The organism is Herbaspirillum sp. C7C8 (assembly GCF_022627875.1).
In the GTDB taxonomy this organism is placed as follows: Bacteria; Pseudomonadota; Gammaproteobacteria; order Burkholderiales; family Burkholderiaceae_D; genus Herbaspirillum.
On the sequence record NZ_JABXGG010000004.1, the window covers coordinates 229,758 to 287,428 of the forward strand.

The window sequence follows — 57,671 nt, forward strand, 5'->3', positions numbered from 1 at the left end:
AGCGCGCGCCCGCCCACTTCGGTCTGGCCATCGATGGCGCCGGAGCCCAGCAGGCTCTTCAGTGAGCGCATCAGGCGGCCTTCGTAACCGGCCAGGTATTCGCCCAGCCCGGCACGACCATAGCTGAAACTGTTCTCGTCGGCATTGAAGAACACGACCGAAGGCAGCGTGGGCTTGCCGTCTTCCAGCGGCAGCAGCAGAGAATCCCCGGCATCCGGACGCAGCCAGCCCACCGTGGAATTGGAGGTGCCGAAATCCACACCGCACGCATTCGCCATCGATCACTCCTTCTTTTTTGGGCCGGCAATCATATAGAAAAGCACCGTGCTTGTCTGCACGCGCGCATTGCAGCGTTTGAAGCAAACAACATGCCGCCGCGAAATCATTGCCGATACGGCAATGGCAGGATAACAAGCCCACGAAAAACGGCGCCGGAAGGCATCACTGCCCACCGGCGCCGTCGTAAGGCGCGAAGAAGATCGCTTGTGGAAAACTTAGAATTCTTAGAATTCCTGGGCCACCGGCCGCAGCACCACTTCGCTGATATCCACATTGGCCGGTTGTTCAATCGCATAGGCGATCGCACGTGCCACCGAATCGGCCGGGATCTGGTTGGCCTCATACCAGGCCAGCAGGGCTTCCGAGGTCTCCTTGTCGCTGCTGTGGGTCTTCAATTCGGAATCCACCGCCCCCGGGGAGATGATGGTGGTGCGCACACCGTCCGGTGCTTCAGCGCGCAGGCCTTCGGTCAGGGCGCGTACCGCGAACTTGGTGGCGCTGTAGACCGTGCCCATGCCGGCGAAGACCTTGATGCCGGCCACCGACGATACGTTGATGAAATGGCCGGCGCCCTGCGCGGCAAAGCGCGGCAGCGCAGCGGCCACACCATAGAGCAGGCCCTTGACGTTGACGTCGATCATGCGGTCCCACTCCTCGACCTTGAGCCTGGCCATCGGCGCCAGCGGCATGATGCCGGCATTGTTGATCAGCACGTCGATGCGACCGAAGTGCTGCTCTCCCTTGGCGACCAGCGCCTCGACATCGTCACGACGGGAGACGTCGGTGGTGACGGCGATGGCCTGGCCACCGGCGGCGGTGATGTCGGCCACCAGTTTTTCGAGCCGCTCGGTGCGGCGTGCACCCAGTACCAGCCTGGCGCCCAGCGAAGCGAGATGACGTGCGGTGGTTTCGCCCAGGCCGCTGCTGGCTCCGGTGATGACGACGACCTTGTCCTTGATGTTGTTGCTCATGATGAATTCCTTTCCGGTATTGACGGGTTGGCTTGTCGTTGCTGCTTGTCGTTACTGCTTGTCGATGGAAGGATTATGGGTGGCACGAATATGCCAAACAATGGAAATGTTAAGATTACAGAATTCCATTTTCAGGAATCATCATGCTCAACCGACTGGAGATGCTGCGCATCTTCTGCGCCGCTGCCGATACCGGCAGCTTCAAGGAGGCGGCCATCCGGCTGGGCATTTCGCCGCAGGCCGTCACGCGGGCCATTCAGGAACTGGAACGTCTGCAGGGTGAGATGCTGTTCCATCGCAATACCCGCCAGGTACGCATCACCAGCTTCGGCGAGGCCCTGGCCGAACGCGCCCTCCTCAGCTTGCGTGAATTGGATGGCCTGTTCGACACGGACAACGGCAGCCCGACGGACGAGATGAGCGGACTGGTGCGCCTGGCTGCGCCCTCGGCCTTGGGACGCAACCGCCTGCTACCGCTCGTCGAACGACTGGCACGGGCGCATCCGGGCTTGCGCTTCGACCTGCGCCTGACCGACCAGCGCGCCGATGTGGTGGGGGAGAAGATCGACATCGGCATCCGCATCGGTACGGTGCCGGACAATCGCTTCGTGGTACGCCGCCTGGGCAAGGTGCGTTTCCACGTGGTGGCCACGCCGCGCTTCCTGCGGCGCCACGGCATACCGACCGATGCCAACGCCTTGCGCAACCTGCCCTGCACGGCCATGCTGGATCGCGGCACGGGCCGGCCCTGGCCCTGGCTGTTCCAGCAGGAGAACCAGTGGATGGCCGATCATGCACGCTTCCTCTGCGATGACTCGGAGGGGGAATATCTGCTGGTGAGAAGTGGCGTGGCCATCGGCCAGATCGCCGGCTTTCTGTGCGAGGACGACATCGCCGCCGGTCGCCTGGTGCCGGTCATGGCCGACCACGAGCCCGACCCCTGGGACATGTATCTCTACCGTCCACAACGCGGACCGGTACCGCCGCGCCTGCGGCTGGTGTTCGATACCCTGGTGCGCGAATTCGCCCACTGAGACCGGGGCTTACCAGCGGCAGTCGTGATCCATCAGTACTTCGGCGCTGCCCGGCTCCTGCTGGTCGAAGTTGACCGCCATGTTGACCAGGAAGAAGCCATTGCTGCCATCGGCAAAACGCGCACCGGTCAGCAGCAAGGACTGCGCGGCCATGTTGGCCGCCGCATAGGCGCTGCGTTCAGCGGCCAGCCTGAAGGGATCGTGCCGGACCAGGGCATCGGCGGGCAGCCGCATCACCCAATAGCGATGGCCCTCGAAGAACCATGGCTGCCAGTGCTGCAAGGGATCATCGCGATGGTCGGCCAGGCTGGCGGCCACGTCGCGGCGCATGCAGTCGATGTGCAGATGCAGGTGCAACTGCGAACGTGCCGCGGCCGAATTGACTTCCACCCCCAGCTGCTCGTCGCTCAAGGAGCGTCCCAGCGCCTGCGCCACACGAGCGCGCTGCTCCCACGCGTAGGCCCAGTAAGGGGGCGCATCCGGTGCCAGCAGTTCCGGGCTTTCGATGCCGGTGAGGCGACGGGTCGGCATGAGCAGGTACTGCGCGGGACCGACCAGATCCTTGAGCACCACGAAGCCCCGCGCCAGGTCAACCAGCACGCAAGGCTGCGGCTGGCCACTGGCCTGCATGCCGGGCACGCATTGCTGGCTGGTGATTTCCCACAGCTTGTTCGGGTCGGCGGCCAGGGCCGGTGTGAGCGGCGTGGCCCCGCCCGCCAGCAGCAGGCAGAGCGAAAAGAGGGAAGAGAAGCAGGAAGGAAAACGGGAAAACGGTCGCATCGACATCATCCGGGCAAGACGCTGCGCGACCTCAGGATAGTGGACAGTGGACGCTGCAGCCAGAGCGTGAGCTTAGCGGCCCGGTGTTTCCGGAGGATGACAGCGGTGCCGGACGATCACTTGTCGCGCGTGGCCTGCACCAGGCACTTGGAGAGCTTGTCGAAATGCAGCCAGGCGGCCTGACTCAGTTCGACCTGCTTGCGGCGCGGGTCTTCGGTATCGGCCAGCACGATCCAGCCCTTCTCGCGCATCGATTTCAGGCGCGTATGCAGCATCGCCGGCGAGCCCAATTCACTTTGCGCCATCAGGTCGCGTACCGACAGCCGTTGCTGCTCCTGCCCGGCACGGGCGATGAAAGCCAGGATCCGGTCTTCGAGCGGATCCAGCGTGGCCAGTGACGGCAATCCCCGGAGTGCTTCGGCCAGTTGCAGAAATCGCAGGTAGATGTCCGCCGGCCGCTTGTTTTTACCCATGTGACGATGGTGTTGGTTGTTGTATTGCAAGTGCGGTACGACTGGCGGGGTCCCATTTGCCTGCCACATCGTTCCAGAATTGATAGCGAATCATACGCCGGCCCTGCCTGAAAGTGCAATCTTTAAGGTCTTGACCGGCGCCAACTCGTCCACTGCGACCGTTTGCGCGACCATTTGCGCGGCTGGCACGCCACACTGTCGAAAATTGTGGAGGTGCAGCCGGCCAGCTTAATGGGTAACATACGCGCCGTTGCGCATGTCTCCCCCTCCCGTCATGCAAGCCTCCTCCGACCTCCGCCCTGCCCTGCGCACCCACCTGGCCGCCATTGCCGGTACGGCGCTGTGCTATTTCCTGTTCTATTCGATCAATGAATGGCTGTTCCGGCGCACCCAGTTCACCGAGGGCATTGCCTGGATCTACCTGCCTGCCGGGGTACGCCTGATCTGCACGCTGCTCTTTGCCGAGGCCGGCTGCGTGGGCCTGCTGGTGGGCTCGCTGGCCACGGCGGCGACCTACCAGCTGTTCCCGCACGACCTGGTCACGGCGGCAGGCTACTGCCTGATCTCCGCCGCTGCCCCCTACCTGGCCTACCGGCTCACCCTCTCCGGCCTGGACCTGGGCCGCAATCTGGTCAACCTCAATACCACCCGACTGATGGCCTGCATCCTGCTGTATGCACTCTCCAATCCGCTGTTCCAGCTGATCTGGTTCGTCCTGCGCGGGGTCTATCCGGATTTCTGGAGCGGCCTGGTGGTCATGTCCATCGGCGACCTCTCCGGCTCGCTGATCGTGGTCTACCTGTGCAAGCTGCTGCTGTCGCTGCTGCCGCGCAGGCCGCTGCCACGCCGCTGATCACGACTTCCACCGCTGTCGCCGGCAGGCGTCAGCGACATCTTCATGCAGGCGGTGGACCGTCAGCATTGCTTCACACCGCTTAACGCAAACCTGCATGGTGTAATACGCACGACACATTTCCTCGCTACGCTGCGCATCGCTATAAAAACTATAGCGCTACAAATCGTATAACGAAGCTTCGAGGAGTGTGGCATGCGCAGTTGGGACGAACCCAAAAAACGGAAGGCCCGTGTCGAGATCATTCCGATGATCGACGTGATGATGTTCCTGCTGGTCTTCTTCGTGCTGATCAGCCTGAACGTGATTCCGGCACTGGGACTGAAGACCCGGCTGCCCAGCTCGTCTACCGCCCAGGACCTGAAACCGCAGACCAAGGCCGTCATCACCATCGCCAAGGATGAGGTGATCCAGGTCGATGGCGAGAACACCACCCTGGACGCGCTCACCGCCCGCCTGGACAAGCTGCGCGGCGAAGGCGAAAAACTCAACCTCATCATCAACAGCGACCGTGGCGTGGAAGTGCAGCGCCTGGTCGACGTGATGGATACGCTCAAGAAGGGCGGTTTCGATTCCATCTCGATTGCCACCCGCAGGCCATGATGATGAACGTTCCCGTCCTCTTCCGCTTGCGTGAGCCATTGGCCACGCTGCCGTCGCTGCTGGTGCTGGCCGTGCTCATCCTGGCCGGGGTGCAGAAGGCCAGCGAACTCAAGCGCAAGGAAGATCCGCAGCCGGTGCAGATCTCGCTGACCGAATTGCCACCACCGCCCACACCGCCGCAACCCAAGCCGCAAGTGGAGCCGCCGCCCAAACCCGTGGAACCACCCAGGAAACAGGAAGCGCCCAAGCCCGTGTCCAAGCCGGCCCCGGTCAGGCAAGCGCCGGCACCGGTGGAACCGGCGCCGCCGTCGTCGGAAGCGCCCATCCTGCCGGCCGCCAGCGCCCCGGCTACCCCCCCGGTGCAGGCCGCTGCGGTGACACCACCGGCGCCGCCGCCGGTCGATACCGCCAGGATCGAACAGACCTACGTCGGCCTGCTGCGTGCGCATCTCAACAGCATCAAGCGTTATCCGACCGGCCGCGAGGCCAGCACCCTGCGGCCGCAAGGCAAGGTGCGCGTGTGGTTCGTCCTGAAGCGCGATGGCAGCGTGGTCGACAGCGGCATCGAGAGTTCCTCGAACTCCATGCTGCTCGATGACGCGGCCCGCAAGACCATCCACCGCGCCACCTTTGCCCCCTTCCCGCAAGACAGCTACCAGGGCGAGAGCACGCACCGATTCACTGCCGATCTGGAATTCATTCCCGTCTGAGCTGCCCTGCAGAAAGGGGCGGTAGCCGGGCGCAACGATTTCAACATGTAGTCCAACAAACCCAGGGGAACACGACATGCAATGCAAACTTACCCGGCTGTCCTTGCTGATATCCGGGATCTTCATGGCGGGCGCACCGGCCTTCGCCCAGACCACGACCGATGTGGGGACCGTGACCGTACAGGGAGGCGGCAGCGCCAGTGCCGGCACCGCTGCTGCGACCGGCCTGATCCAGGCCGAGGATTCGCCCAAGGCGCGCAGCTCGGTCAACCGTGATTACATCGAGAAGCAATCGCCCACCGGTACGCCCTACCAGATGATCAACCTGCTGCCGGGCGTGAACACCTATGACAACGACGGCACGGGCCTGTTCGGCGGCAACATCCGCGTGCGCGGCTTCAACAGCGACCAGTTGGGCTTCACCATCAACGGCGCACCGGTCAACGACTCCGGCAACTTCGCGGTGTATCCGCAGGAGTACACGGAGCCTGACAACCTGTGCAACGTCTTCGTGACCCAGGGGTCGACCGATACCGAAGCCCCCCACGTGGGCGCCACCGGCGGCAACATCGGCATGACCTTCTGCGCACCGGAAGACCAGCAACGCATCCGCGTGACCAATGCCTTCGGTTCCAACAGCCTCTGGAAGCGCTATGTGCGCTTCGATTCGGGCAAGCTGTTCGATGACAAGTTCAAGTTCTTCATCTCGTACTCCAAGACCACGGCCGACAAGTTCAAGGGACCGGGCGGTGCCATCAAGGATCACGTCGACATTGGCACCAACTTCAACCTGGGCCAGGGCAGCTTCATCAATGCCAACCTGCTCTACAACCGCCAGCTCAACAACAACTACCGCTCGCTGACCAAGGCCCAGATCGCCCAGTTCGGCAGCAATGCCGATTACGGCAGCACCGTGCCGCAGCACCAGCCGGCCGTGGCCGGTACCGCGCAGAACGACACGACCTATGCGCCCAACGTGGCCGCCAACATCGCCGGCAATGGCTACTACGCCTACAACCTCAATCCCTTCGAGAACTGGCTGGGCACCGTCAATGCGCACTTCCAGCTGAGCCCGACCGCCAGCCTCGATATCGATCCCTACTTCTGGTACGGCTTCGGCACCGGCGGCAACCAGCTGCAGACCGTGCGTGAAGGCGGCGTGGCCGGCGCCAGTCAGCTCGGTGGTGGCGTCGCCGACGTCAACGGCGATGGCGACCGTCTCGATACCGTCTATGCCTACGAAGGCAGCCGCACCCGTACCTACCGTCCGGGCGTGACCTTCAAGTTCAACCAGCAGCTGGACAACCATCGCATCCTGGCCGGCTATTGGGTCGAACGCGCGCGCCACCAGCAGACCGGCCCCTTCAGCCGCGTGGACAACAACGGCAACATCGCCGATCTGTGGCAGGACAGCTCCGACCTGTGGCTGCGCAATGCCGATGGCTCCCTGCTCCAGTACCGCGACACCATGACCGTCAGCACGGCCCAGTCGATCTTCCTGCAGGACAGCATCAGCATGATGAACGACAAGCTCAACGTGCAAGTCGGTGGCCGCTATTCCTCCATTGACCGGGACTTCACCAACTACCCCAGCACCGGCTCCACCAGCGGGACCAACAGCTATTCCAGCGCCGCCTTCTACAAGGTCAAGAAGAACTACGCAGACTTCCTGCCCAGCCTGGGCGTACGCTTCCAGCTCGATGAGAAGCAGTCGGTGTTCTTCAACGCCGCCAAGAACTTCAAGGCACCAGGCAACTTCTCCTACTTCGGCCTGCTCTCGGGCGGCACCATCGTCAACGGTCAACTGGTCGGCGCCACCCAGCGCGAGGTGCCGGTGGACAAGGAAACCTCCTGGAACTACGACCTCGGCTATCGCTACAACACCGAGAAGTGGATGGCCTCGGGCTCGCTGTTCTACATCGATTATCACAACCGCATCGCCAGCGCCTACAACCCGGACACCGCCAACAAGACCGACTACAACGTGGGCGACGCCAGCTCGCACGGCCTGGAACTGGAAAGCGGCTATGCCTTCACGCGCAACCTGTCGATGTACGGCTCGCTGTCCTACATCAAGAGCAAGATGAAGCAGGACCTGCGCAACAGCGCGACCCAGTACCTGCCGACCTCGGGCAAGCAATTCCCGGATACGCCGAACTGGCTCTCGGGCCTGTCGCTGCAATACCAGCAGGATGGCTGGTATGTGTTCGGTCAGGCCAAGTACACCGGCCGCCGCTACACCACGCTGGTCAACGACGACACCCTGGGGGGCTACACCCTGTTCAACGCCGGTGCCGGCATGACCTTCGCATCCACCACCTGGTTGAAGAAGCCGACCGTGCGGCTGAACCTCTACAACCTCTTCGACAAGCAGTACCTCAACCTCAATGGCGGCAGCGGCAGCCAGTTCACCACCAATGCCGTGGCGGTCAACGGCATTGCCGGCACCGCCCCGTCGCTCTACATCGGTGCCCCGCGCACCTTCACCATCACCCTGACTGCGGATTTCTGATCGCGGTCTGAACCGGGCGGCCCGCACCAGCAGCACGGGCCGCCCATCAACGCAAGAGAGGCAAGCATGAACATGCAACTACTCCACGAACTGGCTTTCTATCTGATGTATGCCTGCGCGGCACTGGCCATCTTCGTCATCGTCGAACGCGGTCTGTTCTTCGCTTACACCATGCGCCAGGCCACAGGACTGGAACGCGCCATGACCCATGCGGTGCAGCACCTGCAAGAGCTGCCGCCCGAACTGACCACCCGTCCCAGCCTGCCGCTGGCGCTGGTCTCGGACATCCTGGCCGAAAAGCACCATCTGCACACCGAGAAAGACCTGGAAGATTTCAGCGAGTCGGTCTATATCGCCAAGCGCGGCGAAGTGCAGCAGCGCCTGTGGATCCTCGATACCATCGTGACTGCTGCGCCCCTGCTGGGCCTCCTGGGCACCATCCTGGGCATCATCGATACCTTCAAGGCGCTGGCCGTGTCGGGCGTCTCCGATCCGGGCCAGGTGTCGCAGGGCATCGGTACGGCGCTCTATGCGACGGCCCTGGGCATCGGCATCGCCGTGGTCGGCATGTTCTTCTTCAATCTGTTCCAGGAACGCATCGAGCGCATCAACGACCATCTCAAGGTGCTGATGCTGCGCGCCTGCGTCGGCCGTCTGGACCCGCAACCCCAGCACAGCCCGCAACCGCAGGGCAAGCTGCATATCGCCTGAGCGCAACGCTGACATCACCTTCTCCGACACCATGAAACTCGCGCCACGCCGTCTACTGCTTCGTCTCGCTGCCGCCTTCGGGCTGGCCCTCTCGCTCGTCTGCCCGGTCCACGCCGAATTCGCCATCCCCGGCTTCGAACTGGTGCACACGGTCCCCCGCGAGACCACGCTGGCCACGCCGGACCTGCGCGATGCAGCGCTGGTGTGGAAGGAAATGTTCGATAGCGCACAGCGCGAGATCGTCTTTGGCCAGTTCTACGTGGCGGGGCAGGATGGGGAAGCGCTCGACGACATCATGGCGCACCTGGAGGCGGCCGGGCGGCGCGGCGTGAAGATCCGCTTCCTGATGGAAAAGAAGGGCGAGTTCGCCTCGGTCCCGGCCACCATCGAGAAGCTCAAGCGCATCCCCAACCTGGAGTTCCGCCAGATCGATTATTCCCGCATGACCGGCAACGGCATCATCCACGCCAAGTATTTCGTGGTTGATGGTCGCACTGCCTACGTGGGTAGCCAGAACTTCGACTGGCGTTCGTTCTCGCACATCCACGAGACCGGACTGAAGATCACCGACCCGACCGTGGCGGCACAGGTACAGGCGATCTTCGAGATCGACTGGGCGGCACAGGCCGCCATCGCCGCCGGGCAGACTCCGGTGATGACCAACCACAGCGTAGTCGCGGCCGATGTGGCACGCGGCAACTATCTGGTGGCCAGTCCGAACGCCTACAATCCGCCCGGCGTGGGGGATTCGCAAAGTGAACTGGTGCGTCTGATCGGTCAGGCACAACAGGAGATACGCGTGCAGTTGCTGGACTACGCCCCGCTGTCCTACGGACCCAATCACACCCGGCCCTATTACGCCGTGATCGATGATGCCCTGCGCGCCGCAGCCACCCGAGGCGTAAAGATCAAGCTGATGGTCTCCAACTGGAACACCGAGGCACCGGCCATCCGCTATCTGCAGAGCCTGGCGCTGCTGCCCAACGTGGAAATCCGCATCGTCACGCTGCCACAGGCCAAGAGCGGTTTCATTCCCTTCGCACGGGTGATCCATACCAAGGCCATGAGCATCGATGGCAAGATCGCCTGGATCGGCACCAGCAACTGGGCCGGTGGCTACCTGGACAACTCGCGCAATCTCGAAGTGGTGCTGCACGATGCCGCCATGGCACGGCGCGTGGCGGCCCTGCACGAGCAGACCTGGAGTTCGTCCTATGCTCAAGCCATCGATGTGCTGAAGGTTTATCCCAGGCCGGCCAAGGGCAAACCCGCCTCGCAATGATTCGATCCGGAACCGGCATTTGAGACTGATGCCTGTGGCCCCCTGCCTGCTGGTCTACACTGACGAAATGTAGCGTTGTTTCGTCATTGTGTAGCATCGATCAGGAGAACCGGGATGACCAGGCTGGACCAACTCGACGACATCGACCGTCAACTCCTTTCCATCCTCCAGCTCAATGCCCGTGAACCGGTGGCCGAGATTGCACGGCGCCTGGGAGTCGCGCGCACTACCGTAGTAGCCCGTATCGAGCGGCTGGAGCAGACCGGCATCATCGGCGGCTATACCCTCAAGCTCGGACGCGAGGTCGTCGATGCCAGCCTGCAAGCCTACGTGGGCGTGACTGTGCAGCCGCGCGCCGGGCGCGACGTGATTCGCCGCTTCGGCCGCATCCCGGAAGTCCACCAGCTCTGCGCGGTCAGTGGCGAATATGATTACGTGGCCTGGCTGCGCGTCAATACGCCCGAACAGCTGGACAAGATCCTGGACCAGATCGGCGAGATGGAAGGCGTGCTCAAGACCACTACCTCGGTGGTGCTGGCCCGCAAGATTGATCGGGGGGATGCGGCCAGGACGCGCTGAAAAGCACGTCGATTTCGCCGGATTGCATTGGCGTCGCTACATAATGACGAAACTGCACTGCAAAGTGACGAAATCTCCGCTACTTTCTGACGATCTGGCAATGGTTTCCGTCACGGCGGCTACCTAGAATGAATCATCGTATCCATCTTCATTCAGGAGCCCCTCATGCGTACCGTCATCCTCGGCTGCGGCCACATCGGCCAGACCATCGCCCGCCTGCTGGCGCAATGCGGCGAGGGCCGCGACTACCAGGTCACCATCGCCGACCGCGATGCAGCGGCCTTGCAGGCCATCGCGGGCGTGCATGCCGAAAAGGCCGTGCTCGACTCGTCCGACCCGCTGGCCTTGGCGGCACTGCTGCAACGCGCCGACGTGGTCATCAATGCCCTGCCCTATCACATGGCCACGAGCGTGGCCACGGTCGCGCGCCAGACCGGCACCCACTACTTCGACCTGACCGAGGATGTGCAGGCGAGCCGCGCCATCGCAGCTCTGGCCGAGGGTGCTCCCTGCGCCTTCATGCCGCAATGTGGTCTGGCCCCGGGCTTCATCGGGATTGCCGCGCACCATCTGGCCGCCGGCTTTGAAGAAGTGCACGAGATCAAGATGCGCGTCGGTGCGCTGCCGCAGTATCCAACCAATGAATTGAAATACAACCTGACCTGGAGCGTGGACGGTCTCATCAACGAGTACTGCCATCCCTGCGAAGCCTTGCGCGACGGCGAGCGGGTCATGGTCGATCCCCTGGCCGACCTCGAACACTTTTCGCTGGAAGGGGTGGAGTACGAAGCCTTCAATACCTCGGGCGGCCTGGGCAGCCTGTGTGAGACGCTAGCCGGCAAGGTGCGCAATCTCGACTACAAGTCGGTGCGCTACCCCGGCCACCAGCAGCGCATGAAATTCCTGCTGGGCGATCTCGGGCTGCGGCATGATCCGGGCTTGCTCAAGGACATCCTGCGCAAGAGCGTGCCGGCGACCTTGCAGGATGTGGTGCTGGTGTTCATTACCGTCAGCGGCTTGCGGGAAGGCAAGCTGATGCAGGAAGTCTTCACCCGCAAGATCTTCGCGCAGGAGCGCGAGAGCGCCATCCAGTCCAGCACGGCTGCCGGTGTCTGCGCGGCGCTGGACCTGTTCCGTACAGGTCGACTGCCAGCGCGCGGTTTCATCCGCCAGGAACAGATCAGCTTGCCGGAGCTGCTCGGCAACCGCTTCGGCGCGGTGTATGCCTGAACGGACGCTGCACGCCAGCCTGTGGACAGGATGAATTGCCGCACAGGGACCAGGGCCGTGGCCCTGCGCTTGTTGATGCTGAAGATTTAGGCCGGCCTCACTTGCCTCCGGTCACGTCCAGAAAGGTCCCCGTACTGAAGGAAGCTTCCTCGCTGGCCAGCCAGAGAATGGCGCGCGCAACTTCCTCGGGCTGTCCGCCCCGCCCCATGGGGATGGATTCCCTGACCCGGTTGACCCGGTCCGGTTCGCCACCGCTGGCGTGCATGTCGGTGTAGATGTGGCCGGGCCGCACGCAGTTGACGCGGATCCCTTCGCGGGCGACTTCCTTGGCCAGTCCCGTGGTGAAGGTTTCCAGTGCGCCCTTCGAGGCGGCGTAGTCGACATACTCGTTGGGACTGCCCAGGCGGGCCGAGGCCGACGACACGTTGATCACCACCCCGCCCCTGCCCTGGTGCCGATAGGCCATGCGCCTGACCGCCTGCTGCGCGCACAGCATGGGACCGATGGCATTGACCGCGAAGATGCGCTGCATGCGCGCGAAACCCAGGTCTTCCATGCGTGACTGGCGCTCCAGCATGGCCGCATTGTTGACCAGCACATCGATGCGGCCGAAGCGCGCATCGATGGCAGCAAAGAGCTGCGCCACCTGGTCCGGGTCGGCACTGTCGGCCCGCAGCGCCAGCACCCGTGCGCCGCGCTGCGCGATATCGGCCGCCACCGAATCGGCCGCTGGCGCATCGCGCAGATAGCTGAAGGCCACATCGTAGCCGCGTTCGGCGGCCAGCCGCGCGGTGGCGGCTCCCATGCCGCGGCTGCCGCCGGTGATGAGGATGACGGGCTTCGATGACGCATGAGTCATGACGGATCTCCTTGGAGTGAGCAAAACGGCAGGGGAGCAGCGGCGGGAACAGCCACCGGATCAACCGATCAGTACCGTCCCTGCTGCAATGGCGGCACAGGCCAGTACCCGTGGCCAGCTCAGCGTCTCGCCCAGGAACAACCGGCCGATGATGGCGGCAAACAAGACGCTGGTTTCGCGCAGCGCCGAGACTGCGCCCATGGGCGCCAGCGCCATGGCCTGGATGACGATGCCATAGGCCAGCAGCGACACCAGACCGCCTGCGAAGGCGGTGGCAAATGTCGCCGCCGATGCGGGCGGCTGCCACAATGCACGGGGGCCCCGCCAGGCCATGAAGACGGCGGGCATCAGCAAGCCCCATCCCGCGCACATCCATGCGGTATAGGCCATGGGGTTGCCCGCGAGCCGCACACCCAGGCCATCCACCACGCTGTAGGCCGCGATGAAGCAGCCGGTCCCCAGGGCATAGCGCAGGCCGGGCAGTGCCACCCTGCGGCCCCGGAATGCCAGGGCGATGATGCCGCCCGATACCAGCCCGATGCCCAGCAGCGCCTGCGGTCCCGGCGTCTCGCCGGCGAGCAGGGCCGCGCCCAGCGTGACCAGCAGGGGCGAGCTTCCACGCGCGATCGGATAGGTCTGGCCCAGCTCACCGCTGCGGTAACTGCGCACCAGGAACAGGTTGTAGCCCACGTGCAGCAGGGCCGAGAGCACTCCATACGGCCAGCTGGCCGGCAACGGTACCGGCAGCCACGACGTGGCGGCCAGGCTGGCCAGGGCGACGGCCAGGCACATCACGGTCATCGACCAGAGGCGATCGGTGCCGTTGCGCAGCAGCGCATTCCAGCTGGCATGCAGGACGGCGGCAAGGAGGATGAGCAGGACGACAGGCAAGGGCATGCGCCATGGTAAGCAGGAGCGCCGCCAGACAGAAGCGAAGTCTCCTCATCCCGTCATGAACAAATCCTCATGCCTGGTGACGATGCGGTGACCCCGCATCTCAGTAGCGCGCACCGGCGACCTGTGACTGCGCCAGCAGCCAGGCACGGAAACTGGCCACGTGCGGCTGCGTCTCCACGCCCTTGGGGCAGACAAAGTAATAGGCCAGCGGGGAAGGCAAGGCCAGCTCGAACAGCCGCACCAGGCTGCCATTGGCCAGTTCCTGCTCGACATGGCCGCTGCGGGCCAGGGCCACGCCCTGGCCCAGCAGCGCCGCCTCGAGCGTCATGTTGGTATCGGCCAGGCGCACGCTTTCCCGCAAGGCCGAGACACTCACCCCGGCTTGCTGGAACCACAGGTCCCATTTCGGCACCATGTCGGCCCCGGCGCGCGTGAGCAAGGGATAGCGGCGCAGGTCGGCCGGCTTGCGCGGCATGCCCAGGCGCGCCAGCAGGGCCGGGCTGGCCACCGGGAACACCTGCTCGCGGAACAGGAATTCGGAAAACAGGCTGGGATAGTGGCCGGGACCGAAGCGGATCGCCACATCCGGTTCGGACGGCGTGAAGTGGATGGCCGTATCGGTGGTCTCCAACGTCACCAGCAGCTCGGGATGGGCCTGTGCCAGCGCGGGCAGCCGGGGCAGCAACCATTTGAGCGCAAAGGAATAGGTGGTACTGACCTTCAGCGGCTGCCGCCCTTCCTGCGCGCGCAGCTCGGCCAGGGTGGCTTCAAGGCGGGCGAAGAACTCGCGCACCACCGGCGCCAGTGCGGCCCCGGCCGGGGTCAGTGTATTGGACTTGCCGCGCTGGAACAGCGGCATGCCCCACAGCGCTTCGAGGTGGCGCAGCTGGTGGCTGACCGCACTCTGCGTGACATGCAGCTCTTCCGAGGCGGAGGTGAAACTGGGATGGCGGGTGGCGACTTCAAAGGCCCGCAGGGTGGCCGTGGGGGGAAGGTCTCTCATGGGTGCGCTCAGGGATGGACGGCTGGACAGAACAGTCATGAACAAGAGCTCATGATAGCAACAGGCACCGTCTTGCAGTCCGGAAAGCCCCTCGCAAGCGGACGAGAATGCAGCGCAACATCGCGGCTATACATACCGTCTAATTTTAGATAATATGTATCGCATGACCTCCCGCCCCCGCAAAAAGAAACCTGACCGTCCCGACCATGCCCTGCTGCTTTCGCAATTGCAGCAGGTGGCCAAGGGCCTGGGTGAGACCTTCGCCCCCTTCTGCGAAGTGGTGCTGCACGACCTGCGTGACGCGGATCACTCCATCGTCGCCCTGCACAACAACCTGTCCGGCCGCGAGGTAGGAGATGCCACCACCGAACTGGGACTGGCACGCATCGCCGACGAGAGCTATCCGCAGGTCCTGACCAATTACGCCAACACCCTGCCCGACGGACGCCAGGCCAAGAGCACCTCGATCGGCATCAAGGATGCCGACGGCAAATACGTGGCCGCCTTGTGCATGAACATCGATCTGACCCTGTTCGGCGCACTGCAAGGCATGCTGCGCCAGTTCGGCGGCATCGACAACGCAGTGCGCGTGGCCGAGACGCTGGAGCCGGCAGGCGCCGATGCCCTGCGCAGTCGCATCGATGCCTTTGCCGCCCGAATGTCGACCACCCCGCGTAGTCTCAAGGCCGAGGACCGCCGCCAGCTCATGCGTGAGTTGCGGCAGTCCGGCTGCATGGATGTGCGGCGCTCGGCCGAAATCGTGGCCGCGCACCTGGGGGTGTCGCGCGCGACGGTCTACAACGACGAGAAGGAGTGAGGGCTGCGCTCCGCGCCTTCATCGCTTGCCATGCTCAAGGTCCTCATCTTTCCATCCCACTTGAAGGAAACCTCATGATTCCCCTCTCCAGTTCCACCGAATTGCCCAGCTTTGCCGACGTCCTGCTGGCTGCCGAACGCATCAAGCCCTGGGCCCACAAGACGCCCGTACTGCGCTCGCGCACGGCCGATGCGGAGGTTGGCGCGCAACTGTTCTTCAAGTGCGAGAACTTCCAGCGCATGGGCGCCTTCAAGTTCCGTGGCGCCATGAATGCGCTTTCACAATTCGACAGCGAGCAGCGCAAGCATGGCGTGATCACCTTCTCTTCCGGCAACCATGCCCAGGGGACGGCGCTGGCGGCGCAGCTGCTGGGTATTCCGGCGGTAATCGTCATGCCCCAGGACGCGCCTGCGGCGAAGGTGGCTGCCACGCGCGGTTACGGTGCCGAGGTCGTGATGTATGACCGCTATACCGAGGACCGCGAAGCCATCGGTGCGCGCCTGGCGGCCGAACGCAAGATGACGCTGATCCCGCCCTACGACCATCCGCACGTGATGGCCGGTCAGGGAACGGCCACGCTGGAACTGCTGCAGGAAACCGGCCCGCTGGATGCGCTCTTCGTCTGCCTGGGCGGCGGCGGCCTGCTCTCGGGCGCGGCACTGGCGGCGCGGGCGCTGTCGCCCGACTGCAAGATTTATGGCGTCGAGCCGGAAGCGGGCAACGATGGCCAGCAATCGCTGCGCGCAGGCCAGATCGTGCACATCGATACCCCCAAGACCATTGCCGATGGCGCCCAGACGCAGCACCTGGGCAAGTACACCTTCGAGGTCATCCGCGAGCTGGTGGACGACATCCATACGGTCAGCGACGCCGAGCTGGTGTCGGGCCTGCGCTTCTTTGCCGAACGCATGAAGATGGTGGTGGAACCGACCGGCTGCCTGGGCTTTGCCGCGGCCCGCAAGCTGAAGGACCAGCTGCGGGGCAAGCGCGTGGGCGTGATCATCAGCGGGGGCAACATCGACCTGGGCAAGCTGTCGGGGTATTTGTCCTGATGATTGGCCGCATCAGTGACCCCAATCTCGCGCGGGGTCATTTTGACTTACAGTGTTGAGCCTCATCATTGACTTTGCTCCCACCATTCAATCACAAGGACTGGAAACACCATGCCCCATCTCGTTCTGGAATACACCGGCAATCTCGCGCTCGATGTGCAGCCCACCCTGCTCAAGCTCAACCAGGCACTGGTGGCCAGCGGCCACTTTGAAGAGAACGCCATCAAGGCGCGTGCCGTGCGCCTGGACAACTACCTGGTCGGTACCGCTGCCGAGGCCAAGCGTGCCTTCGTCGCACTGCGCCTGGCCATCCTGACCGGCCGCACGCTGGAAGAAAAGAAGACGGTGTCGGACCTGCTGGGTGCGGCGATCCAGAAGGACCAGAGCTGGCCCAAGGATCTCCAGGTGCAGATCACCGTGGAAGTGGTCGACATGCAGCGCGAGACCTATTTCAAGGTCGCCCTGCAATAAGCCGATGGCGTGACCCTGCTGCCCTGGCAGCGGACACCCCAAAACGAAAAGCCGCGCGGTGCAACCGGGCGGCTTTTTTTCGGGTGAAGGACACAGCGCGATGCTGTTCTTGTGATGCCGCGCTGCCTTCTCCCCGGTGCATCACGCGTTCAGGACGCCAGCGCCGTTTCGCGCAGGACCTCGCGGAACTGCACTACGTTGCCTTCCGGATCGAAGCCATCGCAGGCACGGAAATCCGGTCCGTTCCATTCAGCCGCGGCGGGCTTCATGCCACCGCCGAGCTGCTCGGCAGACAGGCGCGTGTGGGCAAGTGAACGCACGGGAAGGAAGAGCTTCACCGGCACGTTCTCGCGCAGCACCGGTGGTGAACAAATCTCCACCTTGGCTGCCGTGGCTTGTGGAATCGCATGAATCACCAGCAGGAAATCCTCGGCCTCGATCACTACCTTCTCGGCCTGGGCCTGCTTGGGAACCACCGCCAGCACCTGCGCATAAAACGCGGCGAGGCGGGCTACATCTTTGGCGAACAGGACTGCGCCTGCTTTGGGCTGGGTCGACATCTCTGCTTTCAAAAACGTTGATCGGATCAAACAAGGAACGGCAGAGTTTATTTACGACCACCGCGCTTGGCAAGCATTAATCGTCTCCCTGTGGCGACGCTGTTGTGTCGCTGTCCGGCGACGCCTTTCTGTCGTCCTTTGCATGAAATATTGCAGAGCAATATAAGAATCCGCTGACACGCGAAAGTGGTGCTGTCCGATGTTCATTTGCCTGCGAAGAAACTATCCTCACTTACCGTCGGCAAGAGACTAATAAAACGTCAATTGTCAGCATGATCAGCCAAGCTGTCTGTATGTGATCGGAATAGCATCGTTTGCAATAGGAACGCGTATAAATTGTAAGCGGATGTTCCCAAGCGGTTTACTTCCGAACTTGATCTGCTACCTTGATGTCGCAGGGCAACATGGTGTGCGGTGAAGAAAAAAGAAAAATATTTCCACTTGCACACTGACTTGCCGCACCGTCCCCCACTGCATAGCGCTGCGCAGACGGTGACCGAACATAACGCACCACAACCCTCACGAGTATCGCGCCATGAACATTCGAGACTTGCACGCTCAGTACACTCCCGAACGCTCCATTTTCAAGCGGTCCCAGGCTACGCATCGCGCGAACCCGCAAGACCCTGCCCAGCGCATCGAGCTGGCGCATACCGACAGCGATGCCGATGCCTGGCTGGAACCGGCCCTGTCCGACTTCATCTCGCTGGCCTCCAGCGTCTGCGGCACCCCCATGGGCATGTTCAGCCAGCTGCACGCCGATATCGGCCTGCAGCATCCTTACCTCTCGGTCAACAATGGCCGCGGTGATGCTCGCAACCAATGGTGGCGCTTCCCCGGTCAGACCGGTGTACTGCGTCATGCCGTCGACTTCTCGCTGTGTGAACTGGCCGCGCGTACGCCGGGCCAGGTTACCGAGGTCAGTGACCTGGCCGGCGATCTGCGCTTTGCCACCAGTGCATTGGCCCGCGGCAATCCGGCGGTGCGATTTTATGCGGGCGTGCCGCTGGTATCGGGCAATGGCGATCTCCTGGGTACGCTGTGCGTGATGGACCGCGCACCGCGCACGCTGACTCCGGCGCAACGCGAAGCTTTCCAGAAGCTGGCACGCCAGCTCGAAGCGCAGATCGACAGCCATCGCGCCATGCAGAAGCTGGAGCAGCAGACGCTGACCGACGCCCTGACCGGCATCGGCAATCGCCGCAGTTTTGATTCACGCCTGCGCGAGGAGTGGACGCGCCATCTGCGCAACGCCCGCCCCTTGACCATGCTGATGGTGGACGTGGATTACTTCAAGCAATACAACGATACCTATGGTCACCCCGCCGGTGATGCGCTGTTGGTACAGCTTGCTCGTGTGTTGCGCTCGCCGCTGCGTGCCAGCGATTTCCTGGCGCGCTACGGTGGCGATGAGTTCTCGCTGATCCTGCCGGATACCGACGAGACCGGCGCATTGCAGGTATCCGAACGCATCAGGCAGGCGGTGGCACGCGTGAGGTGGCCGCATACGGATATCGAAATCAGCCTCGGCGCAGCCACGGTGACGCCGTCGGAGATGTGCGACTTCAGCGCCTTGCTGCATGCGGCTGACCAGGCGATGTATCAGCGCAAGCATGGGCGTAATCCGCGCAATGCGTGATCGATGGCCTTGCGGGGAGGGGTAGGCCCAGGGCGCTTCCCTTGCTGCATGAAGACAAGCGCCGCTGCACATGCAGCGGCGTTTTTGTTTGATGTGCCTTCAGGCAGCGCCGCTATTGGACAGCGACCAGATCAGCACGGCGATGCCCCCCCATCTCATCGACATCGACCTCCTTGTCTCCATCCCCGACGACGAGCGCACTCATCATCCCCAGCTTGAGCAGCTGGTCCGGGTCATACGACGGCACGATGGCGGTGTCGCTCCGGACGCATTCAAACGCATTGCAGTAAATCGGTACGTCCAGCGCAGTCTGATCACCCAGATGGGCGCGCCGGCAACCACTCCTGCATCAGCGCGGCCATCCATGGCGCATCAAGGACCAGGCCATTGCGCGCGTAGAGTGCAAGGCGGCCGCCAGAACGCTATTGTCCTGGCGATGCTCAGTGAGGATCTGCTCGCTGATGTCCAGGACCGAACGGTCACAAAAGACGCGCCAGGTCTGGCGCTGCTCCAGCAGATGCAGTGCGTCGCAGAGCTCGAGCTCGTCCAGGACTGCGCCTGCTTCCGAGTGGACTTGCCGCACGGCGCTGGTCAGGCCGCATACCAATGCCGGGCTCCCTTCGGCATCCCTCACGAAAAAGCCGACGGGAAGTCCTTGCGCGGCGCCGCCGTGGAGGCGCGCTGCACCAGTTGCGGGGTCGCGGTCACGCGCATGACGGGCGAGGGACTGCGCCCTTCGATCAGGGCCAGCAGCAGGTCGATGGACATGCGGGCCGCCTCTTCGGTCGGCACCGCCACGGTGGTCAGCGCAGGACGCGAGACCCGCGCCCACTGGATGTCGGTGATGCCGGTCACGGAGATATCGCGTGGCACGTTCAGACCAAGGTCGGCAATGGCATTCATCGCGCCCAGCGCGGGCAGGTCATTGCTGGCGAAGATGGCGGTCAGTTGCGGCTCCTCGCGCAGCAGCGTCATGGTGGCCTGGTAGCCGGATTCGACCGTGTCGCCGATATAGCGGGTGCGCTGCAGGGTGTGCTTGATGCCTGCGGCGGCACAGGCTTCCACGAAGCCGCGATAGCGCTCGGCATGGATGCCGCTCTTCTTGCTGCCCACCAGCGCACCGATGTGGCGATGGCCCAGCCCCACCAGGTGCTGCGCAGCGATGGCGCCGGCCGCAAAGAAATCCACCGCGATGCAGGGCAGCTCGGGCGGTGCATCGGGTTTTTCCCACATGCAAAGTACGACCGGTGCGCCGCGCTGTTCGGTCTTCTTCAACTCATCCATGGGCAGGTTGGCATTCATGATGAGTACGCCATCGGAGAGCGTGCCGGCGATCTGATCCAGATAAGCGCGACCGGTATCAGGATCGTCGTTGGTATTGCAGACGATCAGGAAACGACCGCGCTCGCGCGCCGCGCGTTCGGCGGCCAGGGCGAATTCCGGATAGAAGGGATTGGCGATGCTGGAGACCACCAGCGCCAGTGTCGGCGCGCGACCTTCGGCCAGCGCACGGGCCGTCAGATGCGGCCGATAGCCGAGCTGGGCAACCGCCTCCAGCACGCGCTGGCGCGTCTGCTCGCCGACCTTGCCGCGCTGGCGCAAGACGTTGGACACAGTGGCCGAGGTAACACCGGCCAGACGGGCAACTTCGGATAAGGTGGTCATGGGTGCATGGAGTTGGAAGCCCTCGCATTCAAACCGCTTATGACGACCTTGTCAACGCGCACGCATCAGCCACGATGCACGCCATGAATGCGCAGCCCGCAGGAAATGCGGAAACGATTTACGCGCAGTTCGTCGGCCCCTCGCACATGCGCGTGAGCGTTTCCTGACAAATCGCTGGCAGCTGGTGGTTACAGGATTGTTGTTGCGGAGGGCATGCAAGATGGGTATGATCAACCAAAATATTTGCCAACCCAACACGGCAACACGCTCAGAACAACGACGTGGAGACAACCCCCGATTGCACACAGGAAACTCAAGCGATCTTTTTTTTGGCTCGCTTGATTAAGCGCTTAACCTGACGCCGCACCTGCCTCGTGGCGCCCTGCCCTGCAATCCATTTCTGTTAGGAAAACGTGATGGCCAGCATCAGCTTGCGTGCAGCACAAAAAGCCTACGGCGATGCACCGCCGGTGATCCGCAATGTCGACCTCGACATTGGCGAACATGAATTCTGTGTCTTCCTGGGCCCGTCCGGCTGCGGCAAATCCACGCTCCTGCGCAGCATCGCGGGGCTGGAAGATCTGACCAGCGGTGACCTCTTCATCGGCGGCAAGCGCGTCAATGATGTGCCTTCGGCGCAGCGTTCGGTGGCGATGGTGTTCCAGAGCTATGCACTGTTCCCGCACATGACGGTGTATGAAAACATGAGCTTCGGTCTGACCCTGGCCAAGCTGCCCAAGGCCGAGATCGAACAGAAGGTGCGCGAAGCTGCGCGCATCCTGCAGCTGGAAGAACTATTGCAGCGCAAGCCCAAGGAACTCTCCGGCGGCCAGCGTCAGCGCGTGGCGATTGGCCGCGCCATCGTGCGGCGCCCCGGGGTGTTCCTCTTCGACGAACCGCTCTCTAATCTCGATGCCACCCTGCGCAGCCAGACCCGCATCGAGATCGCGCGCCTGCATCGCCAGTTCGAGCAGGCCAGCGTGGTCTACGTCACGCACGACCAGGTCGAGGCGATGACCCTGGCCGATCGCATCGTGCTGCTGCATGCCGGCGCCGATACCCAGCGCTTTGGCAGCATCGCCCAGGTGGGCGCGCCCATGGAGCTGTATCACCATCCGCGCAATCGCTTCGTGGCCGGCTTCATCGGTTCTCCACGCATGAACTTCCTGCCGGCACAGGTGGTGAGCGCCCAGGACAATGGCATCCAGATCCGCTTGCAGCACAGCGAAGAAACCCTGCTGGTCGCCGCCAAAGGTCCGGTGCAAGCGGGCCAGCAGGTGACCGTGGGCGTGCGTCCCGAACACATGGAGATCGGCACCCAGGGCCAGTACGGCATCACACGCGAAGTGATGCTGGTGGAGCGCCTGGGCGAGCAGACCTACGTGCACCTGGACGAACCGGCCGGTCAGCCGCTGGTGGCCAAGGCGCCGGGCGATGCCCGCATTGCGCGCGGCGAACGCCTGCGCGTAACGGTGACACCGAGCTGTGCCTACCTCTTCGATGAGGACGGGGTCGCGCTGGCGCGCACAGAAGTTCATCCGGGCCTGGCCGCCGCTGCCTGAACAGGCCGCGTACGCGCCCTTCTTCCCTCCACGCTTCACTACCGCTAAGGAACCACGACCATGTCGTTACGATTGGGAGTCTGTTACTACCCTGAACATTGGCCCGAGGCCATGTGGGAAAGCGATGCCCGGCGCATGAAGGCGCTGGGCATCAAGCAGGTGCGCATCGGCGAATTCGCCTGGAGCCGCATCGAACCTTCGCCCGGAGACCTGCGCTGGGACTGGCTCGACCGCGCCATCGAGGTGTTGGCCAAACATGACCTGGAAGTGGTGATGTGCACCCCGACCGCAACGCCTCCGAAGTGGCTCATCGACCGTCATGACGACGTGCTGGCAGTCGATGCCAACGGTCGCGAGCGCGCCTTCGGTTCGCGCCGTCATTATGATTTTTCCTCGGACTCGTATTACGAGGAATCACAGCGCATCGTGCGCCTGCTGGGCGAACGTTACGGCCAGCATCCGGCGGTCACCGCCTGGCAGCTGGACAATGAATACGGCTGCCACCAGACCGTGGTCAGCTATTCGCCCTCGGCCCAGCGCCGCTTCCGACAGTGGCTGCGCCAGCGCTATGGCAGCATCGATGCCCTCAATACCGCCTGGGGCACGGTGTTCTGGAGCATGGAATACCGCAGCTTCGAGGAGATCGATGCGCCCGTGGGCACCGTCACCGAGGCCCATCCCTCGCATCGCCTGGACTATCGCCGCTTTGCGTCGGATGAAGTGGTGCGCTACAACCGCATGCAGGTCGAGATCCTGCGTCCGCTCTCGCCGGGCCGTCTGATGGTGCACAACTTCATGCAGATGTTCCTGGAGTTCGATCACTATCCGGTCGCCGCCGACCTCGATGTCGCCACCTGGGACAGCTATCCGCTGGGCGCGCTGGAAGTGATGTGGTACGACCCGGAAACCAAGGCGCGCTGGCTGCGCACCGGCCATCCCGATTTCGCCAGCTTCAACCACGACCTCTATCGCGGCATGTCGGCCCAGCCGTTCTGGGTGATGGAACAACAGCCCGGCCCGGTGAACTGGGCGCACTGGAACCCGGCCCCACTGCCCGGCATGGTGCGCCTGTGGAGCTGGGAAGCCTTTGCCCACGGTGCGGGCTGCGTGTCCTACTTCCGCTGGCGTCAGTGCCCGTTCGCGCAGGAACAACTGCACGCCGGCCTGAACCGTCCCGACAATCGCCTGGACGTGGGCGGCAGCGAAGCCGAACGCGTGGCCCGGGAAATCCTCGCGGTGGAAAACGCCAACGGCGCGCTGGCCCAGCCGCGCGGCAAGGTGGCGCTGCTGTTCGATTACGATGCCAAGTGGCTCTTCGAGATCCACTTCCAGGGCATCGATTTCGAATATGCGCATTTCGCCTTCGACTATTACTCGACCCTGCGTTCGCTCGGCCTGGATGTGGACATCGTCCCGCTCAACGCCGATCTGCAAGGCTACGCCATGATCGTGGTGCCGCCGTTGCCCATCGTGCCGGACGATCTGCCGGGCCGCATCGCAGAGAGCGGTGCGCAGGTGGTATTCGGTCCGCGCAGCGGCTCCAAGACCCGGTCTCTGCAGATTCCTTCGACCCTGCCGCCGGGCCCGCTGCAACAGTTGCTGCCGATGCGCGTATGGCGCGTGGAATCGATGCGCCCCAACGTCAGCGAAACAGTACAGTTCGGTACGACACAAGGCCAGGCCCGCTACTGGCGCGACCTGATCGAAGCCGATGGCGAGGGCCTGCAGACCATTGCCAGCTTCGGTGACGGCCATCCAGCCATCGTGCAGAAGGAGCGCGCGCACTACCTGGCCAGCATCTTCGATAGCGAGCTGACCACGCGCACCTTCGAGCACGTGGCGCGCGCCGCCGGACTGGCTCCGCAACGCCTGCCGGAAGGCCTGCGCCTGCAGCAGCGGGGCGGCCTGCAGTTCGCCTTCAACTACAGTGACGCACCGATCACGCTGCCGCATGCAGAGGGTGCGCAGTTCCTGGTCGGACAGGCAGCGCTGGAGCCGCAGGGCGTGGCCATTTACCGTCCGCACACGCAAGCATGAGCAATACGCCGGCCTCACTCTGGAAGACAGCACGGCGGCTGCGGCCGCCTGCACAAGCAGGCCGCAGACCTGCGCAAGATCGCTGTACCGTGAACGTACAAGAAGCTGCGAGATCCATGACACAGCCGTTTTGCTTTTTAAACCGTTTTGACCTTATAAACCGTTTAGCTGTTTGAACTGCCTGAACCGCTTGAACCAAACATTCGGAGACAACAATGAAGAAGATGATTCGCATGACCGTGATCGCCGGCTGCCTGGCTGCATCCGCCGCCTGGGGCGCCGCTGCCATGGCCGGTACCCTGGCCGTCAACATCGCCTACAAGGGCGCAGTACAGCGCAACGTCTGGCAATCCACGGTCGATGAATTCAAGAAGGCCAACCCGGATGTGGACGTCAAGGTGTCCTTCATCGAGGAAGAAGCCTACAAGGTCCAACTGCCGGGCTGGCTCTCGACCCAGGCTCCGGACATCATCAACTGGCACAACGGCGAGCGCATGGCCTTCTACGCCAGCCGGGGCCTGCTGGAAGACCTGAGTGACGACTGGAAGAAGAACGGCTGGGATACGACCTACGCCTCCACCAAGGAAGCCTCTTCCTGGCACGGCAAACAGTATTCGGCGCCGACCGTGTATTACTCCTGGGGCATGTTCTATCGCAAGGACCTGTTCAAGAAGGTCGGCATCAGCGCCGAACCCAAGACCTGGGATGAATTCCTGGATGCCTGCAAGAAGTTGAAGGCCGCCGGCATCGCCCCCATCGCCGTGGGTGGCCGTGACGCCTGGACCCTGGCGGGCTGGTTCGATTATCTGGACCTACGCATCAACGGCAACGCCTTCCACCAGCAGTTGATGGCGGGCGATGTCGCCTACACCGATGCGCGCGTCAAGAAGGTCTACACCGCCTGGAAGAGCCTGATCGACGACAAGTATTTCATCGACAACGCCCTGTCCTATGACCTCGATGGCGCACAACCCTTCCTGTTCCAGGGCAAGGCCGCCATGATGTTGATGGGTACCTTCGTTGCCAAGGGCTTCCCGGCCAAACTGGCGCCGGAGATGGGTTACTTCCAGTTCCCCATCATCGATGCCAACGTGCCGACGGCTGAAGAAGGCCCGACCGAATCCATTCACATCCCGGCCAAGGCCCGCAACAAGGCCGATGCGCACCGCTTCATCGCCTTCGTCGGTACCCCGGCCATCAGCGCCAAGCTGGCCGAGGGCCTGGGTTCGCTGCCGGCCAACAGCAAGTCGCCGGCGCCCACCGATCCGATCTCGCGCATCGGTTTCGAGATCCTCTCCAACGCCAAGGGCGGTATCTCGCAGTTCTATGATCGCGACATGACCAAGGAAATGGCCGATGAAGGCATGAAGGGCATGCAGAAGTTCGTCAGCGACCCGACCAAGATCGATGACGTGCTCAATGAGCTGGAACAAAGCCGCAAGCGTATCTACAAGAAGTCCTGATCGTCCTTGATGCCTGGCTGGTCCAGGTAGTCCATCCGGGTCATTCCCCTGCCGCGTGCGGCAGCGGAATGGCCCGCAGAAAAAGAAGGAGACCCCGCCATGCTAGCGCCCACATCCGCCGCGCAGCCGTCTGCGACCCAAGCCTCTGCCACGCCGGTGACCGGCCCGCAGCGCAGTGCCGCCCGCCGCAACCGTGCCGCCTTCTGGTTCCTGGCGCCGGCCTGCGTCATGACGCTGGTCTATGTGCTGTACCCGATTCTCTATACGATCTATCTCAGCTTCTTCAGCTGGGATGGCATGACTGCGCCCAAGTACGTGGGTATGGCCAACTACATCGAACTGTTCCATGCGCCGACCTTCTACACGGCCCTGAAAAACAACGTGCTGTGGCTGCTCATGTTCCTGCTGGCCCCGCCCATGGGCCTGGCCATCGCGCTCTACCTGAACCAGAAGGTGCGCGGCATGCGCGTGGTGAAGTCATTGTTTTTCGCGCCCTTCGTGCTCTCGGGCGTGGTGGTGGGGCTGATCTACAGCTGGTTCTACGACCCCAGCTTCGGCCTGCTGTCGCTGATCCTCGGCCATGGTGTGCCGGTGCTGGGTGATGCGCGCTATGCCACCTTCGGCATCATCTTCGCCGCCCTGTGGCCGCAGACCGCCTACTGCATGATCCTCTTCCTGACCGGTCTGACCGCCTTGAACCATGACCAGGTAGAGGCCGCCCGCATGGAAGGCGCCAAGGGCTGGACCATGCTGCGCTACGTGATCCTGCCGCAATTGCGCTCGACCACCTTCATGGCCTTCGTGGTCAGCATCATCGGGGCCCTGCGCAGCTTCGACCTGATCTCGGTGATGACCAGCGGTGGCCCTTACGAGAGTTCCACCGTGCTGGCGTATTACGCCTATGACCAGGCCATCAAGTATTACCGCCAGGGGTATTCGGCGGCGGTGGCGGTGACGCTCTTTGCCATCATGCTGGTCTACATCGTCTTCCAGCTGCGCCGCATGCTGCGCGCTGAACGCTGAACGCAAACGCCCATCGTCAACCGCTTAACGAGAAAAGAGAGATCGCCATGTTTCCCATGCCGATAGAAAAATGGAAGCCGATCAACCGCGCGCTCTACCGCGCCTCGCTGCCGGTGGCGCTGCTGATCTGGTTGTTGCCGATGCTGACCGCGCTGGTGACCTCGATACGCTCCAACGACGAACTGATGGCCGGCAACTACTGGGGCTGGCCGCAGGACTTCGCCATGCTGGACAATTATCGCGAGGCGCTGACCGCCTCGCCCATGCTGCATTATTTCTGGAACAGCTGCCTCATCACCGTCCCGTCGGTGATCGGTGCCATCTCGCTGGCGGCCATGGCCGGCTTTGCGCTGTCGACCTATCAGTTTCGCGGCAACACCGTACTCTTCGCCACCTTCGTGGCCTGCAACTTCGTGCCGCAACAGATCCTGATGATTCCGGTACGGGACCTCACCCTGTCCCTGGGGCTGTTCAATACCATCACCGGAATGATGCTGTTCCACATCGCCATGCAGACCGGATTCTGTACCTTGTTCCTGCGCAATTTCATCAAGCAGTTGCCCTTCGAGATGATCGAAGCCGCGCGCATCGAAGGGGCCAGCGAGTGGACCGTGTTCTATCGCATCGTGCTGCCGCTAATCCGGCCGGCCCTGGCCGCGCTGGCGGTGCTGGTCTTCACCTTCGTCTGGAATGATTACTTCTGGGCGCTGGTGCTGACCCAGGGCGATGATGTGGCGCCCATCACCGTCGGCGTGGCGGCGCTGCGCGGCCAGTGGACGACCTCCTGGAACCTGGTCTCGGCCGGCTCCATCCTGGCGGCGCTGCCTTCGGTGATCCTGTTCTTCGTGATGCAGAAGCAGTTCGTGGCCGGACTGACCTTCGGCGCCAGCAAGGGCTGAGCAAGCTCTGCCGACTCAGGGCTGCGTCGGTGGCGGTGCCGCCACGGGCGCTTCCTCCAGCCCCACGCCCATGGCCTGGAACAGGGTGGCCGTATCGTTCATGCGGCTGGCCGTGGCGCGGATCTCGCCCAGCCTGGCATTGAGATACTGGCGCTCGCCGGAGCGCGCGGCACTGGCCGGATAGGCCCCGAGTTGCGCGCGCCGCTGCGCATTGCGCCAGCCTTGCTCGGAAGCGATGCGCGCCGCCGACGACGCCTGCAGAGCATCGGCATCCTCGGTCAGTGCCACCAGGCTATCGGCTACGTTCTGGAAAGCATTCAACACGGTCTGGCGATAATGAGCCTCGGCCGCGAAATAGGCTTGCTTGCTGGCGTCCCGCTTGGCGCGCAAGGCCCCGCCATGAAACAGCGGCTGTGTCAGCGACGCCCCCAGGCCCCACACCGCACCGGCACCACCGGTGGCCTTGGCCCACGAGAAGCCGGACTGGCCGAAGGAAGCGCTGATGGACAGGCTGGGAAACATCTCGGCCGTGGCCACCGCCTGCTGGGCCGCCGCCACTTTCAAGGCCGCATCGGCCGCGAGGATGTCGGGGCGTTGCCTGAGCAGTTCGGAGGGAACCGTCATCGGAACCTGCTGCGGCAACTTCAGGCTGGCCATCTCCAGATCGGATGGTGCAGCATCCGGGGTGCGGCCCATCAAGACCGCCAGCGCATGACGCGCACCCTGCCATTGCGCCTTCAGACCGGGCAGGCTGGCGCGCAGCGATTGCGCACTGGCGCGCGCGGACAAGAGCTCGTCAGCGGACACCGCCCCCAGCGCCAGACGGCGCTGCAATTCCGCCACATCGGCATCGGCCAGCGCCACCAGGCGCTCGGTGTCGCTCACCTGAGCGCGCAATGAAGCGGCATTGATGGCCGTGATGACCACGTTGGCTGCCACTGCCCGCCGTGCCGCATCGAACTGATAGGACTGGGCATCGACCTGCGCGGCCAGGGCCGAATTGGCGAAGCGTTCCACCCCGAACAGGTCGAAGGTATAGCTGGCCCGGATCTGGCCGGCGAAGACGTTGTACAGATTGGTGGTCGGGCCGATGTTGGGCAGGCCCAGAGCGCGCTGACGCTGGGCCTGTCCGACCGCATCGATGGTGGGCCAGAGCGACTCATCGATCTGCGCGCGCAATTGCAGGCGTGCACTGGCCAGATTGCGATCGGCCTCGGCCAGCGAATGATTGTTGCGCAAGGCCTCCTCGACCCAGGCCGACAGTTCCGGCGAGCCATAGGCACGCCACCAGTGCGGCACCGTGCGCTGACCCAGCACGAAGGTCTGGCGCGCCTCCGAAGGTCCCAGCGTGGCCGGCGTGGCCTGGGCGGCATAATGGGCCGGCTGCGGCATGGCCGGCGCTTCGCCGGTCGGTCCCAGGGCGCAACCGGACAGCAGCAGCGCGGCGGCCAGCGCCACGGGGCGCAGCTGCGGGGCGAAGATCAAACGAACGGCGCTCATCAGTGACTCCCTTGCGCGGCATGGTCGCGGTGATGGGTTTCATCCGGCTTGACCCGGTAGCACAGCGCGTACAGCGCCGGCAGGTAGAACAGGGTCAGGATGGTGGCGATGGTGATGCCGCCCATGAGCGCGGTGGCCATCGGTCCGAAGAAGTTGCTGCGCAACAGCGGAATCAATGCCAGCACGGCCGCGGCAGCAGTGAGCGTGATCGGACGGAAGCGGCGCACGGTGGCGCCGACGATGGCATCGAAGCGGCCACGACCGGCGGCGATGTCCTGCTCGATCTGGTCCACCAGGATCACCGAGTTGCGCATGATGATGCCCAGCATGGCAATGGTGCCCAGCATGGCCACGAAGCCGAAGGGCTGACCAAACAGCAGCAGCGCGCCGACCACGCCGATCAGGCCCAGCGGTGCAGTCATCACCACCATCAGGGTGCGGCCGAAGCTCTGCAACTGCACCATCAGCAACAGCAGCACGGCGATGACCATCAAGGGCATCTGCGCCGAGATGGAGGACTGGGCCTTGGCGTTCTCTTCCACCGGACCGCCCACATCGATGCGATAACCCACCGGCAGCTCGCCGCGCAGGGCATCGAGCTTGCGGTTGACGTCATTGGTGACATCGATGCCCTGCACGCCGGGGCGCACGTCGGCCAGCACGGTGATGGTGGGCTGGCGGTCGCGCTCCCAGATCACGCCGTATTCCAGCGTATTGCGGAACTGGCCCAGTGTGGCCAGCGGCACCGGACCATTGGCGGTGGGCATGGACAAGCTGGCCAGGCGCGAGGGATCGACGCGCTCGCTGCGCGGGGTGCGCAGGTCAACGCTGATGAGTTTGTCGCGCTCGCGATATTGCGTCACGGTCACGCCCGACAACTGCATGGCCAGGAAGTTGGCAATCTGCTGGCTGCTCAAGCCCAGCTCGGCGGCACGTTTCTGGTCGATCTCGAAGGACACCGAACGCTGGGCCGGCTCATCCCAGTCGAACTGGATGTTGGTGGCACGACTTTCCTTGCGCAACTCGGCGGCCACCTGTTCGGCAATGGCGCGTACCTTGGGGATCTGTTCGCCGCTGATGCGGAACTGCACCGGGAAGCCGACCGGCGGGCCATTCTCCAGCCTCGTCATGCGCGTGCGCGCACCGCTGAACTGCTTGCGCAGCGGCTCCTCCAGTGCCCGCGCCAGGGCTTCGCGGTCTTCCACCGACTTGGCCGTCACGACGAACTGCGCGAAGTTGGGGCTGGCCAGTTGCTGGTCCAGCGGCAGGTAGAAACGCGGCGCGCCGACGCCCACGAAACTGACCACATGATCGATCTGTGGACGGCCCTTGAGCAGGGCTTCCATGCGGATCGCCTCGCGCTGCGTGGCGTCAAAGGAGGCACGCTCCGGCAGGTGCAGGTCGATCAGCAGTTCGGGGCGGTCGGAGCTGGGGAAGAATTGCTGCGGCACCAGTGCGAAGGCGGCCAGCGAGCCGATGAACAGCACCGTGGTGGCGATCACCACACGCCCACGGAAGGCCACGCACCAGGCCACCGAACGGCGCAGCCAGGTGTAGATGCGGGTCTGGTAGATGGGATGGTCGTGGTCCTCCTCATCATGGCCGGCATGCGGGTTGGCGGCGATCTGTTCATCCGTGAGCGCACCCGGTTTTTCCTTGAGCAGGTGATAGCCCAGCAGCGGAATGAGCACCACCGCCGCCAGCCACGACAGCAGCAATGCAATGGCCGAGACCTCGAAGATGGAACGGGTGTATTCACCGGTCCCCGACTTGGCCAGTGCAATCGGCAGGAAGCCCGCGACGGTCACCAGCGTGCCGGTCAGCATCGGGAAGGCCGTGCTGGTGTAGGCGAAGGCGGCGGCGCGGCGGCGGTTCCAGCCCTGCTCCAGTTTTACCGCCATCATTTCCACGGCGATGATGGCATCATCAACCAGCAGCCCCAGTGCCAGCACCAAAGTGCCCAGCGAGACCTTGTGCAGGCCGATGTCGAAGAGGTACATGAACAGCGAGGTCACCGCCAGCACGATGGGAATCGAAATCACCACCACCATGCCGGTGCGAATGCCCAGCGAGACCAGGCTCACCACCAGCACGATGGCGACCGCCTCGGCCACCGCTTCCAAAAAGTCATCTACCGATTTTTCCACTGCATGCGGCATGCTGGAAACCGCCGTCAGCGTGAGCCCGGCGGGCAGGCGCTTGCGCAATTGTTCAGTGCGCTCGTCCAGCGCGCGGCCCAGGCGGATCACGTCGCCGCCAGGCTGCATGGTCACGCCGATGCCCAGCACAGGCTGGCCGTTGGCGCGCATCTCCTGTTCCTGCGGTTCGTCGTAACCGCGCGTGATGGTGGCGATGTCACCCAGCCGGAAATTGCGGTTGTTGACATGGATGATCTTGTCTTCCAGCGCGCGCAGGTTGTCGAACTGGCCGGTAGGACGCACGTAGACGCGGTCATTGTCGGTGGTGATGAGACCACCCGGCACCACCGCATTCTGTGCACCGATGGCATCGGCCAGCTGCTGCGGGCTGATGCCAAGGCGCGTCATGCGGGTGTTGCCGATGTCGATGTAGATGTGTTCCTGACGATCCCCGAAGTAATCGATCTTGGCCACGCCCGGCACGTGCAGCAGTTCACCGCGCAACTGGTCAGCATAGTCGCGCAACTGCGCCGGCGTGAAACCGTCACCGGCCAGTGCGTAGATGTTGGTGTAGACATCACCGAACTCGTCATTGAAGTATGGTCCCTTGACCCCCTGCGGCAAGGTGGCGGCCATGTCGCCGACCTTCTTGCGCACCTGGTACCAGGTCTGCGGCACCTGCGAGGCCGGGGCCGTGTCCTTGATGGTGAAGAAGAGTTGCGACTGCCCCGCGCGCGAATAACTGCGCAGAAAATCGACGTCCGGTGTCTCCTGCAGCTTGCGGGCGATGCGGTCGGTGATCTGCTCTTGCACCTGGCGCGCGGTGGCGCCGGGCCAGTCGGTCTGGATCACCATCACCTTGAAGGTGAAGGGCGGGTCTTCGGATTGCGACAGCCGCGAATAGGAACCCATGCCCAGCAAGGTCACCAGCGCCAGGATGAAGGTCACCAGCGCCTGGTGCTGCAAGGTCCAGGCGGACAGATTGAATCGGCCGGGTGCGCTCATAGGGCGAAGTCCTCGGCGTGCAGCGGCGCCACCGGCTTGACCTTTTCTCCCACGGTCAGGGTATGTACGCCCTGCACCACCACCTTGTCACTGGCAGCCACGCCTTGCGAGAGCGAAATGCTGCGCTCTCCATACGCGGCCACCGTCACCGGACGCAGTACCAGCTTGCCGTCGGCACCGACGACCCACACTGCCGGTTTGTCACCCTGATGGAACAAGGCCGTGGCCGGCAGCAGCAGAACCTGCGTCTGCGTCGTGTTGGACGGCGTGATCGTCACTTCGCCGGTCATGCCCAGGCGCACGCTGGCGTCAGGCTGTTCCAGCGTGACCTTGACGCGATAGGTACGACTCTGCGGATCAGCGGCCGGACTGACTTCACGCACACGCCCCTTCCAGGTCTTGCCGGGCAGGGCGGCCAGCGTGACATCGGCAGCGACCCCGGGTTGCAGGCCAGCCAGCTGGCGGTCGGCCACGTCGGTGACCACATCCACCGCCCCCGACCAGGCCAGCGAATAGACCGGCTGACCGGGGCTCAGTACATCGCCGGTATTGGCCTGCTCGGCACTGATGACGCCGTCATGCTGAGCCACCAGCGTGGTGTAGTCGCGCTGGTTGCCGGCCACCGCGGCACGGGCCTGCGCGGCCTTCCATTGCGAGAGCGCGGCGGCATGGGCATCCTGGCTTTGTTCCAGCTGCTGGGCGCTGATGAGCTGTTCTGCGGCCTGCGCCGTATCGCGCTGCAGCTGCTTCTCGGCTGCGTCGAGATGCTGGCGGGCGGCCGCCAGTTCAGCGCGCGCCGACGCGGCGTTCTGGTCGGCATCGGCGGGGTCGAGACGGGCCAGGATCTGGCCCTTGCGCACCACATCGCCCAGATGTACGCGACGTTCCACCAGTTGTCCGGCCACCCGGAAGGAGAGCGAGGTCACATAGCGCGACTGCACTTCGGCCGGCAGGTGCAGGGGCTGGGTGCCGGCGCGCTCCTGCGCCTGCAACACCACCACTTCGCGCGGCACCTCGGCCACGGGGGCCGGCTTGCTGCATCCGGCCAGCCAGAGCGTAAAGGGAACGGCCAGCAGGGCCATGCGCGCCAGCCGGACGCGGCGTACGGAAAAAGCCAGGGAAGCAGGACCGGGACACGAACGTGAGACAGGCTTCACAGCATTCCTTTCGGGAAAGGGAGTGTCGGGAGGGTCGGACCGCGGCGCGCTCCGCCTCGTGGGCGTCTTTACAAAAGTGCAGCGATTCTAATGCAGATATGAATTCAAATGCAATACTGTATCCGAATACAACAGTGTTAGAATCCAGCCCCATGACACGCCAACGACTCAGCCGCGAGCAAAGCCGTGAGCAGACCCGGGAACGTCTGCTGGAGGCGGCGCACGCGATGTTCATGCAGAAGGGATATGCGCAGGCCAGCGTGGAAGATATCAGCACCGCAGCGGGCTATTCGCGCGGTGCCTTCTATTCCAACTTCGATGACAAGGAGCAGCTCTTCTTTGAGCTGTTGCGCCGCGAAGGGGAGAGCATCGACCGGGGTTTCGAGCGCATCCTCGGCGGCGGTCTGACCGATCCGCATGCCTTGCGCGACGCTCTGGCCGTGCAGTACTCGGCACTGTACCGCGATGACAAGTGCAGCCTGCTGTGGATGGAGGCGCGCATCATCGCGCTGCGCGACGAGAAATTCCGTGCCCAATTGGACAGCTTCCTGGAGCAGCGCTACGTTCAGATCACCCGCTTTGTCGAAGCCTATTGCCACCTGACCGGTACCGCCCCGGCCGCACCGCCGCGCGAGATCGCCATCGGCCTGATGGCCTTGTGCGAGGGCGTCAGTTTTTCCTACCGCTGCGTGCCGCACATCGTTGACGGCAAGACGGCCGAGTCGGTGCTGGCGTGGTTTCTGAAGGCGTCCATTGCAGTGGCCGCTCCCGCAGATCAACCGCCCGCTGCGGAAATCAAAAAGGCGGCGCGCAAACCCGCCGCCGCCCGCAAGAGAACCCTGCCTGCTGCCTGAGAGTGGCTATCCACCGGTTTTCAGCGGGGCGGCCAGCCACTGTGCAATCTGCGGCCAGGCCTCCGCCAGTGTACGCCCCCCCATGAACAGACCGATGTGCCCGCCCGGCACCACCCGCTGCGTGATGTGCGCAGAGGATGTACCGACCAGTTGCGCCGCATTGAGCACCTGCTCGGGCGTGGTGATGTCATCCCGCTCGCCCGCCAGCAGGTAGAGCGGACAGGTGATGTCGCGCAGGTCCAGCATCTTGCCCAGCGCAACGAACTGCCCGCGCGCCAGCAGGTTGTCCTTGAAGATCTGGCGAATGGCCTGGAGATACCAGCGTCCCGGCAGATCGATCGGGGTTTCGTACCAGGCGGCGAAGGTCTCGCGCTTGGCCAGGTAGACCGGATCATCGATATGCTGGAACAGGTCCACGTGTTCGGTGAAGTAGTGCTCGTCGGGGTGCATGTTCTTCCAGCCCTGCAGCATGAAGCTGCCGCGCATGAGCCCACCGCCGGTACGTACCAGGTCCTCGTAGAAGCGGATCGGCGTGCGCTCCACCATCTGCTTCAACGGCCCCTCGCCGGCACCGGCATCAATGGGTGAGCCAGCCAGCACCAGACGTTGCACCTTGTGCGGGAACCGCGCGGCGATCATGGCCGAGATCCAGCCGCCCTGGCACAGTCCGACCAGATTGGCGCGCCCGCCCAGTTCATCGATGAGCACACAGAGGTCAGCCAGATAGTTGTCGATCTCCAGGTCCTTCATGTCCTCGCTGGCACTATGCCAGTCGGTCAGAAAGACATGCGGCACCCCATGGTCGAGCAGGGTTTCGACCAGGCTCTGGCCCGGATAATAATCGGCAATCACCGAGGTATGGCCGGCATACGGCGCCACCACCAGCGTGGGGACGGCGTGGGCGCCACTGGCCTTGCCATATTCGCGCAGGGTCAGGGTACGCAGCTTCAGGCGCACCTGATGAGCGGTGGCCATCTGCGGATGGTGGATGGCGTGCAGCTTGGCTTCTTCTTCCAGAAAGCGCAGCTGCTTGTCCACCACATCCTGACCCTGGCGAAACACTGCGCTGGCCAGCATCATCGGCCAGAACAGCGGAACGCAGCCAGGGCCGCAGTCCTCTGCAGTCTCGGCAACGAGCGGCGCATGGCCGGTGTGTGAGGTCGTCATGATGTACTCCCGTGTATGAGTCTTGCCGCGTCGTCGGCAATGACCTGTTCTTCATCGGTCGGAATGACCAGCACGCGCACGCGGCTGGCCGGGTGGCTGATACATTCCTGGTGCTTTTCATTGGCGCTCTCGTCGAGCTGCACGCCCAGCCAGTCCAGACGCGCACAGATGGCCGCGCGCATGCGCGCGTCGTGTTCGCCGATACCGGCGGTAAAGACCAGGGCATCCATGCCGCGCAGGGTAGCAGCCAGGCGGGCGGCCTCGCCGGCGCAGCGCAGGGCGAACAGTTCCAGCGCCTCGCGCGCAGGCGCCGCCTGACTCTGCTGGAGGGTGCGTACATCGGCGCTCACACCGGATACCCCAAGCAGGCCGGAGCGGTGATACAGCAAGTCTTCCAGCGCCGCCGGTGTCATCCCCTGCTGCAGCAGATACAGCAGCACGCCAGCATCGAGCGCACCGCAACGCGTTCCCATCGGCACGCCGTCCAGGGTCGAGAAGCCGGTACTGGCATCAACGCTGCGGCCGTTCTGGATACCGCACAGACTGGCGCCGTTGCCGAGGTGCGCGACCACCACATTGCCGTGGGCCTCGGGCAGCTGGCGGCGCCGCAGTTCGGCCGCAATGTAGCTGTAGGAGAGGCCGTGGAAGCCATAACGCAGCACGCCTTGCTCGTGCAGCTCGCGCGGCAGTGCAAAGCGGCGCGCCAGCGCATCCTGGTCGGCATGGAAGGCCGTATCGAAGGACGCGCTCTGCGGCAGTCCCGGCCGCAGTCGCGCGACGGCGCGGATCAGGCGCAGATTCTGCGGTTGGTGCAGCGGTGCCAGGGGCGCCAGGGCTTGCAGCTCCGCTTCGATGCGTTCATCGAGCAGCACCGATTGCGCCAGGTGCAGGCCTCCATGCACCACCCGATGACCGACCGCGCACAATGCTCCCTGATCGTGACCGACTTCGAGCTGGTGCAGCACCTGCTCCAGTACCTTGTCCATGGATGCCACGGGATCGGCATCGATGGCTACGGTCGATGTGGCGCCTTCGATCTCCAGACGCAGCCGCAAGGGCGAGAGATGCAGATCCAGCTGTCCGTGGCCGATCTTGCCGGCGCGCGGACCATCGAGGCGGAACACGCCCAGCTTGATCGTGGACGAGCCGGCATTGAAGGTCAGCAACCAGCGATTCATGAGCGTTCCTTGCCGACCGCGCACAGCTTGCTGCGCGAGGCGAACAGACGGGCCAGCGCCGAGGAGGCCAGGCGCACTCGCAAGCTGTCAGCACGGCTGGTCAGGATCACCGGCACGCGCGCGCCCAGCACCAGTCCGGCAGCCTCGGCCTGGGACAAATAGATCAACTGCTTGGCCAGCATGTTGCCCGCTTCGAGATCGGGCACCAGCAGGATATCGGCGCTACCCGCCACCGGCGAGGCGATCTGCTTGATGCTGGCCGATTGCAGACTGATGGCGTTGTCAAAGGCCAGCGGGCCATCGACCACCGCGCCGGTGATCTGGTGGCGCGTGGCCATCACGGTCAGGGCGGCCGCATCCAGGGTGGAAGGCATGGCCGGATTGACCGTCTCCACGGCTGCCAGCACCGCTACGTGCGGACGCGGCACACCCATCACGTGCAGCAGATCGATGGCGTTCTGGCAGATGTCGCGCTTGTGGGCCAGCGTGGGGGTGATGTTGATGGCGGCATCGGTGATGATGAGAGGCTTGGCGTAGGTGGGAATGGCCATGGCGTAGACATGGCTGATGCGACGTTCGGTGCGCAGACCAGCGCCCGGCGCCACCACCGCTGCGAGCAGTTCGTCGCTGTGCAGGCTGCCCTTCATGAGCGCGGCCACGCGCCCTTGCACGGCCAGCTCGACGGCGCGGGCTGCGGCCGCATGACTGTGTTCGGTGCACTCGATCTGCAAGCCCGTCAGCGACAGCCCGGCCTGCTCGGCGATACGTCGTATTCTGACTTCGGGCCCGACCAGCAACGGTTCCAGCAGACCTTCCTGGTGCGCCTCCAGCGCGCCCTGCAAGGCCTCGGCAGAACAGGGGTGGACCACGGCCACCCGCATCGGCTGCGCGCCCAGGGCATCGCGGATGAGTTGACCGTAGCGCTCGGCAGGCGTGGCCTGCGTCGGTGGAAACATGGCGTCCTCCTGAAGGGGTGGCATGAGGCAGGACGCGCTCATGCGGGCTTGCTGTGTCGCAGCATATCCCCAGGCGGAGGTGAGTTCAATTGCGGCACTGCCCGCAAAGGGGTCAGAGAGCACAAAGCTTGATCTGCTTCAACTTTGTCAGGCCGCATGCAGCCATGCTGGCGCGTTCAGACCTGGGCCAGTGCCAGCACGTGTCGGCGCGCCATCTCGGCCGGCATCGGTTCGGCAAAGTAATGTCCCTGCATCGCGTGACAGTGCATGGATTGCAGGACCTGCATGTCTTGCTCGCTCTCCACGCCTTCGGCCACCACCTGGAAACCGAACGATGCCGCCAGTTGCAGCACCGCAGAAACCAGGGCCTGGTTCTCGGTCTGGTCGGCCAGGCCGGTGACGAAGCTGCGGTCGATCTTCACGCGCGAGACGTGCATCTGACGCAGGAAGCCCAGCGAGGAATAGCCCACGCCGAAGTCGTCGATGGCGATGCTCACGCCCTGCAGCGCCAGCGCCGTCAGGGTCTGTGTGGCCGCCTGAAGGTCGAGCGCGGTCTCTTCGGTGATCTCGATTTCCAGCATGTGCGCTGGCAGGTTCTGCTGTTTCAGGGTGGCCGCCACCAGGTCCTCGATGACGATGCGCTCCATTTCACGCGGCGAGATATTCATCGACACGCGCAAGTCACTGCGACCAGTGTCCTGCATGAACGCAATCATGCGCGCCACTTCGTTCATGATGAAGCGCAGCAGTTCCTCCGACAGCCCCGCCAGCGCTGCAATCTCGATCAGGTCAGGCGGTGCGATCGGGCCATGGCGGCGATGGGTCCAGCGCACCAGGGCCTCGAAACCGTCCAGGGCACGCCCGTCCTCGCAAACGATGGGCTGGAACCACACCTGCAGTTCGCCATCGGCCAGCGCCTGGGCCAGATCGCGCTCGACATCGCGCTTCATCTGCAGATGCGCATCCAGCGCCACGTTGAAGACCTGATACTGATTGCGGCCACGTCGCTTGGCCTCATACATGGCGGCATCCGAACAGACCAGCATCTCGTTGATATCATCGCCGCGCGAGAGGTAGATCCCCACGCTCAGGCCGATGTGGCGATGGGCCAGTCGTGCGAACGGCTGGCGGATCGCCGTGATGAGGCGCTGCGCCAGCTGCTCCGGCGACTCTGCCCGGGCGGTCAGCGGGTAGAGAATCACGAATTCGTCACCCGCCAGGCGCGCCAGCGTCGCGCTCTCGGGCAGACAGGACTGCAGGCGCCGTGCCACTTCGATGAGCACCTGGTCCCCCGCCTCATGGCCATAGGCGTCGTTGATGACCTTGAAACTATCCAGGTCAAGGAACATCAGGCACTGTCGGTGCGGCTGACGCGCCAGCACCTGCGCGGCGACCCGCATGAAGCCGGCGCGGTCCAGCAGGCCGGTCAGCAGATCGTGTTCGGCCTGGTACTGCATGCGCGCGGCAAACTGGCGCAGGTCTTCATGGGCCACGGCCAGGGCCTGGTTGGCGGTGGTGGCCTCATTCTTGAGGGCGCAGGCGCGCGCAAACATGCGCTCGCCCACGCGGGCGCCGCGAATCAGGCCGGCCAGGTAGATCACGGCCGTCGCGGCCAGCGCCAGCCGGGTCGGATTGCGATTGAAGACGGACAGGCAGAAGATCACCGACAACAGCGGCGGCGTGATGAAGCTGATGGGGATGCGGGCAAAGGCGAAGCCGTGGGTGACGGCACCGGCCGTGATGCCGCACACGCAGGTGAGATAGAAAAGCGTTTCGGGCGTGGTGTAGCCCTCGCTCAGCCAGGGCATGCCGGCCCACGCGAAGCCGGAGACCAGCGCCAGGATCCAGTGCAGGCGCAGGTTCAATTCCACCACGTCGCCTTGGCCGAGGATCGCGCCGCGCGGCTGCATCCACGGCACCAGTTGCGCCACGCGCTGCGGTGAGAGGCGGCACAGCGGGATACGCACCAGGTTGACCAGCGTGGCGCAGGCCAGCCACGCCAGGGCGATCCAGAGCTTGCCGGAATGCCAGGCGACGAAAGTCGAGATGGCGCTCAGCACGAAAGCCACCGGGATCGACAGCATGACCGTGTGGCGGGCCGCCGTCAGCTGGTCCGCGCGAATCAGTTCTCGCAATGCAGGCCGGGACGCTTGGTCGCCGACGCCGGTTTCTGTCTTCAGTTCGCTCACATCTCCATCCCGTCATGCCCGGCTGCGCTGCCCGCCGAAAGGCGTGGCAGGATCGGAGGCGTCCCTTTCCCGAGGGAGCCCGCAGCGGCTGCGGGGTATTATCCAATGAATAAGAAGAATTCTTGTCAAAACAATGGGGCCATTGAGATGTATCAACGAGTTGTTGGCGCGAAAGAGACAAGCTGCGACCTTGCTGATCCCCTTTCACAATCTGGAGAAACTGCATGGCCCAAGACAACGGCAACTGGTTATCGGCCGAACAGGCCGTCATGCCCGATGGCAGCGAACGTCAGGACTTGCCCCTGATTCACAAAAAACTGCCGCAACTCTCGCCGCAACAAGGTACCGAGGGAGCCGCCACGGCTGCGCCCGACGCAGCGCCGCAAAGCTCGGCGGGAGGCGCTGCGACGCCCTGAGTTTCACAACAGCAACAAATCCTTCGGAAGCATCTGAGGAGGCAGCCCGCCGGAAGGCTAAAATGGAGCCGTATCTATTGCGCGGCAAACTGGCGCTGCTTCTGTCATGGCTCTCGATCCCTCCACTCTGCTCATCCTCACCATCGCGCTGGCGGCGTCGGCTTCGCTCTATCTGGCCATCGAATGGAACAGCGTCAGAGAACGCTCGCTGCTGCTATGGAGCAGCGGTTTTGCCATCATCACCATCGGCTCCTTCCTGGCGCTGTTGCGCTCGCGGGGCTATCTGCTGGTCGGTATCTGGTTCGCCAACGGCTTGCTGATCGCCGCGCACGCCTGCTTCCTGGCGGGCGTGGCCTGGTTCACGCGATCCCGCGTTTCACGCGGCTGGTGGCTCATCGCGCTGCTGTGGGTGCTGATGCTGTTGCTGCCTGCGCATGCCTGGTGGTCGCGCGTGATGCTGGGCCTGCAATCGCTGATGATCGCCGCCCTCACCTTGCGCGCCAGCTTGCTGCTCCGGCCCCATGGTGCCTCGCTCAGCGTAGGTGCGGTGCAGTTGCGCTTCGTCCTGCTAATCCACGGCTTGTTCTACGTGGCCAAGGCGGTCTGGGCGCTGGCATTGGGTGCTTTTGTGGATCTGGCGGCCTTTGGCGGCGTGCTGATCCAGGTCTCGCTGGTGGAGGGCTCGATGGCGGTGATGCTGATCGCATTGTCGATGACCGGCACCGAGCGTCATCGCCGCGAAGAGCACATGGGCCAACTGGCCGCGCGCGATCCCCTGACCGGACTGCTGAACCGGCGGGCGCTGCTGGCACGGGCTCCGGCGCTGCTGGCGCAAGCCAGCCAGGCACATCCGGGCGCGCTGCTGCTCATCGACATCGACAACTTCAAGCAGGTCAACGACCTGCACGGTCATGCCGCCGGTGACAAGCTGCTGGAAGCACTGAGCACCCTGCTGCGCGAGGTGCTGCCCGAGGATGCGCTGGCCGCTCGGCTGGGTGGGGATGAGTTCGTGATCGTGTTGCGGGATGTTCGCCCGGAGCAAGTGGAGCATCTGGGAGAACAACTGCGGGAAGCCTTCGCCCACGTGGCGCGCAAGGGGGTGCCCACGCCTGATGCGGTGAGCCTGAGCGTGGGCGTCAGTCTCTACTCGACGCCGGCACTGGCGCTGGAAAGCTTGCTGGCAATGGCCGATGCGGCGCTGTATGACGCCAAGCGCGCGGGCCGCAATCGACTCGTCGTGAACCCGGCAAACTTCACTGCAGCCAGTCCTTGAGTCGATACCAGGCACCGACCAGGGGCAGGAACCAGGGCTTGCCCAGGTGACCGGGAATGGCAGGCCAGTCCAGATCTTTCCACGGATTGAGGTCTGCCCTGCCTTCCATGACCTCGGCCATCAAGGTCCCCATGAGGCTGGCCATGTGGGTGCCATGCCCGCTGTAGCCCATTGCGTAGAACAACCCATCGCGCTGGCCGGCACGCGGCAGGCGGTCGACCGTCATGTCGACCATGCCGCCCCAGCAGTAATCGATGCGTACCGACCCCAGTTGCGGAAAGACGTTCAGCATCTGGGTTCGGAGGATCTCGCCGCTCCTGGCATCGGACTGCGGATTGGAAACCGCGAAGCGCGCGCGTCCGCCGAAGAGCAGGCGATTGTCCGGTGTCACCCGGAAATAATTGACGAAATTCCTGGTATCCGTGTACATGCGTCGTGTCGGCAGCAGTTGGTCCAGCAATGCAGTCGGCAAGGGTTCCGTGACGATCAGGAAAGCGCCGACGGGGACAATGCGGCGGCGTATCCAGCCGAACGGTCCGACCTGGGAAATGCCGCTGGCCAGCAGCACCTGGCCGGCGCGCAGACTGCCCGTCGGCGTCCGTACCTGATAGTGGCCACCTTGCGCCTTCAGGCCCAGCACGGGCGTATGTTCGAGGTAGATCGCACCGCGTCGCTGGGCGGCATGGGCCAGGCCGCGCACATAGCGGCCCACGTGCATGCCGGCGCTTTTTTCCATCAGCAGGCCGCCGTAGTAGCGATCGCTGCCCAGCTCCTTGCTCAGCTCGGACCGGCTGAGCAGACGCGTGTCGGGATCCACGTTGGCTGCCAGCAGGGCCTGGCTGCGCGCCAGCTTGTCGACGTGCTCGGGCTTGGCCGCCAGCTTGAGCTTGCCGTAACGGGCAAAACTGCAGTCGATGGATTCCTCGCGCACCAGCCGTTCCACGGTATCGACACCGGCATCGAAGGCTCGATAGAGCCGGTTGGCCCATTCCGTTCCCAGACGCTGTGACAGCGCGGCGTAGTCCTGCGCGAAGCCGTTGTTGCACATGCCACCGTTGCGTCCGGAAGCGGCGCCGCCGACGATACCGGCTTCACACACCACCACCCTGGCGCCCTTGCGCGCCAGTGCCAGCGCCGCAGCCGAACCGGTGATGCCGCCACCGACGACCAGCACGTCGCAGCCATCGTCGGGCAAGGTGGTGTGGGTGGTAATGAAGGGAGGGGAGGTGTCCAGCCAGTACGACGTCAGTTGCATCGGGGGGCTCCATCGGAGGTGGGTAGCCTGAGCGGGGATGAACCATGGCCAGACCACAACAGGAGGGACCGATTATGGCGCTGCTGACCTGCAAGGGGATTAATGCTCATTGAACGCAGCATTAAGCCTGGATTAATGCTCGCAATGGCCTTGCGGTCCGCGCAGCAACGGCGTGACGGACAGGATGACGCCTCCTGCAACTCAAGAAAATCAACAAAAAATACTTAGAACCCATTTCATAAATAGGCGTGAGTGCGAGCGAGTCCCGTTTGGGATGAAGTGCAAGGCGCGAGTGGGTCAAGACTGGGCGTCTTGACCCAAATTCGTAACGCAGCAATTCGCCCAAACGGGCCGCTCCCTCCGGGTTCTGTCCAGAAAGGGCGCTGGCCGCGTTGCGCTCCTTGCGTGTGGCACCGCCACACGACGCGTCGCGCGCCTTGCCAGCGCCCTTTCTGGGCAGGACGCATCTCACGCCTATTTATGAAATGGGTTCTAACATCAACTAACATATTGCCCTTCGGCAACGCAGGCATTCCGACGGAGCTGCCACTGGGGATGAAGGGGTCTCAAGATGCCTTGCCGACTGATAGCGAAGACGCCACACAACGGTCCAATCCAGACAGGGGAAAAACCAAGATGAAACCTGAACGCTGCGCCCCGTGGGTGCGTACAGCCCTGCTCGCCAGTATCGTCCTGACGGCCTTGCCAGCCTCGGCGCAGATCGCCGAGCAGACGATGCGGGAATTCACAGGCTGCGATAGCCGCTTCTTCGGCGTCCTGGCGCAGGATGCTGCTGCAAGTCAGGCATTTTCGACACTGCAACGACAAGGTGAGATCGCCTGGATAAAGGTGCAGGACCGCAAAACGGCGCCTGCCAACCAGATCGATTTCACGGTCCCCGTCACCGTAGGCAGCATGAAGCTGCTGGGGTATTTCGACGAGATCACCGATCTCAAGGAAATGGGACGCTATTACTACTGGGGATTCATCGTCGACGGCACGGTTGAAGAGGCCATGACCAAATTGCGTCCGATGATCAAAGACGCCGGTCGTCTGCAGCGCGTCGAAACGGACTACGCCCGCACGGAATTGAAAACGGGAAGCGGCGATTGGCGTGCCATCAATACTGCTGCCAGCAGCGTCCCTCGGAAAAACACGATCGAGCGCGCCTTCATCGTCGAAAGCATGGAAAACAACCAGCGTGCCACGCGAGTTTCATGCTCGCTGCAAGGCTCGGTTACTGCCACTGTTCTGCAGAAAGAACGCCCCGACCTCAGCCCGGCTGAATTGCCGGATTCGTGACGGGACAAAGGATTCCCGGCACCCACCGCGCCACCCTCAAAAATGCGCTCCCCGGAACATCCGGGGAGAGACAACCGCCGATGAGGTAGGCAAGATCGTTCCCGCCTATTCGGAAGCCAAGGTGAACAAGACGGTAGAGTTGATGCGAGGTTCCATCATGCCCATCGAGGTCGGCCGTATGTGTTCGGTGACCTCCGGCGCCGATAGCCTGATGAAGGTGCAGATATTCTTCGACTGATCTTCCTGGCTGTGCCGTGGCAGCGACCATCTTGATGGCGGCTCCACGGCAACGTTCGCAGGAAACGGCATTGGCTTCAGCCAAACTGCGTGAAATCCGGCTTGCGCTTCTCGAAGAAGGCCGTGAAGGCTTCCTTCGCTTCCGGCGCGGTCAGCATGCGCGAGAAGTGCTCGATCTCGGCCACCATCTGCTGTTCGGTCGCTGTCACCCGGTTTTTTTTCATCAACTGCTTGGTTACCCGGATCGACGCCGCCGGCAGCGCCGCCAGCTTGGCCGCCTGCTGCTGCGCATACGGCAGCAACTCTTCCAGCGGCAGTACGCGATTGACCATGCCCATCTGGCAGGCTTCGTCTGCGCCGAAGGCTTCGCCCAGCAAGAGCTTTTCGGCGGCGCGCTGGTAACCGGCGATATGCGGCAACAGCAGAGAGGAAGCGGCCTCCGGGCACAAACCCAGTTGCGTGAAGGGCATCGAGAATTTGGCATTGTCGGCGGCATACACCAGATCGCAATGCAGCAGCAGCGTGGTACCGATGCCCACGGCCACGCCCGAGACGGCAGCCACGATAGGCTTGCTGGCATGGCTGATCTGCCACAGGAACTGGAATACCGGTGCATCCTGGGTCTTGGGCGGATTCTTCAGGAAATCTTCCAGGTCATTGCCGGCCGAAAAGGATTTGGGCTTGCCGGTGAAGAGGATGGCGCGCACCGCGCTGTCGGTCTCGGCCTCCTTCAGGGCATCGGCCAGTTGCTGGTACATGGCGGCGGTGATGGCGTTCTTCTTGTCTTCGCGGTCGAAGTGGATGGTCAGGATGCCATCGGCCTTGGTGAGCTGGATATCCATCTGCACAGGTCTCCTTGAATGTTATAAATGATTTATAAGGTTCATGAAAAAAGCCGCACGGCATGCGCAGTGCGGCTTTTGCATCAGGCCTTGCGGGCGCGGATCAGACGCGTTCGAAAATGCCCGCGGCACCCATGCCGGTACCAACGCACATGGTCACCATGCCGTACTTCAGGTTCTTGCGGCGCAGTGCATGGATGGTGGTGGCGGCACGGATCGCACCGGTGGCGCCCAGCGGGTGGCCCAAAGCAATCGCACCGCCCATGGGGTTGACCTTGCTCAGGTCGAGGCCGAGATCGCCGATGACGGCCAGCGCTTGCGCGGCGAAGGCTTCGTTCAGTTCGATCCAGTCGATCTGGTCCTGGGTCAGGCCACCGGCCTTGAGGGCCGCAGGAATCGCTTCCTTCGGGCCGATGCCCATGATTTCCGGAGGCACGCCGCGCACCGCGAAGGAGACGAAGCGCGCCAGCGGGGTCAGGTTGAATTGCTTCAAGATCTTTTCCGAGACGATGATCAGCGCACCTGCGCCATCGGAGGTCTGCGAGCTGTTGCCGGCGGTGACGCTGCCCTTGGCGGCGAAGACGGGCTTGAGCTTGGCCAGCGCGGCCAGGTTGGAATCGGCACGCGGACCTTCGTCCAGGGCGACGGTCCGGGTCTTGATGTCGATCTCGCCGGTGGCGAGATTAGGGAAGCGCTCGACGATCTCGACCGAGGTCATCTCGTCAGCAAATTCACCGGCCTGCTGGGCGGCGATGGCCTTCTGGTGCGAGGCCAGCGAGAACTCGTCCTGGGCTTCGCGCGAGACCTTCCACTGCTGCGCCACCTTCTCGGCGGTCAGGCCCATGCCATAGGCCATGCCGACGTTCTCATCCTTGAAGGCATTGATGTTGATGGAAGGATGGAAGCCCATCATCGGCACCATCGACATCGATTCAGCACCGGCCGCGATCATCACATCGGCCTCGCCGACGCGGATGCGGTCGGCGGCCATGGCGATGGCGGTGATGCCGGAGGCGCAGTAGCGGTTGATGGTGACACCGCCGATGGTATTGGGCAGGCCGGCCAGCAGCACGGCATTGCGCGCCATGTTGAGGCCCTGTGCACCTTCGGGGAAGGAGCAGCCGACGATGGCGTCCTCGATCAGCTTGGGGTCCAGGCCCGGCACTTGTGCGACGGCGGACTGGATGGCACGCACCAGCAGGTCATCCGGGCGGGTGTTCTTGAACATGCCACGCGGTGCCTTGCCGATGGGGGTACGGGTGGCGGCGACGATGTAGGCGTCTTGCAGTTGTTTGCTCATTACCAAATCTCCTTGGACTCTCCCTCCCCTTCAGGGGGGAGAGAGGTTTCATTAATTGCGCACAGGCTTGCCGGTTTGCATCATGCCCATGATGCGTTCCTGGGTCTTGGGGTGGTTGAGCAGCTCCATGAAGAACTTGCGCTCGATGTCGAGCAGCCATTGTTCATTGACGATGCTGCCCTCTTCCACCTCGCCACCGGCGACGGTCTCGGCGATCATCTTGCCCAGCTTGAAGTCGTGGGCCGAGATGAAACCGCCATCACGCATGTTGACCAACTGCGCCATGATGGTGGCCAGACCGTTGCGGCCGATCACCGGCACCTGCGGCGGCAGCTGCGGACGGTAGCCGGCGTCGAACAGCGCACGCACCTCGACCTTGGCCACGTGCAGCAATTCATAGGGGTTGAAGACGATGACGTCATCCTCGCGCAGGTAGCCCAGCTTGCGCGCTTCCAGTGCGGACTTGGAGACGTTGGCAGTGGCCGCAGCCAGCATGTATTCCTTCAGGAATTGCAGGATGTCATTGCCCTTGGCTTCGCGGGCCGCGCGCACGGCGGCTTCCTTGAGGCCGCCACCGGCCGGGATCAGGCCCACGCCCACTTCCACCAGGCCGATATAGGACTCGATGGAGACCACGCGCTTGGCGGTATGCAGCAGCAATTCGCAGCCACCGCCCAACGCCAGACCCGCCACAGCAGCGATCACCGGCACGCTGGCGTACTTCAGGCGCTGGTGCGCCTGCTGCAGCTGGTGCACCACCGGCTCGATGGCCTTGACGCCACCGGACATGAACAGCGGCAGCATCGATTGCAGGTCGGCGCCGGCCGAGAAGGCGCCGCCTTCGGCTGAATCCGGATGCCAGATCACCAGGCCCTTGAAGTTCTGTTCGGCTTCGGTGACGGCCTTGTTCATGCCATCGATCACGCCCTGGCCGATCACGTGCATCTTGGTCTTGAAGGACAGGATCAGCACATCGTCATTCTGGTGCCAGATGCGTACCGATTCGTCTTCGAAGAAGGTGGTGCCGGCGCTCGTGCCGTCGGCTGCACCCTCGCCCACCAGCGGGGCGCGGAAAGCCTGGCGCTGGTAGACCGGCAGTTCGGAACGAGCCACGTCAGCCTTCTTGGAAGGCGACCAGGAACCCTTCTCCGAATGCACGCCATCACGACCATCGAAGACCCAGTCGGGCAGCGGTGCGGTGGAGAGTGCCTTTCCGGCCTCGATGTCTTCCTTGACCCATTGCGCGATCTGCTTCCAACCGGCAGCTTGCCAGGTCTCGAAGGGACCGACGCTCCAGCCGAAGCCCCAGCGCATGGCGAAGTCGAGGTCACGGGCGTTGTCGGCCACCGATTCCAGGTGCACGGCGATGTAGTGGAAGGCATCGCGGAAGATGGCCCACAGGAACTGGCCTTGCGGATTGGTCGAATCATGCAGCGCCTTCATGCGCTTGACCGGATCCTTTTCCTTGAGGATGCGGGCGATGATGTCATCGGCCTTGGCACCGCCCGGGACGTAGTCGCCCTTGGCCGGATCGATGCGCAGGATGTCCTTGCCGACCTTCTTGTAGAAACCGGCGCCGCTCTTCTGGCCCAGTGCGCCCTGCTCGACCAGCTTGGCCAGCAGCGGCGGGGTGGCATAGGAGGAGAAGAAGGGATCGTCCTTCAGGTTGTCCTGCATGGTCCTGATGACGTGGCCCATGGTATCCAGGCCCACCACGTCGGCGGTACGGAAGGTACCGGACTTGGCGCGGCCCAGCTTGGCACCGGTCAGGTCATCGACCACATCGACCGAGAGGCCATACTTGTCGGCTTCGATGATGGTGGCCAGGATGCCGAACACGCCCACGCGGTTGGCCACGAAGTTGGGGGTATCGAAGGCACGTACCACGCCCTTGCCGAGAGTGGTGGTGAGGAAGGCTTCGAGCTGGTCGAGGATGTGCGGTTCGGTCGATTGGGTCGGGATCAGTTCGACCAGGTGCATGTAGCGCGGCGGGTTGAAGAAGTGCACGCCGCAGAAGCGCGCCTTCAGGCCGGCATCGAAACCTTCGGACAAGGCATTGATCGACAGGCCCGAGGTATTGGAGGCGAAGATGGCCTTGGGGCCGATGTGCGGGGCGACCTTCTTGTAGAGGTCGTGCTTCCAGTCCATGCGCTCGGCGATGGCTTCGATGATGAGGTCGCAGCCTTCCAGCACGGCCAGGTCATCCTCGTAGTTGGCGACCTGGATCAGGGCCGCGTCATCCTTGTTGCCCAGCGGTGCGGGGCTGAGCTTCTTGAGGTTCTCGATGGCGCGTTGCACGATGCCGTTCTTCGGGCCTTCCTTGGCCGGCAGGTCGAACAGCACGACCGGCACGCGGGCATTGATGCAGTGGGCGGCAATCTGCGCCCCCATGACGCCCGCGCCGAGCACGGCCACTTTTTTGACGATGAAATTGGACACGCAAATCTCCTTTGCTGGTGCTGCAAACATGAAACATGAATTCGGGCCTGGCAAGGTGCTGCGCCGCTGGGACGAGCAGCTACTGTACGCTCTTTGTCCCTTGCAAGGCGGCGGCTCTCAGCATGCCCTGCCGCAGTGACGTCCACGTGACGCCATGGCGGCCCATATTGCGGTGGATCAACGCCGCGTGCAGGCCGACAGCCCGCACACGGCATGGTGTTGCGGTCAGAACAACGCTGCGTCCAGCGCCATCAGGTTGCCGGCGCCCGAACGGGCCTGGCGGATCAGCATCGCGGTTTCCGGCAGCAGGCGGGCGAAGTAGAAGCGCGCCGTGGCCAGCTTGGCGGTATAGAAGCTGTCGCCACTGTCCTGCTTTTCCAGCGCGATCTTGGCCATGCGGGCGAACAGGTAGGAGAACACCAGGTGGCCCACCACGCGCAGGTAAGGTACGGCAGCCGCACCGGCTTCATCCTGGTTGGCGAAGGACTTCATGCCGATTTCCATGGTCAGCTTGGTGACCTTGTCGCCGATGTCGGCCAGCGGGGTGATGAATTCAGACATGGATTCATCTGTGCCGTGCTCTTCCACGAAGGCCTGGATCTGCGCGCCGAATTTCTTCAGCTTGGCGCCGTTGTCCATCAGGATCTTGCGACCCAGCAGGTCCAGCGACTGGATGGTGTTGGTCCCTTCATAAATCATGTTGATGCGGGCATCGCGCACGTATTGCTCCATGCCCCATTCGGCGATGTAGCCGTGGCCGCCATAGACCTGCAGGCACTCGGAGGTGGCCATCCAGGCGTTGTCGGTCAGGAAGGCTTTCACCACCGGGGTCAGCAGGGCCACGATGTCGGCGGCGTCCTTGCGCACCTGCTCGTCCGGATGGGTCAGTTCCTTGTCCAGCTCCAGGGCGACATAGGAGGTGAAGGCACGGCCACCTTCGGCAAACGCCTTGGCGGTCAGCAGCATGCGGCGCACATCGGGATGCACGATGATCGGGTCAGCCGGCTTGTCGGCCGCCTTGATGCCGGACAGGCTACGCATCTGCAGGCGGTCCTTGGCGTAGACCAGGGCGTTCTGGTAAGCCACTTCGGTCAGGCCCAGCCCCTGCATGCCCACGCCCAGGCGGGCTGCATTCATGAAGACGAACATGGCCTGCAGGCCCTTGTGCGGCTGGCCGATCAGCCAGCCGGTAGCGCCGTCCAGGTTCATCTGGCAGGTGGCATTGCCGTGGATGCCCATCTTCTCTTCGATGGCGCCGCAGAAGATCGGGTTGCGCGCGCCCAGCGAGCCGTCGGCATTGGGCAAAAACTTGGGAACCAGGAAAAGTGAAATTCCTTTCGAACCTTCCGGTGCATCGGGCAATCGCGCCAACACCAGGTGAACGATATTGTCGGAAACGTCGTTTTCTCCGGCGGAGATGAAAATCTTGTTGCCGGTGATCTTGTAGGAACCGTCAGCCTGCGGCTCGGCCTTGCTGCGCAAGAGGCCCAGGTCGGTGCCGCAGTGCGCTTCGGTCAGGCACATGGTGCCGGTCCATTCGCCCGAGACCAGCTTGGGCAGGTAGAGCTGCTTCTGTTCTTCCGAACCGTGCGCATGCAGGCACTCGTAGGCGCCATGCGACAGGCCGGGATACATGGTCCAGGCCTGGTTGGACGAGTTCAGCATCTCGTAGAAGGAGTTGTTGATCGTCAGCGGCAGGCCCTGGCCGCCGAATTCCGGATCGCAGGACAGCGCCGCCCAGCCGGCTTGCACGTATTGCTGGTAGGCTTGCTTGAAACCCTTGGGCGTGGTCACGGCCTTGCTCTCGCGATCGTAGTGACAGCCCTCGCGGTCACCCGAATGGTTCAGCGGGAACAGGACCTGCGAGGCAAACTTGCCGCCCTCTTCCAGCACCTGATCCACCAGTTCGCGGTTGGTGTCGGCGTGGGGCGGCAGTTCCTTGAACACTTCCTCGACATTGAGCAGCTCGTGCAGCACGAACTGCATGTCGCGCAAGGGGGCGTTGTATTGGGGCATGAATGTCTCCGGACGGGTTACGCTGCCTTCCTGGCAGCCGATTTGGAATTCTTGGACGTGGTCGCGCTGCCGCTCTTGCTGTGGCTGCCCTGCGGACGATAGCTGTCGATGAGGCGGCGGAAGCTGGCCTCGGCACGTTCGACACTGCCTGGGATATGCAGGAAGCGCGCATCATGATGCAGGGCCAGGATCAGGCCATACATCTCATAGACCATCTGGCTGACCTCGATGTCGGTGCGCAGGTGGCCGGCTTCCATGGCCTGCTTGATGCAGCGTTCCAGCGCATCGCGCCAGGCCTGGACCATGGCCACCAGATGATCGCGAATGGCGCCCGGGCGATCGTCGTACTCGACCGCACCGCTGATGTAGATGCAGCCCAGGGCGATTTCCACCGTGACCTGCTTGATCCAGCGCGCGAACATGCCTTCCAGGCGCGGCAGGCCGCGCGGCTCCTTGATGGAGGGATAGAACACATCCTGCTCGAAACGGTTGTGGTACAGGCGCACGACCTCGATCTGCAAATCCTCGCGCGAGCCGAAATGGGCGAAGACACCGGACTTGCTCATCTTCATCTTCTCGGCCAGCAGGCCGATGGTGAGCCCTTCCAGGCCATCGCGGCTGGCCAGCTCCAGCGCCACATCGAGGATGGCGGCGCGGGTCTGCTCGCCCTTGCGCAGGAACTTGGGCCGGGCGGGCGCGGTGGTCACCTTGCTTGTCTCAGTCATCGTTGTCTCTTTGATATCCGCCGCAGGCGGCGGCGGGAAGGAACCGGTTCGACGGGCGCGGCTCGGGGTCCGCTGTCTTGTGCCCTGATGGATTCGACATGAATTATTCTTCATGCAGAATTTATTCGAACGATCGTACTATTATTCATCGCGCCGCAAATGTCAAACAAAAAATCGGGCCGGCTTGCCGCAGGGATTTTTCCTGGCGGCAAGCCTTCAGGCGGACTCGGCAGGGGGACTGGCGCTGCCCAGCAGGTCATGGGCATCGAGCAGGGCGTAGACGATGGTGGGGTTGTTTTCCAGGCACTTGCGAATGGCCGCCGGGATGGTATCGCGGGTCTTGCGGCACAGGCCGGGCTGCTCGGCCAGGTGGATCTGCAGGCCGCGCACGGTGCGCACTTCGTTGGGACCGGGGCTGATGTGCAGGTGGATGCCGAGGTTCTTGCGCATGAGGCTGCGCACGTGCAGCAGCTCGTCATAGGTGGCGATGCGGGTGATGCGTTCGATCAGGCGCTTTTCTTCTTCGCGGGTCAGCCACAGCACGCGAGCCTCGGGGGCGTGCAGGCATTCCAGCAGGGCTTCGCGCTGGCAGTCGCAGGCGCCGGGCGGGCACTCCTTGCGGAGCGGCCGCGTCATCGGAACGGGCTGCGTCGATTCGGAAGAGACCACCTGAGACATCTGCACCTTTGCACCTGGGTTGGAGAAAAGACGGGCCACAAAAACCGGTCCTCATCTTACAACGAGCCTGCGCTGCGGTGGCGCTGTCACCCGCTCAGGAGGAGGATCGGTCCAGCAGACGGCGGTCGCGCTTGGTCGGTCGCCCCTTGATCTCGGCCGAGGGTTCGCGGAAGAGACGATGACGCTCGGCCTGGGCGGCACGGCGCGCGATGCTCTTTTCGCTTTCCTGGTAGAGGGTCGCGGCAATGGCGGCCGAGCCACGCTTGTCGGCGATGCCGGTAACCAGCACCTCCCACTCGGTGGAACCGTTGTCGATGTCCAGGCGGTCGCCATTCCTGACGTTGTGGGCGGGCTTGGTGCGTTCGCCGTTGAGCTTGATGCGGCCGCGCTCCACGGCTTCGGTGGCCTGCGAACGCGTCTTGAAGAAGCGTGCAGCCCAGCACCATTTGTCGATGCGCGTTGTGTCCATGCTGTTGGGGATGGGAGAAAAATGATCTTGCGGTAATTATCGATATTTTTCTAAAAATATACACAAGAAAATCGGGAAACCTGGTCTTTATCGGGCTCATCGCTTTCCCTGTGGATCGGTGTACTTATGCTTTGCGGCTTGCTCAACCCGCCTTCATTGTTCCGGTACCCGCCATGACCGACGACCTCTCGACAGTCACGACGGCCTTCACCCAGGCCATCCTGACCCAGCAATATCGTCCCCTCCGATTGCGCTGGAGCCAGCGTGAAGCCCATTTCTCCCAACAACTGCTGGTGCAACGGGTAGAGCTGCGCGAAGCGCTGCTGGAGGGACTGGAAGGACAGCTGACTTGCCTGTCCATCGATCCCGATCTGCCCCTGCAAGAACTGCTGGGGCAGCCGATCGGCGTAGAGATGGTGACCGACCGCGGCGGCCTGCACCATATCAATGGCTTGATCACCGAAGCGCGGGCCGGCCATGCCGATGGGGCGCTGCGGGTCTATCAGTTGACGCTGCGTGATGCGCTCTCGGTGATGAGGGAACGGATCAACACGCGCGTCTTCCGCGGCAAGAACGTACCGAGCATCCTTGAGATCATGCTGCGCGAATGGCGCCAGCGTAGTCCTGTGCTGGCCAGTGCCTTTTCCTTCGACCTCGACCGGCTCGACGATGCGCGCTATCCGATCCGCGAGATCAGCCATCAATTCAACGAGTCTGATGCGCACTTCATCGAACGGCTTTGCCGACGCGAGGGTATCACCTGGTACATCGCCACACCCCAGGCGTCGGACGGTATCGACACCTCAACCACGCCAGCTCACACCCTGGTGTTCTGCGACCAGGTGGCGCTGCTACCGCAAGCCAGCGCGGCCAACGTGCGTTATCACCGCGACGGCGCCACCGAAGAACGCGACACCATCAGCGCATGGAGTTGCGAACGCAGCCTCACACCGACCAGCGTGCAACGCGCCAGCTGGGACTATAAATCGGTACGCATCGATGACGTAATCAGCCATGGCATCGTGGACCAGGGAAGGGCCGGCACCGAACTCGGTCTGGCCATCACCGATCGCTTCATCGACGCGCCCCATATGGCAGAGAACCTGCTGGACCAGGTACGCCTGGCCGATGCACGTATGTTGGCGCACGAAGGCCGTTGCGAATCCTTCCAGGCCAGTGGCAGTGTGCGCGATCTGGCGGTAGGACACTGGTTCGTTCTGGAACAGCATCCCGATATGCGCTACCGGAATGCCTCGCAGCGCGAATTCATCGTCACCTCGCTGCAACAGCGCGCCGAAAACAATTTCCCCAAGGTCTTGCAGGATTCCATCCGCCGACTCTTGCCGGAACTCCAGTGGCAAGCCGGAGCACCGCAAGGTACAAGCGATCTGCGCTATCACAATCGCCTCAGCTGCGTGCGGCGCACTGCCTCGCTGACCCCGCATTACGATCCGCGCCGGCATCTGCCTGCCGTGCATCCGATCACGGCGCTGGTGGTGGGGCCGGCACAGCAAGAGGTGTACTGCGATGCCTTGGGACGCATCAAGGTGCAGTTGCAGGGCCTGCAAGCGCAAGACCACGCCCATGCCCAAGGTGCGGGCACCAGCGGCCATGACCAGGACAGCGCCTTCGTGCGCGTATCGAGCGCCTGGGCCGGGGCAGGCTATGGACACGACGCCGTGCCCCGGGTCGGCATGGAAGTACTGATCGATTTTCTCGGTGGCGATCCGGACAAGATGTTCGTCGCCGGGGTCCTGCACAACGGCCTCAACCTGCCGGCGCGCTTCAGCCACGCAGGCGGTTTGCCGGGCAACCGCTTCCTGTCCGGCATCAAGTCCAAGGAGATAGACGGCGCGCGCTACAACCAGTTGCGCCTGGATGACACCCCCGGCCAGATCAGCACGCAATTGGCCAGCGAACACCAGCACAGCCAGATCAACCTGGGCTATCTGACCGAACCACGCCACGACGGCCAAGGCAATGATCGTGGCGAGGGCGTGGAAACCAGAACTGACGGACACGGCGTGCTGCGTGCCGGCAAGGGCGTCCTGATCACCGCGCAACGCCAGGACCGAGGACGCGGTCGCATCCTGGAGCGTGCCGTCCTGCTGGAGACACTGCGCGATCTGCAAGAGCTGGCGCAGCGCCTGAGCCAGGATGCCGCCAGGCATCACGCCGAGGCAACCGATCTGGCCCAGCTGGAGCGCATCAGCACCCAACTGCAGGCCTGGGATGCGGGCGATCCCAGCAGCGAAGCAGTGCGCACCGAGACGCCCATGGTCGCCGTGGACGCACCGGCGGGCGTGAGCATCACGAGCCAGGACACCATGGTGTTGGGCGCAGCGCAACACATCGACATGGTCAGCCAGGCCAATACCCAGGTCAGCACAGGGCGCAGCCTCCTGATGCGGGCCGGCGAGATGTTGGCGGCTTTTGCGGCCAAGCACATGAAGCTGATCAGCGGCAAAGGCAGCATCAAGGTACAGGCCCACGAAGAACATATCGACCTCTCTGCCGCGCGGCGCATTCTGCTGGAGGCCAGCGAAGAGATCATCCTGCAGGCGCCCAAGATCAGTATCCGTTCGCGCGAGAACACGGAGGTCAGCGGCGGGGGCAGCTTCAGCCGCTGGAATGCCGACATGATCGAGCACGGTACTCCCGGAGAATGGCGCCAGCAGGCGGCCACACATCATGTACTGGGCCCGGCGAATTGCCCGCCGCCCGATATCCCGCCGCCGACCACTTACGAAGAACTGCGGCACAGCGCCAGTTTGATGGTCCGCCTGCGCAGTCATGCGCGCGATGGAAGGCCGCTGGCACAGCAACCCTACACGCTCTTCAAGCAGGGGGCGCAGATCGCCGTGGGCGTCACTGACGCGGCCGGGCGATTGCGGATCGAAGGCCATCAACCGGGCGACGACAACTACTCGGTCAAGCTCCCCAATGGCTACCGCTTTGATTTACCGGTCCACGAGCAGATCAGTGCACTGGACCAACAGCTGGCGGCCTCGGGCTACCGCAGCACAGAAGCGGACGCAGAGAGCCGCCTGCGCCATGCAGGCGCCTGAACCATTTCCCTTCCCGGATCATCTCCATGACACAGACCTACCACCCAGGCAGCGTCCCCATCGACCTGCGCAAACGTAGTGCTACCGCAACGGCACAATGGCTGCTGGAGCGCAAAGAAGACAGCAACTCTCCGATCTATCACGCCAACCAGCTTGAAGTATTGATCTGCGGCGAAGAAGGTTTTTCCCGTATCTCAGCGATGTTTATCCCTGGATGCATCATGCAAACTCTCCCGCGCAATATGAAATTGATCGCCTTTGATCCGCATCGAACAGAATTTTACTGCCAGTATGAAAGAAGCCTGGAGCCACGGGTCAACGACGAGGCTGAGCAGTGGTACAGAGAAGGCCTCGCTGCAACCAGTTACGATCTCTGGCCCGAAGATCGAGACTACAGGAAAGCTGCCATTCTATGGACGAAAGCGGCTGAACAAAATCACTGGCGCGCCATTCTGAACCTTGCCACTCTTCATTTGCAAGGAACCGGGGTTGAGCGCAACAGTGAGCGCGCTGTTCAACTGGTGGAGAAGGCAATGTCACTGGGCGTCCCAAAGGCCTTTGACCTGATGGGAACCTATCACATGAATGGAACTGGTGTTAAGCAAGATGCCACCCGAGCATATGCTTTCTGGGCGCATGCCGCCAATATGGGAAGTTCTGATGCATTAGCTTACCTTGGCGACAAGCTCAACGCCTCTTACGATGATCCCAAAGGAGCCTTCTGGGGAAACAGAGGGATGGCCATCAAGATGATGGAATGTGGTTACCAACAGGAAAATGGAAACGCTGCGTATTTGTTAGGTCACGAGCTGAGCTTTCATGAGCAGTTTGAGCGGGCGTTACATATTCTTCACGATGGGGTCAAGTTTGGCAGCCAAGACAGTGCTAACAAGCTGTTCGTCGAATTTGATGATGGACGAAAGGTGGTCAATAAATTTCAGGATAAAAGTCGTGCGGAAAGATACGCTGCCATCGCCGACATGCTCCGCCTCAACCCCGACCTCCGCCTTCCCAACCTGGACAAGGTGCTGCCTCTGCCTCCGGCCATCCTCCCCTACTGGGATGGCGACAAGCAAACCCTGATCGATGGCGCCAAGCCAGTCAAGACAACCTCACTGGCGGACATCAAACCTTCCCCTGCTTCACTGCGACAGGGCCGCGCTCATATCCCCGACGGCTTTGTCCTCCCCGACGAGCCGCAAGGTGGCCACCTGATCCAGCATCTGCACACCGATGCCATCATCAGCGGGTTTTGGCTAGCACAATTGGCCAAACCTTACACACCCAAGCAAGTGGCGTGGAATGCTGCACAGATACCCATGTACTACGCACAGGGCGAATCCTTCACACCCCCAGAAGACTTTACAAAAGAATCCGGCGTTCTTCGTTTCCACTATCTCGGCACGCCTGTTCCAAAACCACTGGCTGCACGGCATGTCCCTGACTGGCGGGTCCCGCAAGGCGTGCTGCGCGAGATCCCCGTCCCCTCACGCGAATTGCGCTCCAGCGGCTTGCTCCCGGCTCCTGCTACCGGCATCTGGCA

48 protein-coding genes and 1 pseudogene (2 of these 49 cut by a window edge) are annotated in these 57,671 nt (G+C 63.3%); 24 read left to right on the top strand and 25 right to left on the bottom strand.

Annotated features, from left to right (window positions below; all coding sequences use genetic code 11):
* Together HWE01_RS07520 and HWE01_RS07525 are read right to left on the bottom strand one after the other, a co-directional pair.
* A protein-coding gene (locus tag HWE01_RS07520; RefSeq protein WP_008334449.1) for an Hsp70 family protein crosses the window boundary here: on the bottom strand, positions 1-278 show its beginning. The gene continues 979 nt to the left of window position 1, outside the view; the window shows 278 of its 1,257 coding nt (coding positions 1-278); its start codon is at positions 276-278; its stop codon lies beyond the left edge, outside the window.
* 225 nt (positions 279-503) lie between these two features.
* Positions 504-1,250: an SDR family oxidoreductase gene (locus HWE01_RS07525; RefSeq protein ID WP_241821452.1), complete on the bottom strand. Its 747-nt coding sequence runs from the start codon at positions 1,248-1,250 to the stop codon at positions 504-506.
* A 143-nt stretch (positions 1,251-1,393) separates the two neighbouring features.
* Here HWE01_RS07525 and HWE01_RS07530 point away from each other — a divergent pair, with 143 nt between their 5' ends.
* Positions 1,394-2,284 (top strand): LysR family transcriptional regulator, encoded by an 891-nt coding sequence (locus HWE01_RS07530; RefSeq protein WP_241821453.1) that lies wholly within the window; start codon positions 1,394-1,396, stop codon positions 2,282-2,284.
* Between the two features lie 9 nt (positions 2,285-2,293).
* Here HWE01_RS07530 and HWE01_RS07535 read toward each other — a convergent pair whose 3' ends face one another.
* Complete coding sequence (locus HWE01_RS07535; RefSeq protein ID WP_241821454.1) at positions 2,294-3,064, bottom strand: CDP-diacylglycerol diphosphatase; 771 nt, start codon at positions 3,062-3,064, stop codon at positions 2,294-2,296.
* A 116-nt stretch (positions 3,065-3,180) separates the two neighbouring features.
* On the bottom strand, positions 3,181-3,537 hold the full coding sequence (locus HWE01_RS07540; protein WP_008334438.1) for a MarR family transcriptional regulator: 357 nt from the start codon (positions 3,535-3,537) through the stop codon (positions 3,181-3,183).
* Between the two features lie 256 nt (positions 3,538-3,793).
* Between HWE01_RS07540 and HWE01_RS07545 the strand changes: the two genes are divergently transcribed.
* From HWE01_RS07545 to HWE01_RS07580, 8 genes are all read left to right on the top strand, one after another.
* The gene (locus HWE01_RS07545) at positions 3,794-4,390 is read left to right on the top strand and encodes a hypothetical protein (RefSeq protein WP_241821455.1); all 597 of its coding nucleotides are present in this window, start codon (positions 3,794-3,796) and stop codon (positions 4,388-4,390) included.
* Positions 4,391-4,585: 195 nt separating this feature from the next.
* Complete coding sequence (locus HWE01_RS07550) at positions 4,586-4,993, top strand: ExbD/TolR family protein (RefSeq protein ID WP_241821456.1); 408 nt, start codon at positions 4,586-4,588, stop codon at positions 4,991-4,993.
* Positions 4,993-5,703, top strand: a complete 711-nt coding sequence (locus tag HWE01_RS07555) for an energy transducer TonB (protein WP_241821457.1) — start codon at positions 4,993-4,995, stop codon at positions 5,701-5,703. The genes HWE01_RS07550 and HWE01_RS07555 overlap by 1 nt, the downstream gene beginning before the upstream one ends.
* A 76-nt stretch (positions 5,704-5,779) precedes the next feature.
* Positions 5,780-8,215 (top strand): TonB-dependent receptor, encoded by a 2,436-nt coding sequence (locus tag HWE01_RS07560; RefSeq protein WP_008334422.1) that lies wholly within the window; start codon positions 5,780-5,782, stop codon positions 8,213-8,215.
* Positions 8,216-8,281: 66 nt separating this feature from the next.
* Complete coding sequence (locus HWE01_RS07565; RefSeq protein WP_008334421.1) at positions 8,282-8,926, top strand: MotA/TolQ/ExbB proton channel family protein; 645 nt, start codon at positions 8,282-8,284, stop codon at positions 8,924-8,926.
* A 31-nt stretch (positions 8,927-8,957) separates the two neighbouring features.
* Positions 8,958-10,208, top strand: coding sequence for a phospholipase D-like domain-containing protein (locus HWE01_RS07570; RefSeq protein ID WP_241821458.1), 1,251 nt, complete (start codon positions 8,958-8,960; stop codon positions 10,206-10,208).
* Between the two features lie 114 nt (positions 10,209-10,322).
* Positions 10,323-10,787, top strand: a complete 465-nt coding sequence (locus HWE01_RS07575) for an Lrp/AsnC family transcriptional regulator (RefSeq protein ID WP_008334419.1) — start codon at positions 10,323-10,325, stop codon at positions 10,785-10,787.
* A 165-nt stretch (positions 10,788-10,952) separates the two neighbouring features.
* Positions 10,953-12,017, top strand: coding sequence for a saccharopine dehydrogenase family protein (locus tag HWE01_RS07580; protein WP_241821459.1), 1,065 nt, complete (start codon positions 10,953-10,955; stop codon positions 12,015-12,017).
* A gap of 97 nt (positions 12,018-12,114) precedes the next feature.
* Here the strand turns inward: HWE01_RS07580 and HWE01_RS07585 are convergent, their stop codons facing one another.
* The 3 genes from HWE01_RS07585 to gcvA form a co-directional block, all read right to left on the bottom strand.
* On the bottom strand, positions 12,115-12,876 hold the full coding sequence (locus HWE01_RS07585) for an SDR family oxidoreductase (protein ID WP_241821460.1): 762 nt from the start codon (positions 12,874-12,876) through the stop codon (positions 12,115-12,117).
* A 60-nt stretch (positions 12,877-12,936) separates the two neighbouring features.
* The gene (locus tag HWE01_RS07590) at positions 12,937-13,773 is read right to left on the bottom strand and encodes a DMT family transporter (RefSeq protein WP_241821461.1); all 837 of its coding nucleotides are present in this window, start codon (positions 13,771-13,773) and stop codon (positions 12,937-12,939) included.
* A 100-nt stretch (positions 13,774-13,873) separates the two neighbouring features.
* Positions 13,874-14,776: a transcriptional regulator GcvA gene (gcvA, locus tag HWE01_RS07595; RefSeq protein WP_034351598.1), complete on the bottom strand. Its 903-nt coding sequence runs from the start codon at positions 14,774-14,776 to the stop codon at positions 13,874-13,876.
* A 154-nt stretch (positions 14,777-14,930) separates the two neighbouring features.
* On the opposite strand from gcvA, the gene HWE01_RS07600 reads away from it, so the two are divergent.
* The 3 genes from HWE01_RS07600 to HWE01_RS07610 all read left to right on the top strand — a co-directional run bounded on the left by HWE01_RS07600 (position 14,931) and on the right by HWE01_RS07610 (position 17,116).
* The gene (locus tag HWE01_RS07600) at positions 14,931-15,593 is read left to right on the top strand and encodes a helix-turn-helix transcriptional regulator (RefSeq protein WP_241821462.1); all 663 of its coding nucleotides are present in this window, start codon (positions 14,931-14,933) and stop codon (positions 15,591-15,593) included.
* Between the two features lie 74 nt (positions 15,594-15,667).
* Complete coding sequence (locus tag HWE01_RS07605; protein WP_175342960.1) at positions 15,668-16,645, top strand: threo-3-hydroxy-L-aspartate ammonia-lyase; 978 nt, start codon at positions 15,668-15,670, stop codon at positions 16,643-16,645.
* Positions 16,646-16,756: 111 nt separating this feature from the next.
* Entirely contained in the window at positions 16,757-17,116 is a 360-nt protein-coding gene (locus tag HWE01_RS07610) for a 5-carboxymethyl-2-hydroxymuconate Delta-isomerase (protein WP_008334406.1), read from the top strand.
* Positions 17,117-17,265: 149 nt separating this feature from the next.
* On the opposite strand, the gene HWE01_RS07615 is transcribed toward HWE01_RS07610, so the two are convergent.
* Positions 17,266-17,676 carry a VOC family protein gene (locus HWE01_RS07615; RefSeq protein WP_008334403.1) on the bottom strand — a complete coding sequence of 137 codons (411 nt, stop codon included), beginning with the start codon at positions 17,674-17,676 and terminating at the stop codon, positions 17,266-17,268.
* A 535-nt stretch (positions 17,677-18,211) separates the two neighbouring features.
* Here HWE01_RS07615 and HWE01_RS07620 point away from each other — a divergent pair.
* Positions 18,212-19,315 carry a GGDEF domain-containing protein gene (locus tag HWE01_RS07620; protein WP_241821463.1) on the top strand — a complete coding sequence of 368 codons (1,104 nt, stop codon included), beginning with the start codon at positions 18,212-18,214 and terminating at the stop codon, positions 19,313-19,315.
* Positions 19,316-19,664: 349 nt separating this feature from the next.
* Here HWE01_RS07620 and HWE01_RS07625 read toward each other — a convergent pair whose 3' ends face one another.
* Together HWE01_RS07625 and HWE01_RS07630 are read right to left on the bottom strand one after the other, a co-directional pair.
* A complete protein-coding gene (locus HWE01_RS07625) occupies positions 19,665-19,949 on the bottom strand; it encodes a contractile injection system protein, VgrG/Pvc8 family (protein ID WP_081486112.1) in 285 nt (94 codons plus the stop codon).
* Positions 19,946-20,980 (bottom strand): LacI family DNA-binding transcriptional regulator, encoded by a 1,035-nt coding sequence (locus HWE01_RS07630; RefSeq protein WP_008334391.1) that lies wholly within the window; start codon positions 20,978-20,980, stop codon positions 19,946-19,948. Before HWE01_RS07630 ends, HWE01_RS07625 begins: the two co-directional genes overlap by 4 nt.
* A gap of 416 nt (positions 20,981-21,396) precedes the next feature.
* On the opposite strand from HWE01_RS07630, the gene HWE01_RS07635 reads away from it, so the two are divergent.
* The 5 genes from HWE01_RS07635 to HWE01_RS07655 all read left to right on the top strand — a co-directional run bounded on the left by HWE01_RS07635 (position 21,397) and on the right by HWE01_RS07655 (position 27,964).
* On the top strand, positions 21,397-22,542 hold the full coding sequence (locus HWE01_RS07635; RefSeq protein WP_008334390.1) for an ABC transporter ATP-binding protein: 1,146 nt from the start codon (positions 21,397-21,399) through the stop codon (positions 22,540-22,542).
* Positions 22,543-22,602: 60 nt separating this feature from the next.
* The gene (locus HWE01_RS07640; RefSeq protein ID WP_241821464.1) at positions 22,603-24,579 is read left to right on the top strand and encodes a beta-galactosidase; all 1,977 of its coding nucleotides are present in this window, start codon (positions 22,603-22,605) and stop codon (positions 24,577-24,579) included.
* Between the two features lie 215 nt (positions 24,580-24,794).
* The gene (locus HWE01_RS07645) at positions 24,795-26,042 is read left to right on the top strand and encodes an ABC transporter substrate-binding protein (RefSeq protein ID WP_502798427.1); all 1,248 of its coding nucleotides are present in this window, start codon (positions 24,795-24,797) and stop codon (positions 26,040-26,042) included.
* Between the two features lie 99 nt (positions 26,043-26,141).
* Positions 26,142-27,065, top strand: a complete 924-nt coding sequence (locus HWE01_RS07650) for a carbohydrate ABC transporter permease (protein ID WP_175342963.1) — start codon at positions 26,142-26,144, stop codon at positions 27,063-27,065.
* 47 nt (positions 27,066-27,112) lie between these two features.
* Positions 27,113-27,964 carry a carbohydrate ABC transporter permease gene (locus HWE01_RS07655; protein ID WP_175342964.1) on the top strand — a complete coding sequence of 284 codons (852 nt, stop codon included), beginning with the start codon at positions 27,113-27,115 and terminating at the stop codon, positions 27,962-27,964.
* A gap of 15 nt (positions 27,965-27,979) precedes the next feature.
* Here the strand turns inward: HWE01_RS07655 and HWE01_RS07660 are convergent, their stop codons facing one another.
* Genes HWE01_RS07660 through HWE01_RS07670 form a run of 3 tightly spaced genes read right to left on the bottom strand, consistent with a single transcriptional unit; the run spans position 27,980 to position 33,689 of the window.
* On the bottom strand, positions 27,980-29,464 hold the full coding sequence (locus HWE01_RS07660; RefSeq protein ID WP_241821465.1) for an efflux transporter outer membrane subunit: 1,485 nt from the start codon (positions 29,462-29,464) through the stop codon (positions 27,980-27,982).
* Complete coding sequence (locus HWE01_RS07665) at positions 29,464-32,607, bottom strand: efflux RND transporter permease subunit (RefSeq protein WP_241821466.1); 3,144 nt, start codon at positions 32,605-32,607, stop codon at positions 29,464-29,466. The genes HWE01_RS07660 and HWE01_RS07665 overlap by 1 nt, the downstream gene beginning before the upstream one ends.
* Complete coding sequence (locus tag HWE01_RS07670; RefSeq protein WP_175342967.1) at positions 32,604-33,689, bottom strand: efflux RND transporter periplasmic adaptor subunit; 1,086 nt, start codon at positions 33,687-33,689, stop codon at positions 32,604-32,606. The genes HWE01_RS07665 and HWE01_RS07670 overlap by 4 nt, the downstream gene beginning before the upstream one ends.
* Before the next feature lie 227 nt (positions 33,690-33,916).
* Between HWE01_RS07670 and HWE01_RS07675 the strand changes: the two genes are divergently transcribed.
* Positions 33,917-34,618 carry a TetR/AcrR family transcriptional regulator gene (locus HWE01_RS07675; protein WP_175342968.1) on the top strand — a complete coding sequence of 234 codons (702 nt, stop codon included), beginning with the start codon at positions 33,917-33,919 and terminating at the stop codon, positions 34,616-34,618.
* Positions 34,619-34,624: 6 nt separating this feature from the next.
* On the opposite strand, the gene HWE01_RS07680 is transcribed toward HWE01_RS07675, so the two are convergent.
* The 4 genes and pseudogenes from HWE01_RS07680 to HWE01_RS07695 all read right to left on the bottom strand — a co-directional run bounded on the left by HWE01_RS07680 (position 34,625) and on the right by HWE01_RS07695 (position 40,108).
* Entirely contained in the window at positions 34,625-35,698 is a 1,074-nt protein-coding gene (locus HWE01_RS07680) for an alpha/beta fold hydrolase (protein WP_217509815.1), read from the bottom strand.
* Between the two features lie 83 nt (positions 35,699-35,781).
* Entirely contained in the window at positions 35,782-36,963 is a 1,182-nt protein-coding gene (locus tag HWE01_RS07685; RefSeq protein ID WP_008334374.1) for an acetate/propionate family kinase, read from the bottom strand.
* Positions 36,960-37,913: pseudogene (locus HWE01_RS07690) on the bottom strand (bifunctional enoyl-CoA hydratase/phosphate acetyltransferase); the annotation flags it as partial. The pseudogene HWE01_RS07690 and the gene HWE01_RS07685, both read right to left, overlap by 4 nt.
* A gap of 182 nt (positions 37,914-38,095) precedes the next feature.
* Positions 38,096-40,108 (bottom strand): putative bifunctional diguanylate cyclase/phosphodiesterase, encoded by a 2,013-nt coding sequence (locus HWE01_RS07695; RefSeq protein ID WP_241821467.1) that lies wholly within the window; start codon positions 40,106-40,108, stop codon positions 38,096-38,098.
* Between the two features lie 224 nt (positions 40,109-40,332).
* Here HWE01_RS07695 and HWE01_RS07700 point away from each other — a divergent pair, with 224 nt between their 5' ends.
* A complete protein-coding gene (locus tag HWE01_RS07700; protein WP_008334369.1) occupies positions 40,333-40,524 on the top strand; it encodes a hypothetical protein in 192 nt (63 codons plus the stop codon).
* Positions 40,525-40,630: 106 nt separating this feature from the next.
* Positions 40,631-41,797, top strand: a complete 1,167-nt coding sequence (locus tag HWE01_RS07705) for a GGDEF domain-containing protein (protein ID WP_241821468.1) — start codon at positions 40,631-40,633, stop codon at positions 41,795-41,797.
* Here HWE01_RS07705 and HWE01_RS07710 read toward each other — a convergent pair.
* Positions 41,778-43,052 (bottom strand): NAD(P)/FAD-dependent oxidoreductase, encoded by a 1,275-nt coding sequence (locus HWE01_RS07710; RefSeq protein WP_008334366.1) that lies wholly within the window; start codon positions 43,050-43,052, stop codon positions 41,778-41,780. The genes HWE01_RS07705 and HWE01_RS07710 overlap by 20 nt on opposite strands.
* Before the next feature lie 636 nt (positions 43,053-43,688).
* Between HWE01_RS07710 and HWE01_RS07715 the strand changes: the two genes are divergently transcribed.
* The gene (locus HWE01_RS07715; RefSeq protein ID WP_241821469.1) at positions 43,689-44,354 is read left to right on the top strand and encodes a hypothetical protein; all 666 of its coding nucleotides are present in this window, start codon (positions 43,689-43,691) and stop codon (positions 44,352-44,354) included.
* 314 nt (positions 44,355-44,668) lie between these two features.
* On the opposite strand, the gene HWE01_RS07720 is transcribed toward HWE01_RS07715, so the two are convergent.
* The 7 genes from HWE01_RS07720 to HWE01_RS07750 all read right to left on the bottom strand — a co-directional run bounded on the left by HWE01_RS07720 (position 44,669) and on the right by HWE01_RS07750 (position 53,060).
* Entirely contained in the window at positions 44,669-45,433 is a 765-nt protein-coding gene (locus tag HWE01_RS07720) for an enoyl-CoA hydratase (protein WP_241821470.1), read from the bottom strand.
* A gap of 103 nt (positions 45,434-45,536) precedes the next feature.
* Complete coding sequence (locus HWE01_RS07725; protein WP_241821471.1) at positions 45,537-46,733, bottom strand: acetyl-CoA C-acyltransferase; 1,197 nt, start codon at positions 46,731-46,733, stop codon at positions 45,537-45,539.
* A gap of 51 nt (positions 46,734-46,784) precedes the next feature.
* Complete coding sequence (locus HWE01_RS07730; RefSeq protein ID WP_241821472.1) at positions 46,785-49,172, bottom strand: 3-hydroxyacyl-CoA dehydrogenase/enoyl-CoA hydratase family protein; 2,388 nt, start codon at positions 49,170-49,172, stop codon at positions 46,785-46,787.
* Positions 49,173-49,397: 225 nt separating this feature from the next.
* The gene (locus HWE01_RS07735; protein WP_008334348.1) at positions 49,398-51,188 is read right to left on the bottom strand and encodes an acyl-CoA dehydrogenase C-terminal domain-containing protein; all 1,791 of its coding nucleotides are present in this window, start codon (positions 51,186-51,188) and stop codon (positions 49,398-49,400) included.
* A gap of 17 nt (positions 51,189-51,205) precedes the next feature.
* Complete coding sequence (locus HWE01_RS07740) at positions 51,206-51,913, bottom strand: TetR/AcrR family transcriptional regulator (RefSeq protein ID WP_008334346.1); 708 nt, start codon at positions 51,911-51,913, stop codon at positions 51,206-51,208.
* Between the two features lie 216 nt (positions 51,914-52,129).
* Complete coding sequence (locus HWE01_RS07745) at positions 52,130-52,591, bottom strand: hypothetical protein (RefSeq protein ID WP_241821489.1); 462 nt, start codon at positions 52,589-52,591, stop codon at positions 52,130-52,132.
* A 94-nt stretch (positions 52,592-52,685) separates the two neighbouring features.
* Complete coding sequence (locus HWE01_RS07750) at positions 52,686-53,060, bottom strand: RNA-binding S4 domain-containing protein (protein ID WP_008334342.1); 375 nt, start codon at positions 53,058-53,060, stop codon at positions 52,686-52,688.
* A gap of 173 nt (positions 53,061-53,233) precedes the next feature.
* Between HWE01_RS07750 and HWE01_RS07755 the strand changes: the two genes are divergently transcribed.
* Both HWE01_RS07755 and HWE01_RS07760 read left to right on the top strand, forming a co-directional pair.
* Complete coding sequence (locus tag HWE01_RS07755) at positions 53,234-56,128, top strand: type VI secretion system Vgr family protein (protein ID WP_241821473.1); 2,895 nt, start codon at positions 53,234-53,236, stop codon at positions 56,126-56,128.
* 26 nt (positions 56,129-56,154) lie between these two features.
* Positions 56,155-57,671 carry the 5' portion of an SEL1-like repeat protein gene (locus tag HWE01_RS07760; RefSeq protein WP_241821474.1) on the top strand. It continues 235 nt past the right edge of the window, so 1,517 of the gene's 1,752 nt are visible here — the first part of the coding sequence; the start codon lies at positions 56,155-56,157; its stop codon lies beyond the right edge, outside the window.

Coding starts and splice junctions, on each gene's coding strand:
- HWE01_RS07670 (WP_175342967.1), bottom strand. CDS start 33,689: ATGGCCCTGCTGGCCGTTCCCTTTACGCTCTGGCTGGCCGGATGCAGC.
- HWE01_RS07615 (WP_008334403.1), bottom strand. CDS start 17,676: ATGTCGACCCAGCCCAAAGCAGGCGCAGTCCTGTTCGCCAAAGATGTA.
- HWE01_RS07610 (WP_008334406.1), top strand. CDS start 16,757: ATGCCCCATCTCGTTCTGGAATACACCGGCAATCTCGCGCTCGATGTG.
- HWE01_RS07700 (WP_008334369.1), top strand. CDS start 40,333: ATGGCCCAAGACAACGGCAACTGGTTATCGGCCGAACAGGCCGTCATG.
- HWE01_RS07710 (WP_008334366.1), bottom strand. CDS start 43,052: ATGCAACTGACGTCGTACTGGCTGGACACCTCCCCTCCCTTCATTACC.
- HWE01_RS07715 (WP_241821469.1), top strand. CDS start 43,689: ATGAAACCTGAACGCTGCGCCCCGTGGGTGCGTACAGCCCTGCTCGCC.
- HWE01_RS07745 (WP_241821489.1), bottom strand. CDS start 52,591: ATGTCTCAGGTGGTCTCTTCCGAATCGACGCAGCCCGTTCCGATGACG.
- HWE01_RS07565 (WP_008334421.1), top strand. CDS start 8,282: ATGAACATGCAACTACTCCACGAACTGGCTTTCTATCTGATGTATGCC.
- HWE01_RS07645 (WP_502798427.1), top strand. CDS start 24,795: ATGAAGAAGATGATTCGCATGACCGTGATCGCCGGCTGCCTGGCTGCA.
- HWE01_RS07685 (WP_008334374.1), bottom strand. CDS start 36,963: ATGAATCGCTGGTTGCTGACCTTCAATGCCGGCTCGTCCACGATCAAG.
- HWE01_RS07635 (WP_008334390.1), top strand. CDS start 21,397: ATGGCCAGCATCAGCTTGCGTGCAGCACAAAAAGCCTACGGCGATGCA.
- HWE01_RS07620 (WP_241821463.1), top strand. CDS start 18,212: ATGAACATTCGAGACTTGCACGCTCAGTACACTCCCGAACGCTCCATT.
- HWE01_RS07665 (WP_241821466.1), bottom strand. CDS start 32,607: ATGAGCGCACCCGGCCGATTCAATCTGTCCGCCTGGACCTTGCAGCAC.
- HWE01_RS07725 (WP_241821471.1), bottom strand. CDS start 46,733: ATGAGCAAACAACTGCAAGACGCCTACATCGTCGCCGCCACCCGTACC.
- HWE01_RS07555 (WP_241821457.1), top strand. CDS start 4,993: ATGATGAACGTTCCCGTCCTCTTCCGCTTGCGTGAGCCATTGGCCACG.
- HWE01_RS07655 (WP_175342964.1), top strand. CDS start 27,113: ATGTTTCCCATGCCGATAGAAAAATGGAAGCCGATCAACCGCGCGCTC.
- HWE01_RS07530 (WP_241821453.1), top strand. CDS start 1,394: ATGCTCAACCGACTGGAGATGCTGCGCATCTTCTGCGCCGCTGCCGAT.
- HWE01_RS07590 (WP_241821461.1), bottom strand. CDS start 13,773: ATGCCCTTGCCTGTCGTCCTGCTCATCCTCCTTGCCGCCGTCCTGCAT.
- HWE01_RS07680 (WP_217509815.1), bottom strand. CDS start 35,698: ATGATGCTGGCCAGCGCAGTGTTTCGCCAGGGTCAGGATGTGGTGGAC.
- HWE01_RS07750 (WP_008334342.1), bottom strand. CDS start 53,060: ATGGACACAACGCGCATCGACAAATGGTGCTGGGCTGCACGCTTCTTC.
- HWE01_RS07720 (WP_241821470.1), bottom strand. CDS start 45,433: ATGGATATCCAGCTCACCAAGGCCGATGGCATCCTGACCATCCACTTC.
- HWE01_RS07550 (WP_241821456.1), top strand. CDS start 4,586: ATGCGCAGTTGGGACGAACCCAAAAAACGGAAGGCCCGTGTCGAGATC.
- HWE01_RS07525 (WP_241821452.1), bottom strand. CDS start 1,250: ATGAGCAACAACATCAAGGACAAGGTCGTCGTCATCACCGGAGCCAGC.
- HWE01_RS07740 (WP_008334346.1), bottom strand. CDS start 51,913: ATGACTGAGACAAGCAAGGTGACCACCGCGCCCGCCCGGCCCAAGTTC.
- HWE01_RS07735 (WP_008334348.1), bottom strand. CDS start 51,188: ATGCCCCAATACAACGCCCCCTTGCGCGACATGCAGTTCGTGCTGCAC.
- HWE01_RS07630 (WP_008334391.1), bottom strand. CDS start 20,980: ATGACCACCTTATCCGAAGTTGCCCGTCTGGCCGGTGTTACCTCGGCC.
- HWE01_RS07650 (WP_175342963.1), top strand. CDS start 26,142: ATGCTAGCGCCCACATCCGCCGCGCAGCCGTCTGCGACCCAAGCCTCT.
- HWE01_RS07560 (WP_008334422.1), top strand. CDS start 5,780: ATGCAATGCAAACTTACCCGGCTGTCCTTGCTGATATCCGGGATCTTC.
- HWE01_RS07535 (WP_241821454.1), bottom strand. CDS start 3,064: ATGCGACCGTTTTCCCGTTTTCCTTCCTGCTTCTCTTCCCTCTTTTCG.
- HWE01_RS07675 (WP_175342968.1), top strand. CDS start 33,917: ATGACACGCCAACGACTCAGCCGCGAGCAAAGCCGTGAGCAGACCCGG.
- HWE01_RS07660 (WP_241821465.1), bottom strand. CDS start 29,464: ATGAGCGCCGTTCGTTTGATCTTCGCCCCGCAGCTGCGCCCCGTGGCG.
- HWE01_RS07585 (WP_241821460.1), bottom strand. CDS start 12,876: ATGACTCATGCGTCATCGAAGCCCGTCATCCTCATCACCGGCGGCAGC.
- HWE01_RS07640 (WP_241821464.1), top strand. CDS start 22,603: ATGTCGTTACGATTGGGAGTCTGTTACTACCCTGAACATTGGCCCGAG.
- HWE01_RS07540 (WP_008334438.1), bottom strand. CDS start 3,537: ATGGGTAAAAACAAGCGGCCGGCGGACATCTACCTGCGATTTCTGCAA.
- HWE01_RS07545 (WP_241821455.1), top strand. CDS start 3,794: ATGTCTCCCCCTCCCGTCATGCAAGCCTCCTCCGACCTCCGCCCTGCC.
- HWE01_RS07755 (WP_241821473.1), top strand. CDS start 53,234: ATGACCGACGACCTCTCGACAGTCACGACGGCCTTCACCCAGGCCATC.
- HWE01_RS07705 (WP_241821468.1), top strand. CDS start 40,631: ATGGCTCTCGATCCCTCCACTCTGCTCATCCTCACCATCGCGCTGGCG.
- gcvA (WP_034351598.1), bottom strand. CDS start 14,776: ATGAGAGACCTTCCCCCCACGGCCACCCTGCGGGCCTTTGAAGTCGCC.
- HWE01_RS07580 (WP_241821459.1), top strand. CDS start 10,953: ATGCGTACCGTCATCCTCGGCTGCGGCCACATCGGCCAGACCATCGCC.
- HWE01_RS07570 (WP_241821458.1), top strand. CDS start 8,958: ATGAAACTCGCGCCACGCCGTCTACTGCTTCGTCTCGCTGCCGCCTTC.
- HWE01_RS07575 (WP_008334419.1), top strand. CDS start 10,323: ATGACCAGGCTGGACCAACTCGACGACATCGACCGTCAACTCCTTTCC.
- HWE01_RS07605 (WP_175342960.1), top strand. CDS start 15,668: ATGATTCCCCTCTCCAGTTCCACCGAATTGCCCAGCTTTGCCGACGTC.
- HWE01_RS07600 (WP_241821462.1), top strand. CDS start 14,931: ATGTATCGCATGACCTCCCGCCCCCGCAAAAAGAAACCTGACCGTCCC.